The following is a 46,502-nucleotide window of genomic DNA, read 5'->3' as shown; positions in this document are numbered from 1 at the left end:
CTGCAGCGCTGCGACTTCGTGTCGATCGGCACCAACGACCTGATCCAGTACACGATGGCCGCCGACCGGCCGCTGGGCGCGCTGGCCGCCCTGAACGACCCCTGGCAGCCGGCGGTGCTGCACCTGGTGCAGGCCACGGCGCAGGGCGCACGCAGCAGCGGAGGCAAACCCGTGGGCGTGTGCGGTGAGGCGGCCGCCGACCCGGCCCTGGCCGTGGTGCTGGTTGGGCTGGGAGTCGCCTCCCTGTCCATGAACCAGCGCGCCCTGCCGGCGGTCGCCCAGGTGCTGCGCGGCGTGGACTCGCACACCGCGCGCCGCCTGGCACAGCTGGCGCTGCATGCCGCGTCCGCCGCCGAGGCGCGACAGCTGGTGCGCGCCGAGCTGCCGGACCTGCAGCGCTTCGGCCTCTAGCGCCCGGCACCGCGCCGGCCAGCGGAAACCAGGACCAAGCAGCACGCCCAAGCCCAACCGAAAACACCACCGATTACCATTTCACCGAAGGAGTCATCATGGCAGAACGTATCGCCACCATTGCCAGCCGTGTGGGCCTGCACGCCCGCCCGGCCGCGATCTTCGCCGAGGCCGCCGCCGAGCAGCCCGTCGAGGTCACCATCGCCCTGGAGGGCGAACCCATCGAGGAGGCGCTGGACGCCTCCAGCATCCTGTCCCTGATGGGCCTGGGCGCCGAACACGGAACCCGGGTGGTGCTGCGGGCCGAAGGCGAAGGTGCCGAACAGGCGCTGGAAACACTGGCCGCAGTACTGGAAACCGACCACGACGCCCAGTAGGGGCCCGCGCCGCCGGCCCCAGCGGTACGGCACAGATCACCCTGTGAAATCGCCACGCGGTGCGCGTGGCGATTTCACTTTGTCCCGGGTCCGGAGCACAGTGGAAGGATGCGTTTGTTCAACCGTCGGCGGCACCGGATGGTGGCCGCCGCCCTGCTGCTGCCGCTGCTGGCCGGGTGCGCAAGCCCCGGATCCGATCAGGAGCCGGCCCCGCAGGAGCAGGCGCCGCAGCAGGTGGACTGCCAGCAGGTGGCCTGCGTCGCGTTGACCTTCGATGACGGTCCGGGAGAGTACACCGACCGGCTGCTTGATGAACTGGGCGAAGCCCAGGCCCCGGCCACGTTCTTCGTGCTGGGAAAGAATGTGGGGCACTACCCGCAGGCGCTGCAGCGCATGGTGGCGGAGGGCCACCAGATCGGTTCGCACAGCTATGACCACAAGGACATCACCAAGCTGACCCGCGAGGGAATCGAGCATGAGGTGCAGTGGACCGATGAGGCCGTCCAGCAGGCCGCCGGGGTGACGCCCGAGGTGTTCCGTCCGCCGTACGGCGCCAACGGGGTGGTCTACAACCGGCTGATTCCCACCCCCTTGCTGTTGTGGGACGTGGACACGCTGGACTGGAAGCACCACGACCCGAAGAAAACCGTGAAGATCGCCATGCAGGAGGTCAGCCCGGGGTCGGTAATCCTGATGCACGATATCCACGAGACCTCGGTGGACGCGGTGCCCGAGCTGGTGCAGCAACTGCGCGAGGCCGGGTACACCCTGGTGACCGTGCAGGACCTGTTCGCCCACACGGAGTTCGAGCCCGGGAGCGTCTACACAAAGCTGAAGACCCCGGCCAGCGCCGGGCCCTCCCCCAGCGCCCCGGCCGATTCCCAGTAATCGCCGGTCAGGGGGCCTGCTGCGCGTACTGCTTCAGGCGCGCCAGCATCGTTTCGTCGCTGGCCCGCACCTGTTCGGCAAAGCGCTCGCATTCCTGGACCGTCAGGTCCGGGTCGATGATCATCACCTGCAGGATCACCCGGGTGTCGGCGCCCAGCGCGGTGAGGTCAAAACGGTAGGACAGCGCGTCGGTATCCTCCGAGGAGTGCAGGACCAGGGTGTTGGGCTCCACCAGGTCGTGGATGACGAACTGCCGTGAAAGGCCCGCCACCTGGTAATCCAGCAGGGTGCCCACCCGCGGCGGGTCCTGGCTGGCGTCCATGTAGCTCACCTGCGGCATCCACAGGTTCGCCGACCCCCAGTCGGTCAGCAGCGCCCAGACGCGGTGCACCGGCAGGTGGATGGTTTCCACGCTTTCGAACACAGTGAACTGACTCATACGCGAATCGTGCCATGGGTGGCCCGGAAAGTGAATAGGTCCACGGACCGGGGGCGGGAGCCGGTGGGGCCCGGCTACCAGCCCTCTTCGTCGTCCGCCTCGGAAATCCCCAGCTCCGGTTCCTGTTCCGCGTCAAAGGTGTGCCACGCTTCGGTGAAGTCGGCAATCGCGTCCAACTCGTCCAGCTGGTCGGAGTCCAGCACTTCCTGGGCCTCGGGCAGGTTCAGGATGGTGCTCACTGCATGGAACGGGTGGCGTTCGAAGAAGTCCAGGGGCGTGACCTCCGGGTTGAAGGTCAGGTCCTCGGTCTGGGCGAACAGGTCGATATAGCGCTCCACCGCGGATTCCAGCCGGGTCAGGTTGATGCCGGTCAGGGATTCGTTGTAGATCTCAGCAGTGGCATCAGCCCACTGCTCAATGAGCTCCTCGCTCATCTGTGCCATTGTTCTCCGCCTCGGGGTCGCTGTGGTGGTTCGTAGCAATTCATCTTATGACGCACAGCCGGAGCTGTCATGCCGATTCTCCGTGATCTATCTCCACCCTCGGCCACGATGGCGGGCAGGGAATTTGCCGTGGCGCGACCCGGCGAGCATGCCGGAACGAACCCGGTTTTTCCAGGTCAGGTCGCGCCAGGCAGGGACTTGGGGTGTGCACCGAGGGCCCGGGCACGACCGGAGGCGCTGCCCAACCGGCTGGCAAGAGCCAAAACTTGGCGGTAGCTGGCGATCTGCTGGCGACCGTGGCCAGGGTGCAGCGCCTCGCGCAGACTGGGGGCATGACACCTACACCGCTCAAGGCCCTCATCCTGGTCTGCACGCTCACCCCCTCCCCGAAGCCCTCCAGCAGTGACCTGCTGGCCCGGCAGGTCGCCGAGGAATTGAAAAAGCACCACGTCGAAAGCCAGCTGCTGCGGGTGGTCGACCACGACGTCAAACCCGGGGTGCTCACCGACATGGGCCCAGGTGACGCCTGGCCGCAGATCCGCAAGACCATGCTGGAATCAGACATCCTGGTGATGGCCACCCCCATCTGGGTGGGCCACCCGGCCAGCCCGGCGCAGCGCGTCCTGGAACGGCTGGACGCCGAGTTGTCGGAAACCGATGAGAAGGGGCGCCCAATTCTCTTTGACCGCGTCGCCCTGGTTGCGGTGGTGGGCAACGAGGACGGTGCCCACCATGTGGTGGCGGAGCTTTCCCAGGGGCTGGCCGAGGTGGGCTTCAGCCTTCCGGCGCAGGGCTCCACCTATTGGGTGGGCGAGGCCATGCACACCGTGGACTACCAGGATCTGGAACAGACCCCGGAGGTGACCGCGAACGCCACCTCCATCGCGGTGCGCAACACCGCGCACCTGGCCCGGCTGCTGCGGCAGAACCCGTACCCCGCGCCCCCGCAGGATTAGCGGACACCGTCGCAGGCGCCGCGTTGGCGGCGGCCGCCCCGGGCAAGGCAATGGCCGGCACCCCTGGGGTGCCGGCCATCCTGCGCGGCAACCGGGTGTGTCCGGCAGCCGACGGAGACTAGTCGTTGAGCAGGTCGTAGCGCACGATCGTCTGGTCGCGGTCCGGGCCAACGCCGATGGCCGAGATCCGGGTGCCGCTCATGGCCTCGAGCGCCAACACGTAGTTGCGCGCGTTTTCCGGCAGGTCTTCCAGGCTGCGGGCCCCGCTGATGTCCTCGGTCCAGCCGTCGAAGTACTCGAAAATCGGCTTGGCGTGGTGGAATTCGGTCTGCGTCATCGGCATTTCGTCGTGGCGCACCCCATCCACGTCATAGGCCACGCAAACCGGAATCTTCTCGATGCTGGTCAGCACATCCAGCTTGGTCACGAAGTAGTCGGTGAAGCCGTTCACGCGCGAGGCGTGGCGGGCCATGACCGCGTCGTACCAGCCGCAGCGGCGCGGACGACCGGTATTCACGCCGAACTCGCCGCCGGTCTTCTGCAGGTATTCGCCCATCTCGTCAAACAGTTCGGTGGGGAACGGCCCGGCACCCACACGGGTCGTGTAGGCCTTGATGATGCCAATGGAGCGGTTGATCCGGGTGGGGCCAATGCCCGAGCCCACGGACGCGCCGCCGGCGGTCGGGTTGGAGGAGGTCACGAACGGGTAGGTGCCGTGGTCAACATCCAGGAACGTGGCCTGGCCGCCTTCCATGAGCACCACCTTGTCCTCATCCAGGGCCTTGTTCAGTTCATAGGTGGAATCGATGACCAGTGGACGCAGGCGCTCGGCGAAGGACAGGAAGTACTCGACGATTTCCTCGACGGTCACCGCACGGCGGTTGTAGACCTTGACCAGCAGTTCGTTCTTCTGACGCAGCGCGCCTTCAACCTTCTGGCGCAGGATTGATTCATCGAACACGTCCTGCACGCGGATGCCCAGGCGGCCGATCTTGTCCATGTAGGTGGGCCCGATGCCGCGGCCGGTGGTGCCGATGGCCCGCTTGCCCAGGAAACGCTCGGTGACCTTGTCCATGGTCTGGTGATAGGGGGCCACCAGGTGGGCGTTGGCCGAGACCCGCAGGCGTGAGGTGTCCGCCCCGCGGGCTTCCAGCCCGTCAATTTCCTCGAACAGGGCCTCGAGGTTCACCACGCAGCCGTTGCCGATGATCGGGGTGGCGTTCGGGGACAGGATGCCGGCGGGAAGGAGCTTGAGCTCATACTTCTCACCGCCAACAACCACGGTATGCCCGGCGTTGTTGCCGCCGTTGGGCTTGACCACGTAGTCGACCTTGCCACCGAGCAGATCGGTGGCCTTCCCCTTGCCTTCGTCGCCCCACTGGGCGCCGACGATCACGATTGCTGGCATGGGATCCTCCCCCTTGCGTAAAGCAGTGGTACCGGCGTGCTTCGCGCCGCCCCGGCACGGTGCCGGGCAAAAATATACCCCTTGACGCACTTACAGGACCATGGGTCCACCATAAGAGTTCAGGGGGCTCTTACAACCAAAGTTTAGCGAACCGGTAGGTTATTCTCGAGCTCGTTGCCGTGTGCCGTCATGTGTTCTGCCTGCGCCGGCTCCGCCAGCAGGCGCGGACCCGGACCCGGAACTAGAAAAGCTGCATCAAACGCGGGACATCCCCTCGCTCCGTGACCGGGTGCCCGTAGGCACGGGCACGTTTGCCGATCACCACGGCCAGGACAAACAGCAGCAGCGCGGCTGGCCAGCCCAGCGGATCAAAGAGGCCCAGGAACCCCACGCTTCCAAGGATGAGCGTGTTCCTGCGGTAGACCCGGGCCACCTGCGGGACGCAGCCCAGAATATGCCCCCGCACCGTCATCCGGTACGCCAGAACGATTCCGCCAAGCAGCAGCAGCCCGGGCAGTTGGAACAGCACCGAATGGCTCAGCAGGACCACCAGGCCCGCGCCGGCGAACAGCAGCACCTCCAGGGCTCCACCCACGGTACTGCTGCGCATTCTTCCTCCAAAAATCGACACCGCGCGCTCCCGCGGCGCCCGGTTCATCGGCCAGCGTGGTGCATAAGAAGGCGATGTTACTGCATCGTCCTGGAGGTTGGGCATTGCTGCCCCCCCCGCTGGACCGCGCGGGGCCGCGCGGCCGGCCTTGGGCGGTTATCCGCCGCGGGGAGTACACCAGCACACCCAGCGCCAGCCCAATCAGCACCACCCCCAGCCATCCAACGACGCCCAGGTGTTCGCCCACAATCAGCACGGCCAGCACGGCGGCCACCGCCGGTTCCAGCAGGGTGATGGTGGTGGCGGTGCTGGCGTTGACCCGCGAAAGTCCCACCCCGAAGAGCACATACCCCAGGAACATCGGGACCAGGCTCAAATACAGGCCCACCCAGGTGTTCACCACCGAGGCCAACAGCGGCGCGCCGGTCAGCAGCAGCACCGGCATCAGCAGCAGCCCGCCGGCACTGAACACCGACCCCACCGCCGCGCGGCGCTCGATGCCGCTGCCCATCAGCCGGCCCACCACCCAGGAGTACAGCGCGTAGCTGGCCCCGGCCAGCAGACCCAGCAACACGCTGGCCACGACCTGCTGCTGCCCGGCCTGGTCGCCGGCGCTGCGGGCCAGGCACAGCAGGACGCTGCCGGCTACCCCCACGGCCACGGCCAGCCACCACCGTGCCCACAGGGGGTGTCCGTCAAAAATCCGTTCCAGCACTCCGGAGAGCACCGGCGCGGAGCCCAGGGAGATCACGGTTCCCAGGGCCACCCCGCCCAGGTGCATGGAGGATTAGAAAGCGAGCGGATACACGAAGACCGCCAGCGCGCCGGCGGCGAGAAGCCCACCGCGCCGACGCAGCTCCGAGCGTTGCCGGCGCAGCTGGGGCAGGGCAATCATCCCCTGCAGCAGTCCGCCAATGCCCAGGGACGCCGCCCCAATGGCCAGTGGGGAGACGCCCTGGGCGAAGCTCGCCGCGGTCCCGGTGGTTCCCCACAGGATCGAGGTGACCACCAGGGCCAGGACGCCGGGGGCCGCGGCGCGGCTCACCGGGACTCCACCCACCCGGCGATGATCCGGCGCGCCGCCACCAGACGCTGGTCGCTGCCTTCCAGGCCGGCCCGGGCCATGGCACCCTCCAGCAGGTAGGAGATCTGTTCGGCCAGCGCAGCGGCCCGCCCCGGGTCCTGCGTGCCCAGGTGTCCGCGCAGGAGGTGTTCAACTTCGGCCTTGTGCCGGGCCACGGTGGCACGACCAGGGTGGCCGGCGGGCAATTCGGCCGCCGCGTTGAGCAGGCCGCACCCGCGAAAACCGTGCGCGTAGGCCATGTGCGCGTGGTCCAGGTACGCGTCCACCACCGCCAGCACCCCGGCCTGCGCCCCGCGCTGGCGGCCCAAACGTTCACGGTAGAGCTCCAGCCACTGCTGGTGGCGCCGCTCAAGGTAGGCGGCGACCAGCTCGGCCTTGGACCCAAAGTTGTTGTACAGGCTCATTTTCGCCACCCCGGCACCCTGGATGATCCCGTCGATGCCGGTGGCGGCGATCCCGTTCGCGTAGAAACGCTGCGCCGCTTCCTGCAGCAGCCTCTCCCTGGCACTGATCCGTGGGGACATCATCCACCTCCACTAGACAGACTAGTCTAGAACCTGTGGTGGCCCAGGAACTATGACGGCCGCGGCGACGCGTCCGTAATCAGGCGCAAATCCCCCAGCAGCGGATGGTCCTGGCCGAACCAGCAGATCTCCACCTGCTCCACGAACCCTGCCTCATGCCACAGCAGCACCTGCGCCGCGCCGGGGGTCTCATCGATCTGCGCATCGAGAGGTAACGGGTTTTCCACTCCCGCCGGCAATGGGGCCGCAGCGCCCCGGCGGGTCAGGACCAGGCACTGGCCGCAGTGCGGGGCGGCTTCGACAAGGCAGGCGGCAAACTGACTGGCCAGGATCGAACCCAGCGCGGGCAACGCGGCCACGACCTCCCGCAGGAACCTGTGCTGGGCCGCGACCTGCTCACCGGACGCCTGCCCCTGCCCCTGACCACCTCTGGGGCGCTGGCCTCGGGGCTCCTTCATGTGCCGGTCACCGGTTGGCGCAGGATGGTGCGCAGTTTATCCGGCGCACTGCGCCGGATATCGCTCAAATAGATTTCGTGATGCCGCCCGGTCAGCCGCAGGCCGGCATCCGCTGCGTGGGCATGCAGCTGCCCCATCACCCCGCCCTCGTCATCGAACGAACCCACATGCAGGGTCTGCAGACACGTTCCCTCCTCCAGGCGTTCCAGACGCACCTGATCCAGCAGCGGACTGGCGCCGCTGGCCCCAATTTGCTGGCGGGCCAGGTCAAGCAGGGACGCATCGATCCAGTCCGGGACCATGGTCATCAGCGTCCACAGCCATTGGGACTTGTCCCGCCGGACGGTAAAGGCCCCCATGTCCTCGGCCCACCACAGCCCCTCCAGGGGCATGACAACATAGTCCCGCCGCAGTTCGTTCTTGCTGTGGAACTTGAGTTTGTAGGCCAGCGGAAATAGGGCCCCGATGCCCTGCGCAAAGCGCTGGGAGGTGTTCGGGTCACCGTACCCGTCAATCATCAGGTACTGCAGGGCGGGCACCGCAATCCGCTGGACGCGTCCGCGCGGCGCACGATATGCCTCGATCTGCCGCTTGAAGTCCACCTTCGCTCCCACTGCGGCTCACCCCTCCCCGTCATGGGCGCACGGCCCTGAATCCTGGTGTCCAGACTACCCAGGTCTCCTACCCCAGCGGCAGGGGGCCTAATGCGCAGGGCGGGACAACTGCCCCTAGACTGGTGGGTATGGCCCTAACTCAGTCGGCGGTGGTGAGCACCGCAGTGGATATCCTGCAGCGGTTTGGGTTGGCCGACCTGTCAATGCGCCGCTTGGCCCGGGAACTGGACGTCCAGGTGGGGGCGCTGTACTGGCACGTGAAGAACAAGCAGGAACTGCTCGGCCAGGTCGCCGCTGCCCTGCTGAACACTCCGCAGCTCGCGGTGGATCCCACCGATTTTGCGCACCCCCGCGATGCGCTGCTGCAGTTGTGCCGCAAGCTGTACCTGACCCTGCTGCCCATTCAGGACAGCCCGGAGGTGCTTGAGGTGGCCAGCGCCCTGCAGGTGACCGGCCTGGCCCCGCTGGCCCAGCTGGATCGGCTGCTGCAGTCGGCCGGGATGCCGGCCCAGGAGGCCGCGTTCGGCCGCCAGCTGCTTCTGAACCACATTCTGGGGTCGGTGGCCTACCGGCAGAACCTGGTGCAGTTGGACGTCAGCCACGAGCAGGCGGACGGGTTTGACTGGGCCCTGCAGCGGGCGGTCGCCGGGCTGTTGCCGAAAACCGCGGGCTGAGCCACAACGTCCCGCCCGCCGCAGGGCGGCAGGGAAACTAGCTCAGCTCCCCGCCGGATAGCCGCAGATAGCAGCCGGCACACAGCGACTCATACCAGACGTCCTCGCCGTCGATGGCGACCTGGTCCCCGTCGAAAACCACCTCATCGCCGACCCGGCGGGTGTTGAACATGGCCTTGCGCCCGCAACGGCAGATGGTTTTGAGCTCCTCAAGGGAGTGCGCCAGCTCCATCAGCCGGGCCGATCCGGGAAACGCGTGGGTCCTGAAATCGGTGCGGATGCCGTAGGCGAGCACCGGCACGTCATCGAGCACCGCGATGCGCAGCAGGTCATCAACCTGGTCACGGCTGAGGAACTGGGCCTCGTCCACGAGCAGGCACGCCACCGGCGGGGCATCCACGTGGGTCAGCAGCGCCTCGGGGTCCTCCCCGGAGGCGAGGGCCGCGAACTGCTCGCGCAGGTTGTCCGCGGGACCAACCACGAAATCAACTTCCCGTTCCAGTCCCAGCCGGGACACAATCGAGCTGTCCCCCTTGGTGTCGACCCCCGGCTTGGCCAGCGCGATGCGCTGGCCGCGCTCCTCATAGTTGAACGCGGCCTGCAGCAGGCTGGTCGACTTGCCCGAGTTCATTGCCCCGTAGCGGAAATACAGTTTGGCCACTGACGCTCCCTTAGCTCGTACCGGATGGCCCGGAAGCCACGGTTCCCGAGTGTAGTTTGTCCGCCCGGCGCCCTAGGAATCGGTAAATGATGCTGATCACCACCACGAACGGCACGCCAAAGACCAGGGTGAGGCGGAACTGTTCGGTGAACAGGGAGGTCACCAGCAGTCCGGCCAGCAGCAGGGCGCCCAGCAGCGAACCGGCCGGAAAGCCGGGCAGCCGGAAGTCCGGGGTGGTGCCCTGCTGGCGATGCCGGCGGCGGAAGGCCACGTGGCTGAGCAGGATCATCAGCCAGGTCGCCATGGCACCGAAGGTTGCCAGGGAAATCATGATGCCCATCCCGCCCTCGGGCACCAGGGCGTAGACCACCGCGGCGACCGCGATCCCCCCGGCGGACATCCACACCGCATGCACCGGGGCCCCGTTGGCCGCGACCCTGCCGCTGAGCGCCGGCGCGTAGCCGACCTCGGACAATGACTTCAGGGTGCGGGAGGCGGCGTACAGCTGAGCGTTCATGGCCGACAGCGCGGCCACGATCAGCACGAAGTTCAGCACCGAATCGGCGTAGGGGATCCCCACCACCTGCATCACCGTCACGAACGGGGATCCGCCGTTAAGCAGCTCATCGCGCGGAGCAATGCACAGGATCAGGCCCAGGGTGGCGATGTAGAACAGCAGCAGGCGCAGGAACGTGACCTTGAAGGCCCGGCGCACCGCCGCCCGCGGCTGACGGGCCTCGGCCGCGGCGATCGCAATGACCTCCACCCCCATGTAGGAGAAGATCGCCACGATGACCGCACCCCATACCCCCAGCGGGCCGCCAGCGAAGAACGGGGCCTGCGCGGTGTAGTTCGCCACCCCGTAGTCGGGATTGCCGCTGCTCAGCACCAGCCACCCGGCCACGATGATGAAGGCCAGCACGGCGAAGACCTTGATGGCGGAGAACCAGTACTCGGTGCTGCCAAAGGCGCGCACATTGCTCATGTTCACCCCCAGCAGGGCCACCGAGAACAGGACCACCCACAACAGCGGCTGCACCTGCGGGAACCACAGCTGCATGTACTGCCCGACCACACTGACCTCGGTCCCCACCGCCAGCACCAGCGCGGACCAGTACAGGTAGCGGGTCATGAACCCGGCATAGTTGCCCAGGTATTTTTGGGCGAAGAGGCCGAAGGAGCCGGACACCGGGTGCTGCACCGTCATTTCGGCGAGCGCGCCCATCACCAGCAGCGCGATCAGCCCGCCCAGCACGTAGCTGAGGATCACACTGGAGCCGGCCATCTCGATGCCCAGCTTGCTGCCCATGAACAGCCCGGTGCCGATCGCGCCGCCCAGCGCGATCATGGACATCTGCCCGGAGCCCAGGGTGCGCTTCAGCCCGCCGCCGGTGGCGTCGGGCACCGTACTTTCTGACACGTACCGTCCTCGGATTCACAGTTCACCGCGCCCCACGCTGGGGCGCCGTGAACAACGCTACCGCGCCCACCCCAGGGGCCGCAGCCTGCCCCGGTCTTGGTCCCGGGACGCCAAGCTGGACTAGGTCACCGCGTTTCGACGCGTGAACTCCTCCCGCTGCCAGGCCCCGGTGTGCAGAACCTCACGCAGAATTTCCACCGCATCCCAGATATCGGTGCGCGAAAGATACAGCGGGGTCACCCCAAAACGCAGGACCTCCGGTTCCCGGTAGTCACCGATGACCCCGCGTTCAATCAGTGCGGCCATTACGGCGTAGCCGTGGGGGTGGCGGAAGCTGACGTGGCTGCCGCGCTCGGCGTGCTGCTGCGGGGTGACCAGTTCCAGCCCCAGTCCGGGGCAGCGTTCGCGCACCAGCTCGATGAACAGGTCGGTCAGCTCCAGGGACTTGGCCCGCAGCTGGTGCTGGTCCGCCTCCAGCGACACGTCCAGGCCCACCTCGAGCATCGCCAGCGAAGTGATCGGCTGGGTGCCGCACATGAAGCGGCGGGCGTCATCGGCCGGGGCGTAGTCCTCATCCATGGCAAAGGGCTGTGCGTGCGACCACCAGCCGGAGAGCGGTTGCCAGAAACGCCGCTGGTGCCTGGCGTTGACCCAGATGAACGCCGGGGCGCCCGGCCCGCCGTTGAGGTACTTGTACGTGCAGCCCACCGCATAGTCCGCGTCGGCCCCGTTCAGGTCCACCGGCACCGCGCCGGCGGCGTGGGCCAAATCCCAGATCGCCAGCGCCCCGGCCTCATGGGCGGCGGAGGTGATGGCGGGCATGTCCCACATCCGCCCGGTGCGGTAGTTCACGTGGGACAGGGAGATCAGCGCGGTGTCCGGCCCCAGGGCGGCCAGCAGTTCGTCCTGGGTGTCGATCAGCCGTACCTCGTAGTCCACGCCGGTTTCGGTGGTGACCGAGTTCAGCAAATCCGCCAGGCCCTGGGCGATGTAGATGTCGGTGGGGAAGTTGTCCCGCTCGGTGATGATTACCCGGCGCCCGGGTCCGTCGACCTGCTGGATGCGCAGCGCCGAGGCCAGCGCCTTGAACAGGTTCAGGCTGGTGGTGTCCGTGACCACCGTTTCCCCGGGGTTGGCCCCCAGCAGTGTTCCGAGCTTGTCGCCCAGCCGGGTGGGAAGCTCAAACCAGCCCGCGGTGTTCCAGGAGCGGATCAACCCCTGGCCCCACTGTTCGTTCACCACTTCGGCGGCCCGTTCGGCCGCCCCGACCGGCAGCGGCCCCAGCGAGTTGCCGTCCAGGTAAATCACCGCCTCGGGCAACACAAAACGGTCCCGGAAGCGGGCCAGGGGATCCTGGCGGTCCAGGGCCTGCAGGGCTTCGCGACTGGTCTGAGTGCTCATCGTGACCTTTCAACAAACGGTGCGCCGGTGTCTGCGCGTGATCGGAGGTGAAACCCCATCATAGAATTGGAATCAAGATTGTGGTGGCGCAGCCGAGGTTCTGCGCAAGAAGGGCCGGAGGTTCCGTGGCTGATTCGAAATTCCCCGTGCCCGAGGATGGTGCGTCGAATCCGGTTCGCGTCGATGCGACGGACCTGGCGATCCTGGCGGAACTGGGCCAGGATGCCCGTGTGGCCAACAACGTGCTCGCCGCCCGGGTGGGCCTGGCGCCCTCCACCTGTCTGGGACGGGTGCGGGCGCTGCAGGCCCGCGGGATCATCCAGGGCTATGAGGCCCGCATCAACGAGAAGCTGCTGGGGGTGAGCGTCAACGCCATGATCTCCATCGTGGTCGCCGCCCATGCCCGGAACCGGATGCTGTCCTCGGCCCAGGTCCTGGGTGCGCTGCCCCAGGTGCGTGATGTGTTTGTGCTGGGCGGGACGCCGGACCTGCTGGTGCGGGTGGCCACCAGCACCATCGACGAGCTGCGGGACTTTGTGGCCCGCCACCTGGGGGCGAACCCCGCCTTTTCCTCCACCCAGACCAGCATCATCTTCGAACATCTACGCTGAAAACCGCCCGCGGACGCCGGGGAACGCTGGTGCAGGCGGGCGGGCCGGCGTGCGCGGCGGTTCTCATCCTCGTCTCATCTGGCTTGGGGAGAATGGATCACATGGGTAGGCAGGCAATCTTTCGCATCCTGGTCGTGGTGACAGTCATCGTGCTGCTCACCCTGGGCGCCGTGGGAATCGCCCACGTGCTTTCCGGGCCGACACAACGAGACCTGGGGCCGGGGGTGGTCGTAGACCAGCCGCCCACCGATCCGCCGGGCACCGGCAGCGACCCGTCTCCCGGGTCCGAAAAGCCCACCCCGAAGGTCGGTGACCCACCGGCCAGCGGAAAGGCCACGCCCAAGCCAAGCCCCACCCCCAAACCCACGCCGTCGCGCTCCCACGGGCCGGTCAAGCCCCTGCCGCCCACCTCCCCCTCGACGCCGCGCGTCACCGATGACGATGACGACGACGATGATTGGGATGATGATCAATGGGACGATGATGACGACTAGGCCGCGCCAGCGGCGCATGCCCATCCGGGCCCGGGTGATCACCGGGATGATCCTGCTGGTGGCAATTGCCCTGGCCACCGCCGGCACGGCCATGTACGTGTTGGAGCGCCACGAGCTCAACGACCGGCTGGATGACTCGCTGATCCGCACCGTGGAGGAATATCGGGTGCTGGCCGAGACCGGGGTGGATCCGCAAACCAAACAGGGCTTCCAACACGCCGAGGACCTGCTGTACACCGCGATGCAGCGCACCGTGCCGGCCCGCTACCAGGGGATGCTGGGCCTGAGCGCCGATCAGCTTCAGTGGACCGCGCCGCATTCGGTGACACTGCGCCTGGAGGATGACCCGGAATTCCTGGAGTGGGCCAAGAACAGTTCCACCGACGCCCGGGTGCGCATCGAGAATGTCTCCACCCAGCACAGCACCTACCGGGCCATGGTGGTGCCCATCCAGCTGGCCTCGGATCCCAAGCCAGCCCGTTTTGTGCTGGCCTATGACTACACTTCCGAGGTCCGGCACATCAACACCCAGATCATGGTGTTCATCGCCGCGGGGGCCATGGTCGTGGTGCTGGCCTCCATCGCGGCCTGGCTGATCGTGGGGCGGATGCTCGAACCCATCCGCCGGCTGCGGGACACCGCCCGGCAGATCTCCGAATCCGATGTCTCCTCCCGCATCGAGGTGACCGGCCACGACGAGTTCGCCGAGCTGACGGTGACCATCAATGAGATGCTCGACCGCCTGGAGGCGGCCCTGCAGTCCCAACGCCAGCTGCTGGATGATGTGGGCCATGAACTGCGCACCCCGGTGACCATCATCCGCGGGCACCTGGAGCTGATGGACGTGCAGGACGCCGAGGATGTGGCCCAGACCCGGGAAATTTCGCTGGATGAGCTCAAGCGGATGTCGCTGCTGATCAACGACCTGGTGACCCTGGCCGGGGCGAACCAGGCCGACTTCGTGGTCAGCCGGCCCTGCGAGGTGGGGGCGCTGCTGGATGACATCCTGGACAAGGCCCGGGGCCTGGGCGAACGGGACTGGCGCATCGGGCACCGTGCCGAGGCCAGCGTCCGGCTCGACGCCTCGCGCATCACCCAGGCGATGCTGCAGTTAAGCGCCAACGCGGTGAAGTTCTCCAGCCCCGGCTCCCGCATCGATTTGGGTTCGGCCCTGGTGCACAATGACGGATCAGCCCCGTGCCTGCGCCTGTGGGTGCGCGATGGCGGGGTGGGCATCGCCCCCGATGACCTGCAGCGGATCTTCGAGCGTTTCGGGCGCGGGAAGAACAGTGAACGGGCCATGGGTTCGGGCCTGGGGCTGAACATCGTCGCGGCCATCGCCGAATCCCATGGTGGTAAGGTCTGGGTGGATTCAACCCCCGGAAGCGGTTCCACGTTCTACATCGACATCCCCCTAGCCGAAGGAGCCCCCACCCCATGAGCCGGATCCTGATCATCGAAGATGAGGCACGGATCAGTTCGTTCATCGCCAAGGGCTTGAAGGCCGCCGGTTTCGCCCCCGCCGTGTGCGACACCGCCGCGGACGGGTTCGAGCACGCCCAGAACGGCTGCTACGAACTGATCATCCTGGACATCGGACTGCCCGACGAGGACGGGTTCAGCCTGCTGCGCCGGATGCGCTCGGCGCATATCGATTCGCCGGTCATCATTCTCACCGCCCGCAACTCGGTGGATGACACCGTCACCGGGCTGCGGGACGGGGCCGATGACTACATGGCCAAGCCCTTCCACTTTGATGAGCTGCTGGCCCGGGTGCGGCTGCGGCTGCGCAGCGAGGACAACGGCGCGGACACCGCGGTGCTTGAGCACGGCAGCCTGCGCATGGACCTGCTGCGCCGGGTGGTGGAGGTCGACGGGGCGGAGGTGGATCTCTCGGCCCGTGAGTTCTCGCTAACCGAGGCGTTCCTGCGCAATCCCGGTCAGGTGCTCAGCCGGGAACAGCTGCTCTCCCGGGTGTGGGGCTATGACTTCGACCCGGGCTCCAACGTGGTGGACGTCTACGTGCGCTACCTGCGCAACAAGCTCGGCGGAGCACGCTTTGAGACGGTGCGCGGCATGGGTTACCGGCTCGCCCGGGAAGCCTAGCGGTTCCCCGCCGGCGGGGGCGGGCCGAACAGTGCGGCTGGGTGTTTGCTCGATGTCCACCGAAGGTGAATTGTAAGCGGCGCGGCCGGTGGCTACGGTGCTGGTGAGGGTTCGCGGCGCCCGCCCGAACCGGATACCAGGCAGAGCGGGATCACGGGAGCGCAGCGTGTCAACACAGATCATGAAGCAAATCGAGCGGACGCTGCGCAACGGACCGGGCGGGCAGGGCCCGCTGGTCAGCGTGGCCGACCACGCCCGGCAGCTGTCGGTGGACGAGCTGTCCTATCTCATCCAGGCCACCTCCCCCACCGAGAGCGCCGAACTGTTCCAGGCCCTGGACGCCGAGACCCGGCTGCGGGTGTTCCAGGACCTGGCCCCGGCCTACCAGGGCAAGCTGCTCTCGGTGCTGCAGGGCCAGGACATCAACTCCCTGGTGGAGGCGTTGGCCCCGGATGACCGGGCCTCCCTGCTCGATCAGCTGCCCGCCGCCGTGCGGGAGGAGCTGCTCACCTCGCTCAGCGCCGACCAGCGCCAGATGACCGCGCTGGTGCTTGGCTACCCCCGCACCGCGATCGGCCGCTACATGTCCCCGGCCGTGCTGGGCCTGGATGAGAACTTCACCGCCGGGCAGGCGCTGGAGTACCTGCGCTCGCGGATCCGCGAACCAGAGACCGTCTACCTGCTGCCGGTGATTGACCAGGACCGGAAACTGACCGGAGTGATCGGGATCCGCTACCTCTTGGGGGCCGAACCCGGGGACCGGCTGGCGCAGATCAGCGATGTGCCGATCAGCGCGCGGGCCGATGAAGACCGCCGGGAGGTCGCCCGAAGGTTCATGAAGCACAAGCTGGTGGCGATGCCGATCACCGATGCCGACGGACGCCTGGTGGGGATGCTGACCAACGATGACGCCTCGGCGATCCTCGATGAGGCCGCCGCGCGCAGCGCCGCACGTTCGGGCAGCTCGGAGCTGATCTCGCGCTCCTACCTGAGCACCTCTGTCCTGCGTATTGTGCGCAGCCGCATCGTCTGGCTGGTCGTGCTGGCCCTCTCCGCGGTGCTCACGGTGCAGGTGCTGGAAATCTTCGAAGACCGCCTGGACCAGGTGGTGGCGCTGGCCCTGTTCATCCCGCTGCTCACCGGCACCGGCGGGAACACCGGCAACCAGGCGGCCACCACGGTCACCCGGGCGCTGGCCGTCGGAGACGTGCGGCTGCGAGATTTGCCGCGGGTGATCTGGCGGGAACTGCGGGTGGGCACCATTCTCGGTGCGGCCCTTGGATCCCTGGGGTTCGCGGTGGCCTCACTGGTCTACGGCATGGACATCGGCGCGGTGATCGGACTGACCCTGCTCTCCATCTGTGTCATGGCCGCCTGCGTTGGAGGGTTGATGCCCCTGCTGGCCAAGAAGATCGGCGCCGACCCGGCGGTGTTCTCCAACCCGTTCATCTCGACCTTCTGCGATGCCACGGGCCTGTTGATCTACTTTTCCATCGCCACCGCGGTCCTGGGCCTGAACTAGTCCCAGGACCGCCGGGGCGCCGCCACGGGCTACGGACGGGTCTTGGGGATCCGGCGTCCCGGCCCCCGGGAACCGCGCGGGGCGCTGAACCGCTGCTTCAGCAGCCGGCTCCAGCGGTTGGCCGGCAGCTGCGGGTTCAGCAGTGCCACGCCGATGCAGTACTTGCTCATGCTCTCCGGCCGGATGCCCAGCTCCGCCAGGGCCCGGTCCGAGACCCCCCGCCCGTCCGCGGACTTGGTCTCCACGACGACCAGATCCGGGCCGTCCACCTGTTCGCGGCCATTGGAATAGGCCAGCTCCACGTCGCAGGTGACCCGCTCCCCATCCAGCGGGTTCACGAAGGTGGCCCGCACATAGGAGCTGTCCAGCACCGGGCGCAAATCCGGCACCTGTTCGCCGTACTCACGGGCAATCACCTCGTCCAGGAAGCGCATGCTGCGTTCGGTGAGCCGCCCGCAGTCGGCAGGGTCCTGCTCGATGCGGTGCTTGACCGTGTTGCCGCGCAGTCCCTTTGTCTTGATTTCAAACATCGACAACCCGGTGTCCACGTAGGTGCGGCTGCGAACCTTGTAGCGCCGGCGCCGACCCTGCCGGTGGGCACGGTACTGCTCAAAATCGGCGGTGTCGAAGTACACCGACTCGTAGCGGAAGGTGCGCAGTCCCTCGATCTGCATGATCCTGAAGTTCTTCCCCAGCTTCTGCACCATGGCGGTGAACTGCTCGGGAGTCAACAGGAACTTGCGGTCCACCCGGGTCTGCAGGGCCGCTTCGCGGATCACCTCCTCCAGCTGGATCGGGGCCCGGTGGGCGACGGCTTCCTCCAACGCCTGGCGGGCGCGTCCGGTATGCCCGGTGCCCGCCGCGTGGACGTCTTGTGATGCCGCAGTCATTAGGACCACGTCTCCTGCTTGCCGCCGGGAACCTGGGAGGGGACATTGGCCAGCTCGTAGGTGCCGTGGAAGTCCTTGGTGCCGGTGGCCGGGGTCACCCGGAAGCGGACGTCAACGATGGTCAGATCCCGGACCATGTCCAGCTCGGTCACCACGGTGCGCAGCACCTTGGCGCCCAGCAGTTCCTCCAGTGCCGCGACCAGGTCCTCATTGCGCGGGTAGGCGCGTTCCAGGGTGACGGTCTGGCGCTGGGTGCGCGGGGCGAAACCCGGGTGATCGGCCAGGAACATGACCAGCACCAGGGCGGCGGTCACCGCCGGGGAGAACCAGGCAGGATCGGGGTGCAGGCCGTTGACCAGACCGATGGCCAGGGAAATGAAGTAGTAGGCCACTTCCTCCTGGGTCAGCGTGTCCGAGCGCAGACGAATGATCGACAGGATGCCGAACAGCCCCAAGCCGAGGCCCATCCCTGCGCCGCTGCCTGAGAGCAGCAGGGTGACCGCGAAGATGCCCATGCTCAGGGCAATGTAGGCCAGCACGAGGTCGCGGCGGAAGTGCCGACGGAAGTACACGAAGTAAACCAGCACCGTCATGCCAAGAACATTGGCCGCCAGCGCCATCCAGAATGACAACATTTCATTTACCTTTCACCGGAAGTTCATCTCTTGTTTCAAGAGTAGGAAGGCCAAATGAAGGAAATAAAAGAAGCCGATGAGAAGACTCTCATGTGCGTCATGGGATGCATGACAACAACTGACGGTCCGGCGCTACCAGTGGAAGCCCTGAAAAACCCGCATCAATCACCCGAGAGAGCAAGCGACCCCGGCGCACGAGGGGTCAAGGGCGGATCGGGTGCCTCCGGAAGCGATCAGAAGATAGACCAACTCCAGCGTCTTCTTATCAACTAGATCGCTGAACCAGGCAGCTCACCGGGTTGCGGTGCCCCTTTCAGGAGCCAGATCTGCCCGATGCACCCATCGGAAGATTCGACCCACGCCCCCCGTGTGTAGTCCTTCCGCACTTCGCCCCGAGGAGTACGGTCGCCTATTTCATTAGATACAGTGCGTCAGATGACCTTTTAATGCCTACCACCGGAATCCACGGGCAGCCCAATGGAATCTAGCAACAATAACGGTTCGGCGCGCGAAAGCTTGAACTTCTTTGAGTAAAACATTATATTTTTCAGTTTCTCTGGAGTCCGGTGATCCGTCAGATTTTTGAACGTAAATTACCAACAGACCATCATGGTGTCCGGTGACCGTGGCCAAAACCGTCTTGCAGATTTGATATAGCCGTTGTGGCGTGACACCGCGCTCAAGTTCAAGTGCAGCCTTTTCGTACTTCTGGGCAATTTCTGGTTGCCACATTCCCTCAAGGTACCTCGCAAGCCGTTGAAGCTTGCCTGCTAACTCCTTGCCTGATGCTCCGTCTAATTGAGCGGCCATTTTCCTATGAGCTCCCCTGTCGCCGAGTCGCCGAGAATTCGGTTTTCCTGTTTGGTTCGCGTCCCGCAACTAGCATGATCCCTTAAATCCGGTTTGCGGCGCGATATGTCTGGCATGTCTTGGGGTCGTCAGCCTGAACCCGCCTTCAAAGACATGACCGTGATTGGCTCGAGATCACGTCCCCCTGAATAGCGACTGCCACTTGTCCCGGCGCCCGGCACCGCCTTTCCTGCGGGTTCGATCGACTTGTTGAACCAACAACATCACGTCGACTAGTAAAGATTGGAGTCCATGCGCCGATGTCTACAGATTTCGCTCATGAGTCAATGGGGAGCTACTTGCCCCTCCACGGAAAGCTGACATAACCGCGCCGACGGGATTGCCTCGACGTTATACAACGCACCGCGAAGAAAATTGCGGGCGCCGTTATTGATTCGGCGGACCCTGGACCGAGCGTTCTTCAAACTCTTCCCTCACGACGCGACACATTGCCGGTTCTCGAATAGCGCCGATCCGCCAGGAACCTGAAGTGTGCCCCAATAATGGCCCCGGACACCGCACTCACCAATTCCGTTGGCCACAAACCCAGCCATCGGCTCTCGGTCAGGCCAAGCAGCGCACCGCTGGCGAAGACCACTAGTGAAAGCGCCACGCCAGCCAGATTTGGACGCAGAAAATAGTACATCGCAGATCCACACAGCACTCCTACGGCTACTCCCAGCAAAAGCAGTGGAAGCACACCCACCCCCACGAAGAACAGAGACAGCGCAACTGCCGAGAATGGAGCGGCGATGGCAACGGCCCAGGACACGGCGTCGGCCCCCTTGGCATAACGCGGTTTGCGCTCAGCTTTCTCGAGCATTGTCTCCACCAACTTCTATTACAGTCATCTTCCTCGAGCGGCGATTCGATGCTCACCGTGGCAATCTCAATGCAAACTCCGTGTTTGTAGCTTCCAGACGTAGCGTCAAGCTGACGACCGATCGTCGTCAAGCGGAGCCTTACCTGTTCCGCCAGCCGCTTCAACTTGCTGCCATGGATCCTAAGGAACACTTATCTTTCTAGGCATCCATCTGCTCATAGTCTCCGCGCGCAGCCCGATTTTTCGTCCAAAGCGGTGGGCGCCGTGAGGGTGCGCCGTCACTTGCCTGACCGCCGATTGGCATTCAATTCAATCTGAACGGCACCTTGACGAACTGCCTATCGTTTTCGCTTGCCCAGCAAGCCGAACATGCTGGGTCGGCGACTGGTCTGTCGCGCGAATTTACGCAGTTGCTCGATGAGCGCATCGAATCGAGTCGTGGCTTGGGAATCCACTTCCCCGCTTGAATTCGTTATCGGGTGATCGCTGATACTCATGGGACCGGCTCGAAGCGCGTCCTGCAGTTCGCCGGCGATCTGCCGCAGTCGATCGGGCAGGACTTCCTCCTCAAGTTCACTGGCGAACGCCCTGAAGGTTTGGGCCGCAGCAAGGAGACGCTCGTGTTCCACGTAGGCGGCTAGTTCACGCAACTGATCCGCAACCTGTCCGAACGATTCGTGTTCTAGTTCAATTGCCATGTATCAATGATCTCTCCTCAGTTCCATGGGTTCGGGAGGCATGGCTGATTCGTACCGCCAAGATAAATTAGGTCCCTTCCTTGGCGGTCATGTTTCGGAAATGCCTACACCCAGAACCTCGGGCAACTCTTCCGTGTCCGATGATCCGTCGGACTATTGAACGACAACCCCGCTCCCAGTTGTTGTCATTCCAATTCGTCTTGTCGGAATAGCGACAGCCAGCGGTGCGCTGGAGCATACTGCTCGTCTTCGATGAGATCCGTAAGGCTCTTTGCGAAGTCTCGACCTAGCAGGTCGTTAAGGGCCTCTCTCGCTTCGCTGGGCCCCGGCGCCCACCCGGTCGGAAACTTTTTCGTCTCGACCCATTCTGGTTCCGAGGATCCAATCGGCGTAAATTCAATTTCCACCAACTCAGCCCCCACTTCGGGCACCCAACAAACTCTAATTCTTGGTAATGGCAAAAGCTCCGACCAGAAGTTCACACCATCTGTTGGCGACACAAATGACCAGATCGATGTGGCCACATCGTCGGGTAGACCACACACTAGAGCCAGACGCTCGAAGGTGTTCGCATAACGACGCGGAACAGGAGTTCCCCCTTTCCGAACCGTCGCAAGGAGCTGTTCAAGAGCAGGACCTGGAGTTCCACGACTGAGCAGTGAATATGTCTCGCGGAGGGCGGACTGACCCATTTCGCGACTGAACCACTCGGCCATCCACTGACACTGCATCAGGACCATTCGTTCCTGTGCTGAAGATACTGGCCATTCCGGTTCAGTATGATCCCTCTCCGAACCGCACCAGGGTCCCGGTTCCTCGGACTTCGCAAACTTAGCCCAGAGAATACCTCGCTTTCCCGCCGCGCGGTCAGCTTCTTGAACGATGCTGGACGCCAAACGAGGTTCAATCTGGTTCGTCTGGTCAAGTAAGCTGCCGGGTTGCCGACTGGCGCTCATGACATCCACGGGAAAACGAGTACGGAGCCTAAAGGCTGGGATCGAAGCACCGCGAGGAGTCGCTTCGACTTCGTAAACCCCCGCAACTGACCTATGCCAGTCCGGAATCAGTATTCGGCGAACCCGAAATTTTGGGTTGCTCAGGATTTTCCCCTCCCCGCCGTCCGGCGCGTCTGAGCGCACGATTGCCCGGACCGATGCGGGATCGGACCGGGCATCGGTGCGCGGATGGTGCTGCTCGGATTACTCGCCGGCCTCGATGGCGGCCTTCGCCTCGGGGTCCGAATCGTTCAGGAAGTCCGAGATGCGCTGCACCTCTTCGCTTTCACCGATGGCGGCGGCGGCACGCCCCAGGGCATAGAGCGAGCGCAGGAAGCCGCGGTTCGGTTCGTGACGCCACGGCACCGGGCCCTGGCCCTTCCAACCGGCTCGCCGCAGGGCATCCAGGCCGCGATGGTACCCGACCCGCGCGTATGCGTAGGACTCCACCGCCCGCCCCTCGTCGTGGGCCTCGTTGGATAGCAGTGCCCAAGCCAGTGAGGAGGCGGGGTACTTGGCGGCAACATCCACCGGCTCATCGCCGGCCTGTAGCCGCTCAAGAACCTCGGTCTCCTCCGGCAGCAGGGTTTCGGGGATGCCCAGCAGGTTCTTGCCAATCATCATTACTTCAGGGCCTTCCCGGCCGAACCCAGCTGCTGCGCGGCTTCAACCACGCGGGCGGCCATGGACTCCTCGGCCTTGGCGCCCCAGACGCGCGGGTCGTAGGTCTTCTTGTTGCCGACTTCCCCGTCAACCTTCAGCACGCCATCGTAGTTGGTGAACATGTGTCCGGCCACGGGGCGGGTGAACGCGTACTGGGTGTCGGTGTCAATATTCATCTTGATCACGCCGTAGGACACCGCATCAGCGATTTCCTGCTCGGAGGAGCCCGAGCCACCGTGGAAGACGAGGTCGAAGGGGTTGTCCTTGCCGACCTTCGAGCCAACCTGGGCCTGGATGTCCTTCAGGATTTCCGGGCGCAGCTTCACGCCGCCGGGCTTGTACACACCGTGGACGTTGCCGAAGGTCAGGGCGGTGATGTAGCGGCCCTGTTCGCCGGTGCCCAGGGCCTGAATGGTGGCCATGGCATCCTCAACGGTCGAGTACAGCTTGTCGTTGATGGCGTTTTCCACGCCGTCCTCCTCGCCGCCCACGACGCCGATCTCAACTTCCAGGATCTGCTTGGCGGCGGAGGTGCGCTGCAGCAGTTCGGCCGCGATGCGCAGGTTCTCGTCTAGGGTCTCGGCCGAGCCGTCCCACATGTGCGAGTTGAAGAAGGGGTCACGTCCGGCCTTGACCTCGGCCTCCGAGGCGGCCAGCAGCGGCAGCACGAAGGAATCCAGCTTGTCCTTCGGGCAGTGGTCGGTGTGCAGGGCGATGTTGACCCCGTAGTTCTTGGCGACTTCACGGGCGAAGGCCACAAAGCCCAGGGAGCCTGCGGTCATGTCCTTGACCGAAGCGCCGGAGAAGTAGGCGGCGCCACCGGTGGAAACCTGGATGATGCCGTCGGACTCGGCTTCGGCGAAGCCGCGGATGGCCGCGTTCAGGGTCTGGGAGCTGGTGACGTTGACGGCGGGGAAGGCGTATCCCCCTGCCTTGGCAGCGTCGATCATGGCGTTGTATTTATCCGGGGTTGCGATAGGCATGCTTCACTCCTGGTGATTGAGCGGGGATAACCCGTCATCCTCGACGACAATTCGTTTCCATCCTAGCTTCCTCGCTGGGTTGGCATCAGAAGGCCACGGTAAGTGACGCGCCAGTTACGCCGGTCACCGGGCGCCGGGCCCACCGGTTGACCTAGCAGGCAGTGGGGCCGCTGGGCCCGTGCGACCCATGCGTGGGCGGCGTCGACCGCTCGAAGGGCGAGGCGCTGTCGGAGGGAACCAGCGATTCAAGGACCGAGGGGCTTGCTTCTTCACATTGCTGGGCCGGCGCGCTGTGGGTGGGTTCGCGATCCGGGGACTCGGCGTGCGGGGCGCTCCGGCTGTGCGCGGTGGTGGACTCAGAAGGTTCGCTTTGCGGGCTTCGCGTGGTTTCCGGGGGTGTGGAATCGGTGGGCGTTGGCGACGCTGTCGGTACCGTCGAGGACGGGCTGGAGCCTTCGGCGCTCGGTGGGGTGCTGCTCTCCTCCGGGCTCGGCGAGGTCGAGCTCGGGGGTGCGGGACGCGATGTGCTCGGTATAGGTGAGCTGTGCGGCTTATCCGGGCGCGTTGAGGACGGGGAAGGTTCCGCTGCCGGGCGGGTGGGCGGTGCTGAGCTAGGCCGCTTGCCGGGCTTGGGTTGGGGAACCACCGGGGTGTCATCCTCCGGCACCACCACATCCGGATCCGGCGCCGCGGCCGGCGGGGTCGGTTCCTCACGATGCTGGCCGCCGCCGGGCAGGGTCGGGGACTTCACGGTCAGCCGCCGCGAGTCGATCATGGCCTGACGCTGCCCGGGGATGCCCGGCAGGTAGTTGCGCGGGTCGTGCCAGCGCCCATCCACAATGACCTCAAAGTGCACATGGCATCCGGTGGAGTTGCCGGTGGTTCCGCTGCGGGCGATCAGCTGACCCTGTTCGACCTCGTCCCCGATCCCCACCAGCAGGCGGGAGTTGTGGCTGTAGCCGGTGTGCACATTGTTCCCGTGGTCGATGGTCACCCGATTGCCCGAATGGCCGCGCCAACCGGAGACGACCACGCGGCCGGCTTCGGCGGCATAGACCGGCGAACCGCAGGCGATGGGATAGTCCTGGCCGATGTGGATCTGGTTGCCGGGACCCGTGGGATTCTTGCGCCACCCGTAGGGGCTGGAAATGTTGCGTGTCGTGACCGGGTGCATGAGCTGCAGGCTGCCGGGCAGCACACCCAGCTGCCCCACCTGCCCGGCCAGCAGCGGCGCCCTGGGGGAAGCCCGGTCCGGTGCCGCTGTCTGCGGGGCGGCGCCCTTCAGCATCTCCACCGGCCGGCCATCGATGGCCACCACTTTGCCCGATCCACCGAATACCGCCAGCGGCGCGTACTGGTCGACGACAACATCACCGGCAAAGAAGTTCGGGTCGCCGATCGCATCGATCGCAACCGGGATGTTGCCCTGACGGTCCTCGGTGCCCTGGGCCACCAGCGGGAAGGCCAGGGCCGCGCTCAGGCCGGCTGCCGCCAGTCCGGTTAAGGACACTTTCACGGCACGGCGCGCGCCGCGTGTGCGCGTGGGCAGCAAGAGCTCGCGATTAACCTGATGACGCCGTTTCACAAGTGCCCGCTTTCCCCCGAGGACGAACACTTCCAAGCCTAGGCACTCCCGCGCGACTAATAAAGGCGCTTGAGTAAAAAGTAGGGGAGTTTTGGAGTGGCGGCTAGCCGACCTGCTGGTTAAACACGTGTCTGCGGATCCAGGCATGCATGGCAATACCGGCCGCGGAGGCTGCGTTGATGGAGCGGGTGGAGCCAAACTGCTCAATGGACAAGGTGGCCTCGGCTGCGGCATGCACCTCATCGCTCAGTCCGGGCCCTTCCTGGCCAAAGACCAGCACGCAGCGGCGCGGCAACTCATAGGTTTCCAGCGGCACCGAGTCCGGGAAGATGTCCACCCCAATGACCGCCAGGCCCTCGCCCTGGGCCCATTGGACAAAGTCCTCAACGGTGGGATGGTGACGCACGTGCTGGTACCGATCGGTGACCATGGCACCGCGCCGGTTCCAGCGGCGGCGGCCAATAATGTGCACTTCCTTGGCCAGGAACGCGTTCGCGGTGCGCACCACGGTGCCGATGTTCATGTCATGCTGCCAGTTCTCGATGGCGATGTGGAAGTCATGGCGGCGTTCATCCAGGTCGGCGACGATCGCCTCCATGGACCAGTAGCGGTACTTGTCGGCCACGTTGCGCCGGTCCCCGTGCTCCAGCAGTTGCGGATCCAGCCGCTCATCCTGCGGCCAGGGGCCCTGCCAGGGACCGACACCGACCTCGCTCTGCGCCGTGTCTTGGCCTGCAGCCTCACCTTGGGCGGTCGACTCGCGGGAGGGATCATGCACTTCTTGACTCACTCTTACTAGGGTAGTAGGTCATGGGATTCTTTCTGTCCATGGAACGAACGGGTGGTAACCGGTGACAGTGATCGACAACGTCATCTACGTGGCGGGCAAGGCCGTGGCCCATCCGCAGGACCTGGACCAGACCTTTGAAGTGATGCGACGCACCGGCGGCATGGGGTGGATCGGCCTGTACCGACCCACCGAACAGGAGCTTCAGGTGGTCAGCGAGCAATTCTCCCTGCATTCACTGGCCGTGGAAGACACCCTGAAGGGACACCAGCGCCCGAAGCTGGATCGCTACGAGGGCCATCTGTTTATGGTGCTGCGCCCGGCACGCTACCTCGATGACGTCGAGGAGGTGGAGTTCGGGGAGGTTCACATCTACGCGGGCGACGACTTCGTGGTGACCGTGCGCCACGCCGAGTCCCCGCGGCTGGCCACCGTGCGCCGCCACCTGCAGCAGTCCCCACAGCTGCTGGCCAGCGGCCCGGCGGCGGTGTTGTACGCCATCATCGACCAGGTGATCGACGAGTACTTCCCGGTGATCGACGGGCTGCAAAATGACATCGACGAGATCGATGAACAGCTTTTCCAGGGCAACCTGGACGTCTCGCGGCGCATTTACGAGCTGTCCCGCGAGGTGATCGACTTCCAGCGCGCCGTGGCCCCGCTGCCCGAGGTCCTGGAGCAGCTGCGCCGGCTGGCGCGGCGCACGGGCATGGATCGGGATGAGGCCAAGAGCCTGGACGCCAACCTGGTGGACGTCATCGACCACGCAATTCGCTGCGCCGAACGGGTGGAGTCCTTCCGCGCCCTGCTCTCCAACGCCCTGTCCCTGTCGGCGACCCTGGCCTCACAGCGGGCGACCGAAACGGGTCTGGCCCAGAATGAGCAGATGAAGCGGATTTCTTCATGGGCCGCCATCTTGTTCACCCCCAGCCTGATCGGTGCCATCTACGGCATGAATTTCGAGATCATGCCGGAGCTGGAATGGAGTTTCGGCTACCCCTACGCGCTGGGGCTCATGGTGGCCGCCGCGCTGGGACTGTATCTGGTGTTCAAGAAGAACAAATGGCTTTGAGCATCTTCCGCACTGTCCTCTGAGGGCACGGCGGGGCTCCGTGCGCGGCTGTGTAATCTGTACCTAAGAGGGAAGCCGCTCAACGACGACTGGTTCCGCCGGTTCCATCCAACGAAAGGACCTTGGCATCGTGTCCAAGCTACAGCGGGCAAAACGCACCATCCACGACATCAACAGCTGGCTGACCGATATGGACGGGGTGCTGGTCCATGAGGACCAGGCGATCCCCGGCGCCTCGGACCTCATCGACTACTGGCGCGCCAATGACATGCCGTTTTTGGTCCTGACCAACAACTCGATCTACACCCCGCGGGATCTGCGCGCCCGTCTGCTGTCCAGCGGACTGGACGTGCCCGAAGAAAACATCTGGACCTCGGCTCTGGCCACGGCGGAATTCCTCTCCCGCCAACGTCCCGGCGGAAGGGCCTTCGTGATCGGTGAAGCCGGGCTGACCACGGCCCTGCACGACGCCGGTTTCATCCTCACCGATGTGGCACCGGACTACGTGGTGCTGGGCGAGACCCGGACCTACTCCTTCGAAGCCATCACCAAGGCCATCCGGCTGATCGAGGCGGGAGCCAGCTTCATTGCCACCAACCCGGATGCCACCGGCCCCTCCCCCGAGGGCCTGCTGCCGGCGACCGGCGCCGTGGCCGCTTTAATCACCCGGGCCACCAACCGCGACCCGTACGTGGTGGGCAAGCCCAATCCCATGATGTTCCGCTCCGCCTTGAACCGGATAGACGCGCACTCGGAAACCACCGCCATGATCGGGGACCGGATGGACACCGATATCGTGGCCGGTATGGAAGCGGGGCTACTGACCATCCTGGTCCACACCGGAATCACCTCCAAGTCCGATGTGGCCTCCTTCCCGTTCCGGCCGGATCTGATGGCCGGTTCCGTGGCCGAGCTGCATCAGCAGCTGAAGGAAGGACCACATCCGGAGGCCGCGGCCGATGTCCCGCCCGTCGTGTCCGGGACGGACGCCGCACAGGATGAGGACCTTCCCCAAGCCAGGTAGCACCTCACTGCCCCGAAGCGGGGCCGGGCAACGAGCACCCACCTGAGGTCCCCGCTCCCCGGTGTGGGTGAGGGCCTGCACCCGGCCGGTGTGCTCCGCCTCCGGCGCGCCACGGCGCAGACCGCGCTCGCCCAGCAGCACGGCCCGCGGCAGATGCACCGGCGCTTAAACGACGACTCCGCACATCATGGGCAATTGACCCGGGATGTGCGGAGGAAACCGGCGGGGATCAGAGACCCAGCTCGTCCTTGCCGTAAACGAACAGATACGGCACCTCGGCTTCAGCCTCGATGCGCTCCTTGGCCCCGGTGTCCCGGTCAACCAGCACGGCGACGGCGACCACGTTGCCCCCGGCCTTGCGCACGCCCTCAACGGCGGTCAATGCCGAGCCGCCGGTGGTGGAGGTGTCCTCCAGGACGACCACGTTCTTGCCCTCGATGCTCGGGCCTTCAACCTGGCGGCCCATCCCATAGGACTTCTGGGCCTTGCGCACCACAAAAGCGTCGATGTTGCGGTGTGCGGCGCGAGCGCTGTGCATGATCGCGGTGCCGACCGGGTCCGCACCCATGGTCAACCCGCCCACGTTGGAGAATTCCAGCTTGGCCACATCCAGCATCTCCAGCATGACCTGACCAACCAAACCTGATGCCTCATGATGCAGGGTGATGCGGCGCAGATCGATGTAGTAGTCGGCTTCCTTGCCGGAGGAGAGAGTCACCTTGCCCCTGACGATGGCAAGTTCCTGGATAAGTTCTTTGAGTCGCTCGCGGGCGCTGGTTTTGCTCATGCCCTCGATTCTAGTCGTCATCCGGTTTAGGCTGATGCCATGAACGCGACTCGCCCACTGGGTTTCTGGTTGAAATTGGTTGATTCGCTGATTGACGAGCACTTCGCAGCGACTCTCGATGAACATGGCGTGACCCGGCGCCAATGGCAGGTACTGAACATGCTCGAACAACACCCCGCCACCGAACGCTCCCTGATCGATGCGCTGGCCCCCTATTTCGCCTCGGCCGATGAACCGCCCAGCGTGAGTGAGCACCTGGCCGAGCTGGTGGAGTCCGGGTGGATCGCCCATGAGGGCGAATATTTCTCGATCACCGAACGCGGCAGCACTTCCCTGTCCACGCTCAGCGAACTGGTCGACCAGATTCGCGAACAGTGCGGCGAAAACCTGAGCGAGGAACAGTACGCGACCACGGTGGCCTCCCTGGAGCAGATGGCCCGCAATCTTGGCTGGGAACCGCAGACGTCCCCCGAGGCCGGCACCTAGGATGGAGGCATGCGCGAACTTCAAGCTGAAATCATCAAGGAACTGGGCGTCAAGCCCCACATCGACCCGGCACAGGAAATCCGGAACCGCGTCGGCTTCCTGAAGGACTACCTGAAGGTGACCGGCGCCAAGGGCTTCACCATCGGCATTTCCGGCGGAGTGGACTCCACCCTGGTGGGCAAGCTGGCACAGCTGGCGGTCCAGGAACTGCGGGCGGAGGGCACCGAGGCCACCTTCGTTGCGGTGCAGCTGCCGCACGGGGTGCAGATGGACGCGGCGGACGCCCAGGCGGCCATCGACTTCATTGGTCCGGATGAGGACTACACGGTGAACATCGCCGACGCGGTGATGGGGGTGGACAAGGCCATCGCCGAATCCGGGTACCAGCAGCTCTCGGACTTCAACCGCGGCAACGTCAAGGCCCGGATGCGCATGATTGTGCAGTACGCCCTGGCCGGGGACCGTCATCTCCTGGTCCTGGGCAGCGACCACGCTGCCGAGGCGGTGACCGGGTTCTACACGAAGTTCGGTGACGGCGGGGCCGACCTGGTTCCCCTGGCGGGCCTGAACAAGCGGCAGAACCAGGCGCTGTTGCGCGAGTTGGATTCCCCGCAGGCCCTGTGGGCCAAGGTGCCCACCGCGGATCTGCTCGATAATCAGCCCCAGCGCACCGACGAGGACGAACTGGGCCTGCGTTACGAGCAGATCGATGACTACCTGGAGGGCAAGCAGATCGACACCGCCGCGGCCGAGCTGCTGGAACGGCGCTACCTGGTGTCCCGGCACAAGCGCACCACCCCGGCCACCCCGGCCGACACCTGGTGGCGTGCCCAGGACTAGAGCGTCCCGGTGATTTCCCGCAGGGCCTGGACATGTTCGGCCAGGCTCTGCCGCCCGGTTTTTGACAGGTGCGCCCAGGTGCGCGGCCGCTTGCCGACAAAACCCTTGCGGATCACCAGGTGGCCCTTCTCCTCCAGGGCCGCCAGGTGCCGGGAGAGCACCGAGTCCGAGACCCCCAGGGTTTCGCGCAGGGTCCTGAAATCGACTTCGTCCACCTGCTGCAGCGCCGCCATCAGCGAAAGCCGCACCGGGTTGGTGAAGTCTTCATTCATTCGGGCCCGGGGATGCTGTGTCACTGGCGGATCATCCACCCTCCGGCCACCGCCAGCGGCAGGGCCACCACGGCGCCGAGCAGCAACACCACGGCCAACGGCATCGGTGTCATGATCAGGGCCAGCAGCCCGGCATACAGCACCAGGCTGGCGGCCAGGGCAACCAGGTACCTGCGCCCGAAGCCCGCTGGCAGCACCCGGTGAAGCCGGCGGTACCCGAGCGCCAGAACGGTGATCGCCACCGCCGCAGCCGCGCAGAGCACCCAGAAACCGGTCAGGCTTCGCTGCGGGGTAAAGAAATGCAGCAGTACGTGCAGCGCCCCCAGGAGCAGACCGAGCAGCACGCTCAGCCAGCCGATCTGGCGGGCCCCGGCCCGGCGTGGTGAGGCCAGGGCCCGCTGGGCAGCCTGCACGGCGGCCAACTGCCGGGCCGCGTCCTCCCGTTCGCCAAAACTCATGCCGCCTCCTTGCGGCCGGTGACCTGGTGGGCGGCGCTGGCCGCCGCGCCCACTGCCGCGAATCCGGACATCCCGGCCACAAAGTAGACCGGAGCCCCGGTCAGGGCGAAGCCTATGAAGGCGCCGAGCACCACCGTCGCGGCGAGGACCAGCGTGATGCGCAGCGCCATCGCCGCCCTGCCGCGGATGTTCTGCCGATGAGTTGTGCCCCTGATCGTGCTGCCGGTGCCGCCCATGTCGTGCTCCCCTGCCGTCGCCGTTGGTTTCCACCACCATAACAAGTACTTTCCATATTGGAAAGTACTTTCAGCAAGCAGCTGGCCCCCGGGCTAGACGAACGCGCTCACCCCGGTCAGGGCCCGCCCCACGATGAGCGAGTTGATTTCATAGGTCCCCTCATAGGTATGCAGGATTTCGACATCGCAGAAGACCTTGGCCATGTGCCCGTCACTCACCACGCCGTTTCCACCCAGCAGCGCCCGGCCCTGAGATACCGATTCGCGGGCCAGGCGGGTGGCGGTGGACTTGGCCAGGGCCGCCTGCACCATCTCCAGCTCCCCCTGCTCCTGCCGCAGGGCCACATCGCGCATCATCGACAGGCAAACGGTCAGGTGACCGGCGATCTCGGCCAACGACTGCTGCACTAGCTGGAAGGAGGCGATCGGCTTGCCGAACTGCTCGCGCTGCAGGCTGTACTGGCGGGTGATGTCCAAGGTGGCCATCATCGCCCCGACCGCCTGCCAGCCCACCCAGGCGCGCGACTGCATCAGCAGTTCATTGGCCGCGGCGAAGCTGGTGGCTCCGGGCAGCTTGTTCGCCACCGGGATGCGCACCTGATCCAATTCGATATCCGCGTTCTGCATGATCCGCAACCCGATCTTGTTCTCGATCTTGCTGGCCCGGTATCCCGGCCGGCTGCTTTCCACCAGGTACGCCCCGACCTCGCCGCTTTCTGGGTCGCGGGCCCAAACCAGGGCGAAGTCGGCAAGGGTCCCCATCCCGATCCAGCGCTTGGAGCCGGTGATGACGTACTCCTGGCCATCGCGCACCACCTCGGTGCCCAGCCCGCCGGCGACATCCGAGCCGTGTTCCGGTTCGGTCAGGGCAAAGGCGCCAAAGGCCTCGAACCGGCTGAGCCTGGGCAGCCAGGTGTCCTTCTGCTCCTGGGAGCCCAGCGAGTCGATCATCCCCACGATCAGTTCATTGTGGATGCCCACCACGGAGGACAGGGAAATGTCGGCCCGGGCGATTTCGGCATGGATCAGTCCGCGCAGCAGCTGGGAGCCCGACTGCAGCTGCAGCCCGCCCAGCCCGGCATCGCCCAGCGTGCGCACCAGCTCGGCGGGGAACGCCTCCTTGTTCCAGTACTCGACCGACTGTGTCCGCAGCTGTTGCTGCACCAGTTCACGCACTTCGCGCAGCCGGGCCTGTTCTGCCGGTGACAGCTGCGTTTCGATTCCCAAAAGGTCCATCTGGGGTCTCCTTCCAAACCTTGGACGTCCAAGTATATTGTTGGACTAGTTCCGTTTTCCTAGGGGTATGAGATGACTGATCCGCTACCACGCGATCCGATCGCCGAGGCGCGCAGCCAGTGGGTTTCACATGGGTGGGGCCAGGAGGCCGACGCCATGGCGGCGATTACCGCCGTGATGCGCACCGCCTCGATCTTCCTGCAGCGTGCCGACGCGATCCTCAAGCCGCATGGGTTGACCTTCGCGCGCTTCGAGGTGCTCGCCCTGCTGGGGTTCTCCTCGCGCGGATCGCTGCCAATGAGCCACGCCAGCCAGCGCCTGCAGGTTCATGCCACCTCCCTGACCAGCTCCGTGGACCGGCTGGAAGCCGCGGGCCTGGTCCGGCGGGTGGCCCATCCCACCGATGGGCGAACCCGGCTCCTGGAACTGACCGGACAGGGACGCGCGGTCCTGGAGCAGGCACGCGATGAACTGAACCAGCAGCTCTTCGCCAACAGCGGGCTGCAGCACGCGGAAGCCACACAGCTGTTCGAAATCCTGGCCGCCTTCCGGCACCGGGCCGGCGATTTCCTGTAGCGTGCCACGGCGCTACAGCGAGCCTTCGCGAATTGCCGTGATGATGGCCGAGAAGTCGTTGCCCGCTCCCCCGGCCTCGCTGAACTTCTTGTACAGCTGCGTGGCCAGCGCGCCCATGTGCGCGTCGGTGTCGGTCAGTTGCAGGGCGCTGGCGGCCAGGCCCAGGTCCTTGCTCATCAGGGCCGCGGCGAAGCCCGGGGCATAGTCCCGGTTTGCCGGGGATGAAGGCACAGGTCCGGGCACCGGGCAATTGGTCGTCACCGACCAGCACTGGCCGGAAGCCGAGGAGATGACGTCAAAGAGAGCCTGGTGGCTCAACCCCAGCCGCTCGCCGAGCACGAAGGCCTCCGCGGCACCGATCATAGAGATCCCCAGCAGCATGTTGTTGCAGACCTTGGCCGCCTGCCCGGCTCCGTGCCCGCCACAGTGCACCACCCGCTTGCCCATGACTTCCAGGACCGGCTGGATCTGGTCCAGGTCCGCCTCCTCGGCACCGAGCATGAAGGTCAGCGTTCCCGCCTCGGCTCCCACCACCCCACCGGAGACCGGGGCGTCGGCGCTGCGGTGCCCGCCGGCCACCGCCAACTCGGCGGCTTCGCGGGCCTGGGCCACATCAATGGTGGAGCATTCCAGGAACAGCGTATTTGGCGGGGCCGCCTCCAGCAGGTAGTCGCGGTAGGCATCAAGCACGTGCTGACCGGTGGGGAACATCGTAACCACGATGTCCACGCCCTGCGCCGCCTGCGCCCCTTCCTGCACCGTGGTGATGCCCAGGCCGGTGGCCGCTTGAAGTGCCTGGGGCATGACGTCAAAGGCCTTGAGCTCATAGCCGGCCGCGTACAGGTTTGCCGCCATGGGCAGGCCCATGTGGCCCAGCCCGAGAAATCCGATCCGAGGTTTGCTGTCCATGCCTATTTCACTCCTTAACGCTTACGGTGCCATGTTCGATCAACTCGAAATCCAGTTCGCGCCCGGCCAGGGGCGCCAGGTGGCGGGCCACGCGCTGCTGCGCGCTGAGCCCGTCCACCCGCGCCACCCACTGTGGACTGCGGTCCTTGTCGATCACCTGGGCACGGATCCCCTCGCCGAAGTCCGGGTCGTCCAGGCGGTGCACTGCGGCCCGGAATTCCCGGCGCAGGTCTTCGCGCAGGTCGCTGCCCGCCTCCTGCAGCAACGCCAACACCAGGTCCACCGAGCTGGGGCAGGCCCGTTGCAGGGCGGCGGCCGCCCGCTGCGCCGCCGGATCCTGGTACCGCTGCAACTGCTGGAGGATATCCACCGGTTCCGCGGCCTCAAACGCCGTGATCCACGGTTCGGACAGGATCCCGGGGGCCGGCTGGCTGCGGTGCTGGTTGAGCACCTGGTCCGCCGACAGGGTTTCCAGCTCCCGCAGCAGCTGCGGCAACAGGCGCTGTTCCACGTGCACGTCGGCCAGGCCCAGTTCGATCGCGTCGGCCGCCCCGACGCTCTGTCCCGTCAGCGCCGCGTAGCGTCCCGCCGAACGCGGCGCGCGCGCCAGCAGGTGGGTGCCGCCCACGTCGGGAAAGAATCCGATGGAGACCTCTGGCATGCCGCATTTGCTGGCCTCGGTGACCACACGGTGGCTGCCGTGGGCCGAGATGCCTATGCCCCCGCCCAGAACGATCCCGTCCATGAGGGCGATGTAGGGTTTGGGGTATTCGTCAATCAGCGCATTGAGCTGGTATTCAATGCGCCAGAATTCCTCGGTGGACCCTTCGCGGTCGTTAATGTCGCGATAGATGGCAACGATGTCCCCACCGGCACACAGCCCGCGCTCCCCGGCCCCGGTCACTGCGACCTGGTGGATCTGCGGATCATCACGCCAAGCCAGCAAAACGTCGAGCATCTGCTGGCACATCGCGGTCGTCAGGGCGTTCAGCGCACGGGGACGGTCCAAGGTGATTAGCCCCAGGGTGCCGCGCTGTTCAATGCGGATATCGCTCATCTATCAGGCCTTCTCGTGAGGGCGGTCACATGCTACTGACGAATATACTCGGACATCCAAGTATTTTGAAGGGTGCCATCCAAACTCGCTCGCCGCAGCGGCCAGCCCGTGATTTCATCGACCCGGATTCCCGCGCCAAAAATTGATAGGTTGAAGACGTGAAGATTGCGACTTGGAATGTGAACTCCCTCAGGGCCCGCGCCGACCGTGTTGAGGACTGGCTGCGGCGCACCGACGTCGATGTCCTGGCGATCCAGGAAACCAAGTGCAAGGACGAGAACTTCCCCTGGGAACTGTTCGAAAACAACGACTACGAGGTGGCCCATTTCGGGGTGAACCAGTGGAACGGGGTGGCGATCGCCTCCCGCGTAGGGCTGGACGACGTCGAACGCACCTTTGGCGGTCAACCCTCCTTCGGCAAGGGTGGGAAGGATCCGATCCAGGAGCCGCGCGCCATGGCCGCCACCTGCAACGGCGTTCGCGTGTGGAGCCTCTACGTTCCCAATGGACGCGCACTGGATGACGAGCACATGGAATACAAGCTGCAGTGGCTCGATGTGCTGAAGGACAATGCGGCCTCCTGGCTGGAACGGGATCCCGACGCCCAGATTGCCCTGGCCGGGGACTGGAACATTGCCCCAAGGGACGAAGATGTGTGGGACATCGACTTCTTCGTTGAGAACCGGATGACCCACGTTTCCGAGCCCGAGCGCGCCGCGTTCCGGGCCTTTGAGGCCGCAGGATTCAGCGACCCGGTGCGCCCCTTCACCGAGGGCGCCTTCACCTACTGGGACTACACTCAGCTGCGCTTCCCGCGTGGTGAGGGCATGCGCATCGACTTCGCGCTAACCTCGCCGGCGCTGGCCGCCCGCGTGAACAATGCATGGATTGACCGTGAAGAACGCAAGGGCAAGGGTGCTTCGGACCATGCCCCGGTGGTTGTGGAGCTCGCCGGCTGATGACTCCGGAGATCTCTGGCCCACTTCAGGAGCTGAGTGCAGCCACCGCTCACCTGCGGGTGTATGAACCGCTGGCCGCTTTTGAGGACTGGGCGCAGAGTATCATCTTGTCCACCCCCAAGCGCGACTGGCAACAATCCGAGGAACATGAAACCCGTCTGCTCTGGACCCGCACGTTGCGCAGGGTTTCGGATCCCTTCCCCCACGACGAGCCGGAGTTCTTCCGCGCGGTAACCGTCGCTGGCTATGACGGTACAGAGCACACGCGGTACTGCCCAGGCCAACTGCCGGCCCGGGCGTTGCTCGCCGCGGAGCAGGCGGAGGAAGCTATGCGCCCGGAGGTTTTTGACCTGCTCGTTCCCCCCGCAGCGCGGGAAGCCAACGCTGTCCGGTTGGACACCAACCGGCTGGCCGAGGACCTGACGCACCTGAACACCCGCACCTCCAGCTGGGGCATCCCCTTGAGCTGGTTCGCGCTCTTCCGCGAGGATGATGAGGTTCGGGTTCACCAGCAGGGCGACAAGTTGCGCTCGGTTCGCCTGCTGACCACGTTTTCGCAGGCAGTGGAGCGACTGTCCTGGGCCCTGAACGTCATGGTCGCGCACGCCGCCCAGGCCCCGCTGTTTGAAGAACTGGGACAATTAGGCACCTGGCTGGAGGGCTTTGACCGGGAGTCGGTGCTTGAACTCGATTACGGCACCCTGGCCGAATTGGTCTGGCCGGACGATTCGGTCAATGACCTGCACCATGGCCTGCAGGCGCTGGAAGAGAGCGACGCCACCGGGGCGGCTGCCGCATACCGCAGGTTAAGCAACCGGTGGCTGGGGCCGCGACATCTGGGACGCGCCAACTAGGGCCGGTCACGGGAGGCGGGTGAGCCTTCGGTCCGCGCCACCGACAAGCTTAACGCAAAAAGCCTTCCCGAAGGAAGGCTTTTCTTGGCGACCCTGACGGGACTTGAACCCGCGACCTCCGCCGTGACAGGGCGGCGCGCTAACCAACTGCGCTACAGGGCCATGTGATTTGGATTGCCACCCAAACGACATAGTAAAACCCTCGGTCACCCGAGGGCTTGCGTGGCTCCGACCGGCGTCGATCCGGTGACCTTTCGATTTTCAGTCGAACGCTCTACCAACTGAGCTACAGAGCCTGGTATCGCCATTGCTGACGGACACCCGGTATCCAATTTCTTGGAAACCTAAGCGACCCTGACGGGACTTGAACCCGCGACCTCCGCCGTGACAGGGCGGCGCGCTAACCAACTGCGCTACAGGGCCTTGCTATTGCAAGCCGGTGAATTACTCCACCTGGCAATCGATAACGATTGCTTGTACCCCCAACGGGATTCGAACCCGTGCCGCTGCCGTGAAAGGGCAGTGTCCTAGGCCGCTAGACGATGGGGGCCTATGATCTGCTGCGGTTTCTTGCGTCTCCGCTGCGGACTTCAATAACTATACGTGGCATTTTTTGATTTCGCAAAACGAGCTCCACCCCTCCCGTGGCGCACCCGAAGACCCTTCGCCGCCATCTTCCAACGTAGTCTGGAGGCATGGATTTGCAGATGCCCGACGAGGAGTTTGACGAGCTGGTCCGTCAGGCGATCGAGGCGATTCCCGCCTCTGCCCAGCGCATGATGGATAACGTCGCCTTCTTCATTGAAGACGAGTACGAACCCTTGCCCGGAGAACCGGAAAACACCGAGATTCTGGGCATCTATGAGGGCATCGCCCTCACCGAGCGGGACCACGACTGGGCGGCGGGTGCCATGCCGGACCGGATCATCATCTTCAAAAACCCAACGCTGCGGGTCTGCCGATCACCTGAAGAAGTGGTACGGGAAGTGGGCATTACCGTTATGCACGAGCTCGCTCATCACTTCGGCATCGATGACGCCCGACTGCATGAATTGGGCTGGGGATAGCTCCGAAGGCGGCGCAAAGTTTTTTGAGATCTGCGTCACCAGGCAGGTTCCCGCCGCAGGGCGAGACCGCCGCACCCCACGCCGATCGCGACCGGATCAAACCGCGGATCCCCTTGAGAGCCTATCTATAGGTAACGGACGAGAGCTGCCGGAGAGGGGCCGCACCCGACGCCATCCGACCCAGCCCGTGTTGGATCCAGGGCCACCGCCCGGACTCTTTCCGACAGCGAATGCAGGACGCTTCCTTATACCGAATCGCAACAATCCTCCAAATTCTGAGACCTTCATGCGGAGTTTAGCGAGGCCCAGCACTAGCTCAAGGAAACCCAATCTCTTTCATGCATACCAAAAGTCCTCATGTCACACCGTTTCGGAAGAATCTTCCAGCAATGTAATTCATGTGACTGGTGTGACGAGTGTTGCCATCGGTTACGGAATTGGCCTAGTGTGCTAGTTGGAACCTTATCCAAACCGTGACCTTTGAGACGGATTTCGAAGGCTTCATAACAACGGATGCGGGCACCACTCATCATCATTCAAAACTCGTGAGGAACGACCACATGCCTAAACGCCACACGCTCAGCGTCGCTGCATGCTCCCTTGCCCTGGCTGCCACCTGCCTCGCCGGCGCCATTCCGGCCGCGGCCTCCAGCCAGCCATCTGTTACCTCATCCTTCACGGTCCCGGCAGCACCAGAAGGTTCGAGCATGCCCACTGCCGCAGAGGTGGAAGCCGCCAAGGGCGACAAGGCCGCGACCGACGCCATGATCAGCCGACTGGAGAGCTCACTGGCCGCCAGCCGGGATCAGCTGGAGCAGGCGGAAACTGAGGCACTGCAGGCGCAAGATGTTCTACTCACGGCCACCGAAGAGCGCGACGCCCGCGTTGCCGAGGCCGACCGGGCCCGCGAGCAGGTGAAACTGGCCAAGACCTACTTGGACCAGAGCCGCGAAGCCGTTGGAAATATCGCGGCCGACCTGTACCGCGGCGGCGCAAGCTCCTCCACCCTGGGCATTCTCCTGCAGGACGACGAGTCCAACGACGTGTTCTACAAGGCCGCAACCATTGATGCGCTGAGCCAAAGCCAATCCCACAAACTGAACTCCGCCGCTGAAGCGCAGGCCCTGGTCGACGCCTGGCAGGATTATTCGTCTGCAGCCGAAAAGGCGGCAAAGAAGGCCACCGAGGACTACGATCAGGCTGCTTCGACCGCCAACTCCACGTTGAACCGCTACGAATCCGCCGTGGATCCGCAGCGCAAGCTGCGCGACGAACTGATCGGTCATCTGGCCACCCTGCAAGAGCAGGAAGAAGCCGAGGTTCGCAAGCAGGTCGAGAAGGCTGAAGCCAAGGCGGACGAAGAGAAGCTTGACTCCGTCATTGCCCAGGACACTGAGCCCAAGGTTGAGGACAACGAGCAGGCCCCGACGGTCGGGCAGGTCACTCCGCTGACGGTGGAGAAGCCTCAGGAACTGGCTGCCAGCGAGCCGGAGGACTCACAGGAGCAGGACAAGCCGAACGTGGCGCCAACTCCGGAAGCCGAAACGGAGCAGGCCGAGGAAGAGAAGCCTCAGGAAGCAGCCAAGCCGGCCCCGAAGCCGGAGCAGAGCAAGGCACCCGAGCCAGAGCAGCCAAAGGCCGAAAAGCCGAAGGCCACCGAGAAGCCCGAGGAAACCAGCAAGCCGAAGGCGGATAAGCCCAAGGAATCAACGAAGCCAAAGACGGAAAAGCCCAAGGCTGAGGAGCCGAAGGAAACCGCCAAGCCCAAGCCGAAGCCGAAGCCGCAGCCGCAGCCGCAGGCCACTCCGAAGCCTACTCCCAAGCCGAAGCCTAAGCCGCAGCCTAAGCCGCAGGTGACGGAGAAGCCCAAGGAAACCATCACCCCGCAGAGCAGCAGCAACTACTCGGCGGCGATCTCCTGGGCCATGAAGACCGCCAATGACCCGAGCAAGTACTACGTCTTCGGCGCCAATGGCCCGAACGCCTTCGACTGCTCCAGCTTTGCCCAGCGGGCCTTCGCCCAGTCGGGCATCTCCTTGCCACGTTCCTCCACCCAGCAGTACCAGGCTGCCCCGCAGTACGTGTCGCTGAGCCAGTTGCGCCCAGGGGACCTGGTCTTCTCCTCCTCCAACGGTGGGGCTTCCATGTACCACGTGGCCATCTACATCGGCAACGGACAGGTCGTGCACGCACGCAACCCACAGGCCGGCATCTCGGTGACCCCGCTGAGCTACGTCAACAACATCATGCCGCGGGCGGCACGCTACTAGGCACACCCGAAAGGGACAGCCGGCACCCGGTCACAGGGACCGTGGATGGAGCATTCTTCTCGAACTGCCCCGCCCACGGTCCCTTTTCATGCCCCGAACACCTGACCCGGCGGATGCAGGGGCTCCCCAACCCTCCGCGCAACCCCTGACGCCCAGCGGCCGCTGGATCACCGGGGCTTCCCGGCGGTCCAGCGGCCGCTCGTTCAGGGTTCCGGCTACGTGAGTGCCGGAGCGCTGGGTCTTTCTACTGTTCCTCTTCCTCGAAGTCCTTGCGGTCTGCCAGGCGCGGGTCCTCGCTGTCCGGGACCACCATCACCGGGCCCTTCGAGTGGTGCAGCACGCCCTGGCTGGTCGAGCCCAACAGCATGCCGGCAAATCCGCCGCGGCCCCGCGAACCGGTCACGGTCAGCACCGCGTGCTCGGATTCACGGATCAGCACTTCCACCGGAGGGCCGGGGATGACATCGGTTTCCAGTTTCAAGTCCGGGAAATGGGACTTCAGCCAGCGTGCACCGACTTCCATCTGATAGCGCACGTCTTCGAGCACCGCCTCCTGGTCCACGGTGGCCGGCATCCAGGCCAGCGCGGCACTGACCGGGGCCACAGCGCACACGACGCGCAGGGTGATGTCCCGGGCCAGCGCGGCCTCCGCCGCGGCCAGCACCGCGGCGCGGGCACGGTCCGAACCGTCCACACCGACCACGATGGCCTCGCGGCTTTCGATCTCCTGGCTCTCCTGCTCCCTGGCCATGCTCAGCGGCACCACCACGGTGGGGCACTTGGAGTGGGCCGGCAAGGCGGAGGACACCGAGCCGAGCAGGCGCCCGACGAAGCCGCCGCGGCCGCGGGTGCCCACGACCACCAGATCGGCGTCATTGCTCAGGTCCAACAGCACTCCAGCCGGGTCCCCGGATTCAATGTAGGTGCGAACCTGAACGTCGGTGTCCCCTATTTCCTCGCGGGCCTGGCGCACAATGTCCTCGGCGCCGCCACGGATCAAGTCGTCGTCCAGGGTGGAATAGCCCGCGTCCATTGACGATGCGGCGAACACCGGAATGGTGTACGCCGAAACCACGTTCAGCACGGTTCCCCTGCGGCTCGCCTCACGCACCGCCCACTTCAGGGCGCAACGCGATTGCTGGGAGCCATCGACGCCAACGACGATCCCCTCGATCTTCTCGGTTGCGGCAGGTGTCTGGTCGCTCATCAGATTCACTCCTCATAGCCCGGCACTTACATCGGGGTGATTCCCGTTACCCCCAATGTACTTCCATTCTTCCCATTGGTGTGAGTTGGGTCTAATGATTTCACGCACAGCCTACTCATTGCGGGGTTCGGGGTTTTTCGCCGAGGCAGAAAAGCATAGAATTTTTACCATGTCCTCCAGCACCCAAACCCCCGCGACACTTACGTTCGCCCAGCGCGTAGACCGCTATTTCAAGATCTCCGAACGCCAATCAACCTTCTCCACCGAAATCCGCGGTGGCATCGCCACCTTCTTTGCGATGAGCTACATCGTCGTGCTCAACCCGCTGGTGCTCTCCGGGGCCGATGCCAGCGGCACCGAGCTCGGGCTGCAGCGCGTGGCCGCCGTGACCGCGTTCGTGGCCGGCATTCTGACCATCATCATGGGCGTCTGGGCCCGCCACCCCTTCGCCATGGCCACCGGCCTTGGCGTAAACGCGTTTGTGGCCATCACCGTGGCCACCAATCCGGGCCTTACCTGGCAGGACATCATGGGCCTGGTGGTCATCGCCGGCGTGGTGATGTTCGTTTTGGTGCTAACCGGCTTTAGAACGGCGGTGTTCAACGCGGTGCCGGCCTCGCTGAAAACGGCGATCGTAGTGGGCATCGGCATGTTCATTGCCCTGATCGGCCTGGTCAACTCGGGATTTGTGCGCCGCATCCCGGACGCCGCGGGCACCACGGTTCCGGTGGGGCTGGGCTTTGACGGCAAGCTGCTGGGCTGGCCCATCCTGGTGTTCATCATCGGACTGCTGCTGACCATGGCCCTGGTGGTCCGCAAGGTCAAGGGGGCCATCCTCATCGGCATTGTCGCCGCAGCGGTGCTGGCCAACATCCTGGAGGCCATGTTCGACATCGGCGCCTCCAGCGCCGAGAACCCCAGCGGCTGGTCGCTGGTGGTCCCCTCCCTTCCCTCCTGGACCCTGCCGGATCTGAGCTTGATCGGCCACGTGAACCCGATCGGCGCGTTCTCCTCCCTGGGCGTGACCGCAGCGCTGCTGCTGGCGTTCGTGATCCTTCTGTCAATCTTCTTTGACGCCATGGGCACCATGGTGGGCTTGGCGGCCGAAGCCGGGAACATCGACGAGGAAGGCAACATCCCCGACGTTGAGAAGGTCCTGCTGGTGGATGCCGCCGGCGCCATTGTCGGTGGCGGCACCTCGAGCTCCTCGTCCCAGATTTTCGTCGAGTCCGGCGCCGGCATCGGCGAAGGCGCACGGACCGGGTTTGCCTCGGTGATCACTGGACTGCTGCTGCTGGCCGCCATGTTCCTGACCCCACTGATCTACCTGGTGCCCTTCGAGGCCGTGGCCCCAGCACTGGTGGTGGTTGGCTTCATGATGATCTCGCAGGTCACCAAGATCGACTGGAACGACTGGGGCCTGGCGCTGCCGGCGTTCCTGACCTTCACCCTGATGCCGTTCACCTACTCGATCGCCAACGGCATTGGCGCCGGCTTCATCGCCTTCGTGTTTATCCGCTCAGCCCAGGGCCGGGCCCGCGAAGTGCACCCTCTGATGTGGGTAGTGGCCGCCGCCTTCGTGTTGTTCTTCGGCATTGGCCTGATCGAGCAGCTCACGGGCGTGTAGCCGTTCAACGCCCCTGCGCAGCACGGGTCGATTCTGGAGCGTCGGATGGCGCTCCGGATTCGACCCGTTTGTCGTACACCGGGCCATCCGGCATGCGCCACGGCCGTGATGGGTCAATGTAGACTCACCGACAACGGTCCTGCGCTCCGCGGCGGCCGAATACCACATCCCACCTGCAGGAGGTTACGCGGCATGGGCACCCAATGGATCGAAGTTTTTGCCGGCATGAAGAATCCCGGGATGCGCCACGTGCTGGGGCTGGTGCTCTGCGGCCAGCAAGAGCAGCTGCCCGAGGATCGAACCACCACGAAGAATCTGGAGCGGTGGGAGAAAATTGGCCTGTTGCGCCAGGGGCCGGGCTGGGAGCTTAACGAGCAGCTGCTCACCTCGGCCCTTCGGGCTCGGGCCCGGCCCAAGCCCGAAGGGGTGCAGCGATTTTTCAACGGGCCGCGCCTGCTCTCGCTGCCGGCGAAGCCCGCTGAACGGCACGAGGTGCTGCGCCAGATCCGGGATGCGGCGATTGGCGCTGATGAGGAATTAAGTGAAGAGCGGCTCAACGACCGGCTGCGCACAATCCACCCGGACGTCGCGTTGCTGCGCCGCTACATGGTTGACAGCTTGCTTCTGGAGCGCAGCGCGAACGGCAGCGCCTACCGAAGCACCGGCGCGGCGTAGCGCAGGCTAGCCGCTGATCGGGCTGGCGCCGGCAATAAAGCGGCTCACCCCGGCCCCGGAAATGACCTGGGCCGGCAACGGGGCCATGCGCAGGTTGCGTTCGAATCCGGCATCCAGCGGCAGCGGTTCGTCACTGGCCAAGAACACGATGTTCCCGTAGCGCCGCCCCTTGAGCATGGGGGCATCGGCCACCATGGCCACATGGGCGAACACCTCGCTGAGAGTGGCGGCCTCGGCCCGCGCCCCGGCCAGATCCGCGGTGTCCCCGCAATTGGCCAGGTAGGTGCCGCCCACATCCAGTACGCGCTGCACCTGACGGGCATATTCCAGCGTCGTCAGTTCCACCGGGGTGGTGCTGCCGGCGAAGACATCCCGGATGATGATGTCCCGGCTGGCATCGCTCAGGCCGGGCAGCACCTGCGCGGCATCCCCCACCCGCAGGCGCACCAGTGGGGCCCGGGGCACCTGGAACTGGGTGCGCACCAGCTCGGCGAGCTTGGCGTCAAGTTCCACCACCACCTGCCGGGCGTTGTCGTAGGTGGCTGCCACCCAGCGCGCCATGGTGCATCCGCCCCCGCCCAGATGCAGGACGCGCAGCTTGCGTTGCCGGCCATCAAACCGCTCCGCCGGATAGCCGAAGCCGAACAGCGGTTGCATCCACCGCATGTATTCGAAGTCCAGGAACGTGGGATCATTCAGGTCAATATGCGAGGAGGGCACCCCGTTGACCTTGAGGATGTAGCGTTCGGCCCCGTACGGGTCCGGCTCAATCTCCGCCAGTCCGGTGTCAATCGGATACTGCCCGGGCAGCAGGGCACCGGTGGTTCTAGCCACGTTTTCGCACCATCCGGATTTCGCGCAGGCCTTCCCAGCAGCCGGCCAGGTCTTCCCCGGTACCGTCCGCCTCAAAACCGTGCTTGGCATAGAAGGCCCGGGCGCGGGCGTTCTGCTCCAGAACCCAAACCAGCGCGTCGCGCCGGCAAAGCACGGTCTCCAGCAGGTGCTCGCCCACCCCGGTTCCATACATCGGGGAGAGCACATAGAGCACGCCCAGCTCGATCTCGACCCCGGTGTCCTTGTCCTCATCGATCACCGGGGTACCGCCAGCCAGTCCGATGATGGTCCCGTCGGCCAGTTCGGCGACGTAGAACTGGGCGCCGGCCTCAATCCCGCGCTCCCACCATTGGACCTGCGCCTCTAGCTGGTCCTCCTGCTCGGTAAAGAAGGATTCGGGCCGCAGATGCCCATACGCCTCGCGCCATGCCTGCAATTTCATCAGCAGTGCCGGGCGGATGTCCTCGGTCCGGGCCAAACGAATTCGATAGTCGTTCCTCAGTTGCACCACTACAGCGTACGACAGGCCATGCGAGAGTGGCCAAGAAACCACGCGGATGGAAAATTTCAGCCATCTCACGTTGGGCGCGCGGATGCTCTCCTACTTAAGTACGATTGAGCGCCCCGCCCGGATTTGAAAGACTGGCATTTAGACAAACACTCGGTGCCCACCGGCACCACGACCCGCCTTGGAGGTGCCCTGACGCGTGAGCAACAATGAAAAGTTCGCGTGGGTGGCCGCCGCCATGGTGACGGGCTTTTCGCTGGTGATCTGCCTGGCGCCCGGGCTGTGGCTGGCGGTGGCCGGGGCGATCCTGCTGATGGGCTGCTTCACCGTCATCGCCCAGCTTGAACGCGGCTCCGCGCAGCTGAACCGCAGGCACTGGTACTACCTGGTGCCGCTGGTGCTGGCTCCGAGCATCTGCGGGCTGCTTTCCGGGCCGGTCACCTTTTGGATGGGCCCGCTCATCGCCGTGGTGGGCGGGGTTGCCACCTATTACCTGGCCCGTAGCTATCCGGTGATCGGTGAGCCGCGCCCTGTCCAGGAGCCACTGGTGGATAGCGAGCACCACGTCTAGCCAGGTTTCTTCGTCTCCTCGGCCCAGCGCGCTGCGGCAACCTCCCGCCCCCCAAACCGGGGCGGAGCTCATCGACGGCTGCTTCCCCCTTCGGCTGGCGGGCCGCTACTGCCCGGATTCCTCGATGGCGCTCTCCAGGCGTTCGAGTTTGCCGTGGATCTCACCTTCGTAACCCGGGCGGATGTCGGCCTTGATGACCAGGGAGATCCGCGACCCAAACGGGGCCACGGCCTCGGTGGCCCGCTTGACGACGTCGAAGACCTCGTCCCAGCTGCCTTCAAGTTCCGTGAACATGCTCGATGTCCTATTGGGCAGGCCCGAGTCTCGGACGACCTTGACTGCAGCGGCGACGGCATCGTGGACGGAGCCGTCGGGGTTGCTGCCGGTTCCGGATGGGGCTACGGAGAATGCGACGATCATGGGAAAATCCTTCCTTGGGGCCGGTGGTGTCGATCCCCACTGTGCCACCGTCCCACCGGCATTGTCATCCCTTGCGTGCGTACGCTACGCGGCCAGCCCGGTGGCCCGCAGCAGGATCGCGGCCCCTGCCCCGGCAATTACCACCAACAGGAACGGGGCCCGCAACAGCAGCGCAATCGCCGCGGCGGCCAGGGCCCCCACCCGGGCGTCAATGACCAAGTCCTGCCCGGAGGTGAACCCGTTCATGGTCACCAGCGAGGCCAGCAGGGCAATGGTCAGGATGCCGGCGACGCGGGACATCACCGGGGAATCCAGCACCCGGCGCGGCACGAAGTAGCCGCACAGCTTGATCGCGAAGGCGCTCACGCAGGCGCCCAGGATCCACCAGCTCAATTCACTCACGGCTTGCCTCCATCAACTTCACGCAGTCTGCCGTGCTCGGTGGCCCGCGGCGCGTGCCGGGACGCGGCCAGGGCGTACAGCACCGCGCCTGCTGCGGCGATCAGGATCGGCAGGCCCGGCGCAGTGAAGGGTACCGCCAGCGCTGT

At 65.2% G+C, this 46,502-nt stretch carries 57 protein-coding genes and 4 tRNA genes; 23 read left to right on the top strand and 38 right to left on the bottom strand.

Features of this window, described 5'->3' with window-relative positions; all coding sequences use genetic code 11:
* The 3 genes from RCJ92_RS06125 to RCJ92_RS06115 all read left to right on the top strand — a co-directional run.
* Positions 1-411, top strand: a 411-nt coding sequence (locus RCJ92_RS06125) for a putative PEP-binding protein (RefSeq protein WP_446754039.1), incomplete at its 5' end; no start/stop codon positions are given.
* Between the two features lie 98 nt (positions 412-509).
* Positions 510-788, top strand: a complete 279-nt coding sequence (locus RCJ92_RS06120) for an HPr family phosphocarrier protein (RefSeq protein ID WP_138925484.1) — start codon at positions 510-512, stop codon at positions 786-788.
* A 108-nt stretch (positions 789-896) separates the two neighbouring features.
* Positions 897-1,676 carry a polysaccharide deacetylase family protein gene (locus RCJ92_RS06115; RefSeq protein ID WP_138925483.1) on the top strand — a complete coding sequence of 260 codons (780 nt, stop codon included), beginning with the start codon at positions 897-899 and terminating at the stop codon, positions 1,674-1,676.
* A gap of 7 nt (positions 1,677-1,683) precedes the next feature.
* On the opposite strand, the gene RCJ92_RS06110 is transcribed toward RCJ92_RS06115, so the two are convergent.
* A complete protein-coding gene (locus RCJ92_RS06110) occupies positions 1,684-2,115 on the bottom strand; it encodes an SRPBCC family protein (protein WP_446754038.1) in 432 nt (143 codons plus the stop codon).
* Between the two features lie 74 nt (positions 2,116-2,189).
* Positions 2,190-2,549, bottom strand: coding sequence for a hypothetical protein (locus tag RCJ92_RS06105; RefSeq protein ID WP_138174551.1), 360 nt, complete (start codon positions 2,547-2,549; stop codon positions 2,190-2,192).
* A 341-nt stretch (positions 2,550-2,890) separates the two neighbouring features.
* On the opposite strand from RCJ92_RS06105, the gene RCJ92_RS06100 reads away from it, so the two are divergent.
* Positions 2,891-3,514, top strand: a complete 624-nt coding sequence (locus RCJ92_RS06100; RefSeq protein WP_138174553.1) for a flavodoxin family protein — start codon at positions 2,891-2,893, stop codon at positions 3,512-3,514.
* Between the two features lie 118 nt (positions 3,515-3,632).
* On the opposite strand, the gene RCJ92_RS06095 is transcribed toward RCJ92_RS06100, so the two are convergent.
* From RCJ92_RS06095 to RCJ92_RS06065, 7 genes are all read right to left on the bottom strand, one after another.
* Entirely contained in the window at positions 3,633-4,922 is a 1,290-nt protein-coding gene (locus RCJ92_RS06095; RefSeq protein WP_138174555.1) for an adenylosuccinate synthase, read from the bottom strand.
* A 241-nt stretch (positions 4,923-5,163) separates the two neighbouring features.
* A complete protein-coding gene (locus tag RCJ92_RS06090) occupies positions 5,164-5,313 on the bottom strand; it encodes a hypothetical protein (RefSeq protein ID WP_446754037.1) in 150 nt (49 codons plus the stop codon).
* A complete protein-coding gene (locus RCJ92_RS06085) occupies positions 5,291-6,313 on the bottom strand; it encodes a DMT family transporter (RefSeq protein ID WP_446754036.1) in 1,023 nt (340 codons plus the stop codon). Before RCJ92_RS06085 ends, RCJ92_RS06090 begins: the two co-directional genes overlap by 23 nt.
* A 6-nt stretch (positions 6,314-6,319) precedes the next feature.
* Positions 6,320-6,577, bottom strand: a complete 258-nt coding sequence (locus RCJ92_RS06080) for a hypothetical protein (protein ID WP_446754035.1) — start codon at positions 6,575-6,577, stop codon at positions 6,320-6,322.
* A complete protein-coding gene (locus RCJ92_RS06075) occupies positions 6,574-7,143 on the bottom strand; it encodes a TetR/AcrR family transcriptional regulator (protein WP_446754034.1) in 570 nt (189 codons plus the stop codon). Before RCJ92_RS06075 ends, RCJ92_RS06080 begins: the two co-directional genes overlap by 4 nt.
* Positions 7,144-7,190: 47 nt before the next feature.
* Positions 7,191-7,598, bottom strand: a complete 408-nt coding sequence (locus tag RCJ92_RS06070) for a hypothetical protein (protein ID WP_446754033.1) — start codon at positions 7,596-7,598, stop codon at positions 7,191-7,193.
* Positions 7,595-8,212 carry a GyrI-like domain-containing protein gene (locus RCJ92_RS06065; RefSeq protein WP_446754032.1) on the bottom strand — a complete coding sequence of 206 codons (618 nt, stop codon included), beginning with the start codon at positions 8,210-8,212 and terminating at the stop codon, positions 7,595-7,597. The genes RCJ92_RS06070 and RCJ92_RS06065 overlap by 4 nt, the downstream gene beginning before the upstream one ends.
* Before the next feature lie 128 nt (positions 8,213-8,340).
* Between RCJ92_RS06065 and RCJ92_RS06060 the strand changes: the two genes are divergently transcribed.
* On the top strand, positions 8,341-8,886 hold the full coding sequence (locus RCJ92_RS06060; protein ID WP_446754031.1) for a TetR/AcrR family transcriptional regulator: 546 nt from the start codon (positions 8,341-8,343) through the stop codon (positions 8,884-8,886).
* 37 nt (positions 8,887-8,923) lie between these two features.
* Here the strand turns inward: RCJ92_RS06060 and RCJ92_RS06055 are convergent, their stop codons facing one another.
* The 3 genes from RCJ92_RS06055 to kynU form a co-directional block, all read right to left on the bottom strand.
* Positions 8,924-9,547: a thymidine kinase gene (locus RCJ92_RS06055; RefSeq protein ID WP_054820926.1), complete on the bottom strand. Its 624-nt coding sequence runs from the start codon at positions 9,545-9,547 to the stop codon at positions 8,924-8,926.
* 10 nt (positions 9,548-9,557) lie between these two features.
* Entirely contained in the window at positions 9,558-10,967 is a 1,410-nt protein-coding gene (locus tag RCJ92_RS06050) for an amino acid permease (RefSeq protein WP_446754030.1), read from the bottom strand.
* Between the two features lie 120 nt (positions 10,968-11,087).
* Positions 11,088-12,368 (bottom strand): kynureninase, encoded by a 1,281-nt coding sequence (gene kynU / locus RCJ92_RS06045; RefSeq protein WP_421014692.1) that lies wholly within the window; start codon positions 12,366-12,368, stop codon positions 11,088-11,090.
* Positions 12,369-12,493: 125 nt separating this feature from the next.
* Between kynU and RCJ92_RS06040 the strand changes: the two genes are divergently transcribed.
* The 5 genes from RCJ92_RS06040 (at position 12,494) to mgtE (ending at position 17,101) form a co-directional block, all read left to right on the top strand.
* Positions 12,494-12,979 (top strand): Lrp/AsnC family transcriptional regulator, encoded by a 486-nt coding sequence (locus RCJ92_RS06040; RefSeq protein WP_421014691.1) that lies wholly within the window; start codon positions 12,494-12,496, stop codon positions 12,977-12,979.
* A gap of 101 nt (positions 12,980-13,080) precedes the next feature.
* Positions 13,081-13,473, top strand: a complete 393-nt coding sequence (locus RCJ92_RS06035; RefSeq protein ID WP_446754029.1) for a hypothetical protein — start codon at positions 13,081-13,083, stop codon at positions 13,471-13,473.
* Entirely contained in the window at positions 13,460-14,914 is a 1,455-nt protein-coding gene (locus RCJ92_RS06030) for a sensor histidine kinase (protein ID WP_446754028.1), read from the top strand. The genes RCJ92_RS06035 and RCJ92_RS06030 overlap by 14 nt, the downstream gene beginning before the upstream one ends.
* Positions 14,911-15,579 (top strand): response regulator transcription factor, encoded by a 669-nt coding sequence (locus RCJ92_RS06025; protein ID WP_054820931.1) that lies wholly within the window; start codon positions 14,911-14,913, stop codon positions 15,577-15,579. The genes RCJ92_RS06030 and RCJ92_RS06025 overlap by 4 nt, the downstream gene beginning before the upstream one ends.
* Positions 15,580-15,745: 166 nt before the next feature.
* On the top strand, positions 15,746-17,101 hold the full coding sequence (gene mgtE / locus RCJ92_RS06020) for a magnesium transporter (RefSeq protein ID WP_396277726.1): 1,356 nt from the start codon (positions 15,746-15,748) through the stop codon (positions 17,099-17,101).
* A 29-nt stretch (positions 17,102-17,130) separates the two neighbouring features.
* Here the strand turns inward: mgtE and RCJ92_RS06015 are convergent, their stop codons facing one another.
* Positions 17,131-17,991, bottom strand: a complete 861-nt coding sequence (locus tag RCJ92_RS06015; RefSeq protein WP_421014689.1) for a polyphosphate polymerase domain-containing protein — start codon at positions 17,989-17,991, stop codon at positions 17,131-17,133.
* Positions 17,991-18,626 (bottom strand): DUF4956 domain-containing protein, encoded by a 636-nt coding sequence (locus RCJ92_RS06010; RefSeq protein WP_421014688.1) that lies wholly within the window; start codon positions 18,624-18,626, stop codon positions 17,991-17,993. The genes RCJ92_RS06015 and RCJ92_RS06010 overlap by 1 nt, the downstream gene beginning before the upstream one ends.
* Before the next feature lie 54 nt (positions 18,627-18,680).
* Between RCJ92_RS06010 and RCJ92_RS06005 the strand changes: the two genes are divergently transcribed.
* Positions 18,681-18,899 carry a hypothetical protein gene (locus tag RCJ92_RS06005; RefSeq protein WP_421014687.1) on the top strand — a complete coding sequence of 73 codons (219 nt, stop codon included), beginning with the start codon at positions 18,681-18,683 and terminating at the stop codon, positions 18,897-18,899.
* A gap of 177 nt (positions 18,900-19,076) precedes the next feature.
* Here RCJ92_RS06005 and RCJ92_RS06000 read toward each other — a convergent pair whose 3' ends face one another.
* The 8 genes from RCJ92_RS06000 to RCJ92_RS05965 form a co-directional block, all read right to left on the bottom strand.
* Positions 19,077-19,436: a hypothetical protein gene (locus RCJ92_RS06000; RefSeq protein ID WP_421014686.1), complete on the bottom strand. Its 360-nt coding sequence runs from the start codon at positions 19,434-19,436 to the stop codon at positions 19,077-19,079.
* A gap of 460 nt (positions 19,437-19,896) precedes the next feature.
* Positions 19,897-20,298, bottom strand: a complete 402-nt coding sequence (locus RCJ92_RS05995; protein WP_421014685.1) for a hypothetical protein — start codon at positions 20,296-20,298, stop codon at positions 19,897-19,899.
* A 338-nt stretch (positions 20,299-20,636) separates the two neighbouring features.
* The gene (locus RCJ92_RS05990; RefSeq protein ID WP_421014684.1) at positions 20,637-20,996 is read right to left on the bottom strand and encodes a hypothetical protein; all 360 of its coding nucleotides are present in this window, start codon (positions 20,994-20,996) and stop codon (positions 20,637-20,639) included.
* 185 nt (positions 20,997-21,181) lie between these two features.
* The gene (locus RCJ92_RS05985; protein WP_446754027.1) at positions 21,182-21,952 is read right to left on the bottom strand and encodes a hypothetical protein; all 771 of its coding nucleotides are present in this window, start codon (positions 21,950-21,952) and stop codon (positions 21,182-21,184) included.
* Between the two features lie 243 nt (positions 21,953-22,195).
* Positions 22,196-22,612 carry a DUF3151 domain-containing protein gene (locus RCJ92_RS05980; protein WP_421015536.1) on the bottom strand — a complete coding sequence of 139 codons (417 nt, stop codon included), beginning with the start codon at positions 22,610-22,612 and terminating at the stop codon, positions 22,196-22,198.
* Positions 22,613-22,614: 2 nt separating this feature from the next.
* Positions 22,615-23,637, bottom strand: a complete 1,023-nt coding sequence (gene fbaA, locus RCJ92_RS05975) for a class II fructose-bisphosphate aldolase (protein ID WP_138174586.1) — start codon at positions 23,635-23,637, stop codon at positions 22,615-22,617.
* A gap of 151 nt (positions 23,638-23,788) precedes the next feature.
* Complete coding sequence (locus RCJ92_RS05970) at positions 23,789-25,153, bottom strand: peptidoglycan DD-metalloendopeptidase family protein (protein ID WP_446754026.1); 1,365 nt, start codon at positions 25,151-25,153, stop codon at positions 23,789-23,791.
* A 172-nt stretch (positions 25,154-25,325) separates the two neighbouring features.
* Positions 25,326-26,000, bottom strand: a complete 675-nt coding sequence (locus RCJ92_RS05965) for a TrmH family RNA methyltransferase (RefSeq protein ID WP_391495632.1) — start codon at positions 25,998-26,000, stop codon at positions 25,326-25,328.
* 73 nt (positions 26,001-26,073) lie between these two features.
* Here RCJ92_RS05965 and corA point away from each other — a divergent pair, with 73 nt between their 5' ends.
* Positions 26,074-27,081 (top strand): magnesium/cobalt transporter CorA, encoded by a 1,008-nt coding sequence (gene corA, locus RCJ92_RS05960; protein WP_446754025.1) that lies wholly within the window; start codon positions 26,074-26,076, stop codon positions 27,079-27,081.
* Positions 27,082-27,271: 190 nt separating this feature from the next.
* Complete coding sequence (locus tag RCJ92_RS05955) at positions 27,272-28,105, top strand: HAD-IIA family hydrolase (protein ID WP_446754040.1); 834 nt, start codon at positions 27,272-27,274, stop codon at positions 28,103-28,105.
* A gap of 229 nt (positions 28,106-28,334) precedes the next feature.
* Here RCJ92_RS05955 and pyrE read toward each other — a convergent pair whose 3' ends face one another.
* On the bottom strand, positions 28,335-28,892 hold the full coding sequence (gene pyrE / locus RCJ92_RS05950) for an orotate phosphoribosyltransferase (protein WP_138174594.1): 558 nt from the start codon (positions 28,890-28,892) through the stop codon (positions 28,335-28,337).
* Between the two features lie 39 nt (positions 28,893-28,931).
* On the opposite strand from pyrE, the gene RCJ92_RS05945 reads away from it, so the two are divergent.
* Both RCJ92_RS05945 and nadE read left to right on the top strand, forming a co-directional pair.
* Positions 28,932-29,378 carry a MarR family winged helix-turn-helix transcriptional regulator gene (locus tag RCJ92_RS05945; protein ID WP_446754024.1) on the top strand — a complete coding sequence of 149 codons (447 nt, stop codon included), beginning with the start codon at positions 28,932-28,934 and terminating at the stop codon, positions 29,376-29,378.
* A 9-nt stretch (positions 29,379-29,387) separates the two neighbouring features.
* Complete coding sequence (nadE, locus tag RCJ92_RS05940) at positions 29,388-30,218, top strand: ammonia-dependent NAD(+) synthetase (RefSeq protein ID WP_446754023.1); 831 nt, start codon at positions 29,388-29,390, stop codon at positions 30,216-30,218.
* On the opposite strand, the gene RCJ92_RS05935 is transcribed toward nadE, so the two are convergent.
* Genes RCJ92_RS05935 through RCJ92_RS05920 form a run of 4 tightly spaced genes read right to left on the bottom strand, consistent with a single transcriptional unit; the run spans position 30,215 to position 32,420 of the window.
* Positions 30,215-30,514, bottom strand: coding sequence for a winged helix-turn-helix domain-containing protein (locus RCJ92_RS05935; protein ID WP_249354287.1), 300 nt, complete (start codon positions 30,512-30,514; stop codon positions 30,215-30,217). The two genes, nadE and RCJ92_RS05935, sit on opposite strands and share 4 nt — an antisense overlap.
* Positions 30,511-30,948 (bottom strand): hypothetical protein, encoded by a 438-nt coding sequence (locus RCJ92_RS05930; protein ID WP_446754022.1) that lies wholly within the window; start codon positions 30,946-30,948, stop codon positions 30,511-30,513. Before RCJ92_RS05930 ends, RCJ92_RS05935 begins: the two co-directional genes overlap by 4 nt.
* Positions 30,945-31,229, bottom strand: a complete 285-nt coding sequence (locus RCJ92_RS05925) for a hypothetical protein (protein WP_446754021.1) — start codon at positions 31,227-31,229, stop codon at positions 30,945-30,947. The genes RCJ92_RS05930 and RCJ92_RS05925 overlap by 4 nt, the downstream gene beginning before the upstream one ends.
* A gap of 48 nt (positions 31,230-31,277) precedes the next feature.
* Positions 31,278-32,420, bottom strand: coding sequence for an acyl-CoA dehydrogenase family protein (locus tag RCJ92_RS05920; protein WP_446754020.1), 1,143 nt, complete (start codon positions 32,418-32,420; stop codon positions 31,278-31,280).
* A 72-nt stretch (positions 32,421-32,492) separates the two neighbouring features.
* Between RCJ92_RS05920 and RCJ92_RS05915 the strand changes: the two genes are divergently transcribed.
* Positions 32,493-32,996 (top strand): MarR family winged helix-turn-helix transcriptional regulator, encoded by a 504-nt coding sequence (locus tag RCJ92_RS05915; RefSeq protein ID WP_054821581.1) that lies wholly within the window; start codon positions 32,493-32,495, stop codon positions 32,994-32,996.
* Between the two features lie 12 nt (positions 32,997-33,008).
* Here the strand turns inward: RCJ92_RS05915 and mmsB are convergent, their stop codons facing one another.
* Positions 33,009-33,905, bottom strand: a complete 897-nt coding sequence (gene mmsB / locus RCJ92_RS05910) for a 3-hydroxyisobutyrate dehydrogenase (protein WP_446754019.1) — start codon at positions 33,903-33,905, stop codon at positions 33,009-33,011.
* Positions 33,906-33,912: 7 nt separating this feature from the next.
* Positions 33,913-34,962 (bottom strand): 3-hydroxyisobutyryl-CoA hydrolase, encoded by a 1,050-nt coding sequence (locus RCJ92_RS05905; RefSeq protein ID WP_446754018.1) that lies wholly within the window; start codon positions 34,960-34,962, stop codon positions 33,913-33,915.
* 158 nt (positions 34,963-35,120) lie between these two features.
* On the opposite strand from RCJ92_RS05905, the gene RCJ92_RS05900 reads away from it, so the two are divergent.
* Both RCJ92_RS05900 and RCJ92_RS05895 read left to right on the top strand, forming a co-directional pair.
* A complete protein-coding gene (locus tag RCJ92_RS05900) occupies positions 35,121-35,921 on the top strand; it encodes an exodeoxyribonuclease III (RefSeq protein ID WP_446754017.1) in 801 nt (266 codons plus the stop codon).
* Positions 35,921-36,775: a hypothetical protein gene (locus RCJ92_RS05895; RefSeq protein ID WP_138174613.1), complete on the top strand. Its 855-nt coding sequence runs from the start codon at positions 35,921-35,923 to the stop codon at positions 36,773-36,775. The genes RCJ92_RS05900 and RCJ92_RS05895 overlap by 1 nt, the downstream gene beginning before the upstream one ends.
* An 85-nt stretch (positions 36,776-36,860) precedes the next feature.
* Here RCJ92_RS05895 and RCJ92_RS05890 read toward each other — a convergent pair.
* From RCJ92_RS05890 to RCJ92_RS05875, 4 genes are all read right to left on the bottom strand, one after another.
* Positions 36,861-36,937 (bottom strand) — tRNA-Asp (locus RCJ92_RS05890).
* 61 nt (positions 36,938-36,998) lie between these two features.
* A tRNA-Phe gene (locus RCJ92_RS05885) sits at positions 36,999-37,071 on the bottom strand.
* A gap of 53 nt (positions 37,072-37,124) precedes the next feature.
* Positions 37,125-37,198, bottom strand: a tRNA-Asp gene (locus tag RCJ92_RS05880).
* A 54-nt stretch (positions 37,199-37,252) separates the two neighbouring features.
* Positions 37,253-37,325 (bottom strand) — tRNA-Glu (locus tag RCJ92_RS05875).
* Positions 37,326-37,470: 145 nt separating this feature from the next.
* On the opposite strand from RCJ92_RS05875, the gene RCJ92_RS05870 reads away from it, so the two are divergent.
* A complete protein-coding gene (locus RCJ92_RS05870; protein WP_138174615.1) occupies positions 37,471-37,842 on the top strand; it encodes a metallopeptidase family protein in 372 nt (123 codons plus the stop codon).
* A 707-nt stretch (positions 37,843-38,549) separates the two neighbouring features.
* A complete protein-coding gene (locus RCJ92_RS05865; protein ID WP_446754016.1) occupies positions 38,550-40,112 on the top strand; it encodes an NlpC/P60 family protein in 1,563 nt (520 codons plus the stop codon).
* A 244-nt stretch (positions 40,113-40,356) separates the two neighbouring features.
* On the opposite strand, the gene RCJ92_RS05860 is transcribed toward RCJ92_RS05865, so the two are convergent.
* A complete protein-coding gene (locus tag RCJ92_RS05860) occupies positions 40,357-41,319 on the bottom strand; it encodes a universal stress protein (RefSeq protein WP_138925458.1) in 963 nt (320 codons plus the stop codon).
* 169 nt (positions 41,320-41,488) lie between these two features.
* On the opposite strand from RCJ92_RS05860, the gene RCJ92_RS05855 reads away from it, so the two are divergent.
* A complete protein-coding gene (locus RCJ92_RS05855) occupies positions 41,489-42,946 on the top strand; it encodes an NCS2 family permease (RefSeq protein ID WP_138174621.1) in 1,458 nt (485 codons plus the stop codon).
* 192 nt (positions 42,947-43,138) lie between these two features.
* The gene (locus RCJ92_RS05850) at positions 43,139-43,621 is read left to right on the top strand and encodes a DUF2087 domain-containing protein (RefSeq protein ID WP_446754015.1); all 483 of its coding nucleotides are present in this window, start codon (positions 43,139-43,141) and stop codon (positions 43,619-43,621) included.
* Positions 43,622-43,627: 6 nt separating this feature from the next.
* Here the strand turns inward: RCJ92_RS05850 and RCJ92_RS05845 are convergent, their stop codons facing one another.
* Positions 43,628-44,455 (bottom strand): spermidine synthase, encoded by an 828-nt coding sequence (locus tag RCJ92_RS05845; protein WP_446754014.1) that lies wholly within the window; start codon positions 44,453-44,455, stop codon positions 43,628-43,630.
* On the bottom strand, positions 44,448-44,963 hold the full coding sequence (locus RCJ92_RS05840; protein WP_446754013.1) for an N-acetyltransferase family protein: 516 nt from the start codon (positions 44,961-44,963) through the stop codon (positions 44,448-44,450). Before RCJ92_RS05840 ends, RCJ92_RS05845 begins: the two co-directional genes overlap by 8 nt.
* Positions 44,964-45,162: 199 nt before the next feature.
* Here RCJ92_RS05840 and RCJ92_RS05835 point away from each other — a divergent pair, with 199 nt between their 5' ends.
* Entirely contained in the window at positions 45,163-45,534 is a 372-nt protein-coding gene (locus RCJ92_RS05835; RefSeq protein ID WP_054821225.1) for a hypothetical protein, read from the top strand.
* Between the two features lie 105 nt (positions 45,535-45,639).
* Here RCJ92_RS05835 and RCJ92_RS05830 read toward each other — a convergent pair whose 3' ends face one another.
* Positions 45,640-45,954 carry a thiamine-binding protein gene (locus RCJ92_RS05830; RefSeq protein WP_054821224.1) on the bottom strand — a complete coding sequence of 105 codons (315 nt, stop codon included), beginning with the start codon at positions 45,952-45,954 and terminating at the stop codon, positions 45,640-45,642.
* A gap of 84 nt (positions 45,955-46,038) precedes the next feature.
* On the bottom strand, positions 46,039-46,356 hold the full coding sequence (locus RCJ92_RS05825) for an AzlD domain-containing protein (protein WP_138174627.1): 318 nt from the start codon (positions 46,354-46,356) through the stop codon (positions 46,039-46,041).
* Between the last annotated feature and the right edge of the window lie 146 nt (positions 46,357-46,502).

It is taken from the genome of Glutamicibacter sp. BSL13 (assembly GCF_052928425.1).
The sequence above is the reverse complement of the archived record's forward strand: the minus strand, read 5'-3'. Positions and strand labels throughout refer to the sequence as shown.

Coding starts and splice junctions, on each gene's coding strand:
- RCJ92_RS05990 (WP_421014684.1), bottom strand. CDS start 20,996: ATGGCAATTGAACTAGAACACGAATCGTTCGGACAGGTTGCGGATCAG.
- RCJ92_RS05865 (WP_446754016.1), top strand. CDS start 38,550: ATGCCCACTGCCGCAGAGGTGGAAGCCGCCAAGGGCGACAAGGCCGCG.
- RCJ92_RS06005 (WP_421014687.1), top strand. CDS start 18,681: ATGAAGGAAATAAAAGAAGCCGATGAGAAGACTCTCATGTGCGTCATG.
- RCJ92_RS05860 (WP_138925458.1), bottom strand. CDS start 41,319: ATGAGCGACCAGACACCTGCCGCAACCGAGAAGATCGAGGGGATCGTC.
- RCJ92_RS06095 (WP_138174555.1), bottom strand. CDS start 4,922: ATGCCAGCAATCGTGATCGTCGGCGCCCAGTGGGGCGACGAAGGCAAG.
- RCJ92_RS06070 (WP_446754033.1), bottom strand. CDS start 7,598: ATGAAGGAGCCCCGAGGCCAGCGCCCCAGAGGTGGTCAGGGGCAGGGG.
- kynU (WP_421014692.1), bottom strand. CDS start 12,368: ATGAGCACTCAGACCAGTCGCGAAGCCCTGCAGGCCCTGGACCGCCAG.
- RCJ92_RS05995 (WP_421014685.1), bottom strand. CDS start 20,298: ATGCTCGAGAAAGCTGAGCGCAAACCGCGTTATGCCAAGGGGGCCGAC.
- RCJ92_RS05915 (WP_054821581.1), top strand. CDS start 32,493: ATGACTGATCCGCTACCACGCGATCCGATCGCCGAGGCGCGCAGCCAG.
- RCJ92_RS06030 (WP_446754028.1), top strand. CDS start 13,460: ATGATGACGACTAGGCCGCGCCAGCGGCGCATGCCCATCCGGGCCCGG.
- RCJ92_RS06100 (WP_138174553.1), top strand. CDS start 2,891: ATGACACCTACACCGCTCAAGGCCCTCATCCTGGTCTGCACGCTCACC.
- RCJ92_RS06075 (WP_446754034.1), bottom strand. CDS start 7,143: ATGATGTCCCCACGGATCAGTGCCAGGGAGAGGCTGCTGCAGGAAGCG.
- RCJ92_RS06110 (WP_446754038.1), bottom strand. CDS start 2,115: ATGAGTCAGTTCACTGTGTTCGAAAGCGTGGAAACCATCCACCTGCCG.
- pyrE (WP_138174594.1), bottom strand. CDS start 28,892: ATGAGCAAAACCAGCGCCCGCGAGCGACTCAAAGAACTTATCCAGGAA.
- RCJ92_RS06000 (WP_421014686.1), bottom strand. CDS start 19,436: ATGGCCGCTCAATTAGACGGAGCATCAGGCAAGGAGTTAGCAGGCAAG.
- RCJ92_RS05955 (WP_446754040.1), top strand. CDS start 27,272: ATGGACGGGGTGCTGGTCCATGAGGACCAGGCGATCCCCGGCGCCTCG.
- mmsB (WP_446754019.1), bottom strand. CDS start 33,905: ATGGACAGCAAACCTCGGATCGGATTTCTCGGGCTGGGCCACATGGGC.
- RCJ92_RS06015 (WP_421014689.1), bottom strand. CDS start 17,991: ATGACTGCGGCATCACAAGACGTCCACGCGGCGGGCACCGGGCATACC.
- RCJ92_RS05920 (WP_446754020.1), bottom strand. CDS start 32,420: ATGGACCTTTTGGGAATCGAAACGCAGCTGTCACCGGCAGAACAGGCC.
- RCJ92_RS05945 (WP_446754024.1), top strand. CDS start 28,932: ATGAACGCGACTCGCCCACTGGGTTTCTGGTTGAAATTGGTTGATTCG.
- RCJ92_RS05980 (WP_421015536.1), bottom strand. CDS start 22,612: ATGATTGGCAAGAACCTGCTGGGCATCCCCGAAACCCTGCTGCCGGAG.
- RCJ92_RS06010 (WP_421014688.1), bottom strand. CDS start 18,626: ATGTTGTCATTCTGGATGGCGCTGGCGGCCAATGTTCTTGGCATGACG.
- RCJ92_RS06060 (WP_446754031.1), top strand. CDS start 8,341: ATGGCCCTAACTCAGTCGGCGGTGGTGAGCACCGCAGTGGATATCCTG.
- RCJ92_RS05905 (WP_446754018.1), bottom strand. CDS start 34,962: ATGAGCGATATCCGCATTGAACAGCGCGGCACCCTGGGGCTAATCACC.
- RCJ92_RS05870 (WP_138174615.1), top strand. CDS start 37,471: ATGGATTTGCAGATGCCCGACGAGGAGTTTGACGAGCTGGTCCGTCAG.
- RCJ92_RS06035 (WP_446754029.1), top strand. CDS start 13,081: ATGGGTAGGCAGGCAATCTTTCGCATCCTGGTCGTGGTGACAGTCATC.
- RCJ92_RS06105 (WP_138174551.1), bottom strand. CDS start 2,549: ATGAGCGAGGAGCTCATTGAGCAGTGGGCTGATGCCACTGCTGAGATC.
- RCJ92_RS06025 (WP_054820931.1), top strand. CDS start 14,911: ATGAGCCGGATCCTGATCATCGAAGATGAGGCACGGATCAGTTCGTTC.
- RCJ92_RS06115 (WP_138925483.1), top strand. CDS start 897: ATGCGTTTGTTCAACCGTCGGCGGCACCGGATGGTGGCCGCCGCCCTG.
- RCJ92_RS05930 (WP_446754022.1), bottom strand. CDS start 30,948: ATGAGTTTTGGCGAACGGGAGGACGCGGCCCGGCAGTTGGCCGCCGTG.
- RCJ92_RS06085 (WP_446754036.1), bottom strand. CDS start 6,313: ATGCACCTGGGCGGGGTGGCCCTGGGAACCGTGATCTCCCTGGGCTCC.
- RCJ92_RS05830 (WP_054821224.1), bottom strand. CDS start 45,954: ATGATCGTCGCATTCTCCGTAGCCCCATCCGGAACCGGCAGCAACCCC.
- RCJ92_RS05895 (WP_138174613.1), top strand. CDS start 35,921: ATGACTCCGGAGATCTCTGGCCCACTTCAGGAGCTGAGTGCAGCCACC.
- nadE (WP_446754023.1), top strand. CDS start 29,388: ATGCGCGAACTTCAAGCTGAAATCATCAAGGAACTGGGCGTCAAGCCC.
- RCJ92_RS06120 (WP_138925484.1), top strand. CDS start 510: ATGGCAGAACGTATCGCCACCATTGCCAGCCGTGTGGGCCTGCACGCC.
- RCJ92_RS05850 (WP_446754015.1), top strand. CDS start 43,139: ATGGGCACCCAATGGATCGAAGTTTTTGCCGGCATGAAGAATCCCGGG.
- RCJ92_RS05985 (WP_446754027.1), bottom strand. CDS start 21,952: ATGAGCGCCAGTCGGCAACCCGGCAGCTTACTTGACCAGACGAACCAG.
- fbaA (WP_138174586.1), bottom strand. CDS start 23,637: ATGCCTATCGCAACCCCGGATAAATACAACGCCATGATCGACGCTGCC.
- RCJ92_RS05855 (WP_138174621.1), top strand. CDS start 41,489: ATGTCCTCCAGCACCCAAACCCCCGCGACACTTACGTTCGCCCAGCGC.